Raw genomic sequence first — 57671 nt, 5'->3', positions numbered from 1 at the left:
TACTGTGGACGGATCGATGCCGGCCGGGCCCAGCGTGAAGTACGCGGAGAAACCGTTGTCCGCCACGACGTCCGGCAGCTTGCCCCGGTAGTCACGGAAGCGGCTGTCGACGATCTCGATGCCGCCGTGGACCCGGGCCACCGCCGCCATCGCGGTCGCCGCGGTCACCCCCGGGCCCGCGAGCCGGTTGCCCAGCACGAAGACCAGCTCGGGCTCCGCACGCGGGTGGATCAGCGACGGCACCGGGACACCGGCGGGCAGCACCATCGCGTCGGTGAGCCACGCGAGCAACGGCGAGTCGATCCCCATCCGCTGCTGCATCGCCCGCGAGGTCAGGCCCAGCTTGACGCCGATCAGCGTCTCGCCGCGCTCCAGCCTGAGCCGGAGCGCCTCGTCCTGGATCGCATAAGCGGTATCGACGTCCAAAGCGGGCCACGTATCCGTCAAGGGCTCGCGTTCTTCCCCGGACAGCAGCGCTTCCGCCGCCTCCCGCACGCCAAGGCTCACGGCCGTTCCTCCCCGGAGAATTTCGCGGTGACACTGCCGAGCCCCGCCATCGTCGCGACGACGGTGTCGCCGGGGCTCACCGGGATCGCCCGGGTCATCGAACCCGGCAGTACGACGTGCCCCGGTTCGAGCGCGACCCCGAGCGGTCCGACCGTGTTCGCGAGCCACACCAGCGCGTTCACCGGCGAGCCGAGCACCGCGCCGCCCGCCCCGGTCGCCGCGATCTCGCCGTTCTGGTGCAGGACGCAGCCCACCAGCCGCAGGTCGATGTCGCCGATCGCGGTCGGCCTGCTGCCGAGGACGACCCCGCCCGAGGACGCGTTGTCCGCGATCGTGTCGACGATGCTGATCTTCCAGTCCTGGATGCGGGAATCGACGATCTCCAGCGCCGGCACGACGAAGTCCACCGCCCGCAGCGCGTCCGCCACCGTGACGCCGGGGCCGCGCAGCCGCGAGCCGAGCACGAACGCGATCTCCGGCTCGATCCTCGGCTGGAGAAATCCGCCGATCGGGATCGGCTGGTGTTCGAGGTGGAACATCGAGGCGGTCAGATGGCCGTAGTCGGGCTGGTCGACGCCCATCTGCCGCTGCATGGCGGCGGACGCGAGACCGACCTTGTGCCCGCGCACCTCGTCGCCGCGTTCAGCCCAGTGGCGGACGAGCCGCTGCTGGATGCGGTACGCGTCCTCCAGGGTCGCGGCGGGATAGGACTCGATGAGGGGCGCGATCGGCTTGCCGGTCTCGTACGCGCTGAGCAGCGCGGCCGCGGCCTCCTGCAGCGTGCTGGCGTCCATGGGCTCCTTCCGACAGCCGAACTCTGCCCCGTCGCCGGTGCCCGCACAAGACGCCCGTTCCACTGGCCGGTACGAAGAGATTAGGCCGAAAGGGCCTCCCACGCCCCCGATCATGACCTAGCCTGCTCCCATGTCGGATTGGGCGCTCTCACGGGCGAAGGCCAGGATCGACCGTCGCGAAGAGCTCGACGAGCTCACCGCGCGCATCCGCTACGAGGTGCGGGTGCACCTCAACGAGCCCACCGCGCACAACGCCTACGACGAGCTGACCGACATCTTCGCCATCGGGCACGCGGAGTGTTCGGCGTTGCTGAAGCATCGCCGTGTCCTGCCGCTGTGGGAGCGGCTGCTGCTCCAGCGCTACACCCGGCGTCTCTACGGCAAGGCGGTCTCGGCGACGGTCGGTGACCTTCCCGCCGACGCGGGGCCCGCGCCCGCGGCCGCGTTCGGCCCGGAGATCGCCTCCCTGACCCCGGATTCCGGTGACACGGGGGCGAAATTCGACCTGCAGGGCCGCGGCCTGGTCAACGTCTTCCGGATCGCCGCCGGAAGGCACGGCGAGAACTGGCCGGACCGCCACGACGTCGCGACGACGTCCGCGCGCAGCGTGCTCACCTGCTCCGCGGCCTTCCTGCGCCGCCGCGCCTGGCATGTCGTCTGGCCGGTGTACCGGGTGCGCGGACTGCGGCTCTGGAAGCTTTAGGAATGCGCGGCCGCCCGCCGTCGTTGGACCCGGTATGACCGATCGCGCCACCGAAATCCTCGCCGGATCGAAGACGATCGCCGTCGTGGGGCTGAGCCGCGATCCGGCCAAGGCCTCGCACGGGGTCGCCGCCGTGCTGCAGGCACACGGGTTCCGGATCATTCCCGTCCATCCCACGGCCGACGAGCTGCTGGGCGAGAAGGCCTACCGCTCGCTCACCGACATCCCGGAGCCCGTCGACCTGGTCGACGTCTTCCGGCCGTCCGAGGACACCCCGCCGATCGCGGAACAGGCCGTCGCGATCGGCGCGAAGGCGCTCTGGCTGCAGCAAGGCATCGTCTCCGCCGAGTCCCGCCGGATCGCCGAAGAAGGCGGGCTCGCTTACGTCGAAGACCGCTGCACCGCCGTCGTCCGAGCGGTCGCGAATCTGTCTGTGCGTTAGAAACGCACTTCGCCCCGAACCCCCGTCGCGATTTTCCGGCGGGGGTTCGTTCATATCCGTGAACAAAAGAATGACCTTTGAAGTCATACACCGATTCGGATCCGCCGAACGGATTGGTCCAAACCGGTGATCTTGACCAGAGACCCCCGAACTGGGAAAACTTGTCCGGTCGACAGTTTGTTAAGAAACCTTCCCAATGATCCGGTGAACTGTTAACGTCCGAATCCGCTTAGCGGAAACAGGTGCCGTCCATCGGTACCCCGGTCCAACGGAGGGCGAAGTGGGCACACCACGCGGCCTGGATTCCAGTGGCACACTCGAGCGCGGGCTCGCGGTTCTCGAGCATGTCGGCCAGAACCAGGAGATTTCCACCAACGCGATCGCACGAGCTCTGGGTCTTTCCCGGAGCGCCGCGTACCGCATCGTCGGCACCCTCAAGAACCTCGAATACCTCGAAGCCGATCGCGCCACCGGCCGCGTGCGGCTCGGCACCCGGCTGGTCGAACTCGGCGCCCGCGCGATGGCGGCGACCGACCTCCACCGCTGTGCGCCGCGCTATCTCGCGTCGCTCGCCGAACGCAGCGGCGAGACGACGTATCTCGCCGTCCCGGACAACGACACGATGGTCTACGTCGCCACCGAACGCAGCGCCAACGCCGTCACCCTCGCCTGCCGTCTCGGCACCCGCCGTCCGCAGCACGCGACGTCGCTGGGCAAGGCGTGGCTGGCGGCACTGCCCGAACAGGACCGCGTCGAACGTATCCGCCGGATGAAACTCGACAGTCTCACGCTCAAGACGATCAACGATCCGGCCCGGCTCCTCGACGACCTGGCCAGGACCAGCCGACGCGGCTGGGCGGTGGACGACGTCGAGAACGAGCCGGACGTGGGCTGCGTGGCCGCCGCCGTCCGCGACCACACCGGACGGCCGATCGCCGCGATCAGCATCGCGGGCCCCGCCGGCCGGGTGCTCCGCCGCACCGACGAACTGGGCGCGACGGTGGCGGGTACCGCGGCCGCGCTGTCGCTCCGGCTGGGTTACGTCCGCGCGCAACGGGGCTGAGGTGGGCTGGGTCGGGATTCCTGATGGGTGCGAAACCGCGGCTGCTGCTGGCGGCCACCGGCGTGTTGTTCCGTTGTTCTCCGCCTACATCGGCCGGCTGGGCGTCTTCCTCACTCAGCAACCGCACGTCGACCCGATCCTCGCCGGTGCCACGAACACCTCCGGCGGCGTGCTGGGCAAGATGATCTCGCCGCAGAACCTGTCCATCGGCGCCACCGCGATTCGGACGGTCCGGACAGGAGGGCGCGCTGCTGCGGCAGACCTTCCTGTGGTCGGTCCTGCTGACCGCCGTGGTCGGCTGTATCGCGTTGCTGCAGGCAACCGTGCTGGACTTCATGATCCCGAGCCCGTGAGGTGGACGAGGCCCGCCTCGGTGGGCCGGAAACCGCAGGCGCCGAAGTAGAAGGGTTTCAGCCCGGGAACGAAGTCGACGTGCAGTCACTCGCAGCCCGCCGCTCGCGCGTGGGTCACGGCCGACGCCACGACAGCCGTGGCGATCCCGCGGCGCTGGTGCGTCCCCCGCGTCTTGGTGTCGAGCAGGAAGGCGTGGTCCCCGCCGTCCCAGGCGACATTGACGAAGCCCACCAGGACACCGTCTTCCTCTCGGGCGGCGACCCAGCCGAGGCTGTGCCGCCGGATACGGTCCCACCAGCCCGGCTCGGGTTCGCCACCGTGTGAACGGACGAGATCGCACATCTCGTCGTCGGAGATCGGGTCACGCCAGACGCGGTCCATCCGGCCAGCATCGCCTGCGCGATCCTTTCGCGCGAATGAATTCCGCGGCACCGGGAATGTCCACAATGGTCATCCGATCTTTACCGGTCATTGGGCTGGATGGATGAACGTCAGGTTCTTTCCCCGGAATGGGAACTACCGTTGTCCTCATGCCCATGACGCTGATCAAAGGTACGTTCCAGCTCGTCGGAGCCTCACCGGACGGCGATTCGGTACGGTTTTATCCCGACGATCCCCAGGCGACCAAGAAGGCGGGCCTGAAGGTCCGGCTCAATTCGCGGGGCGGGATGCAGCTGCGACTGGACGCGATCGACGCGCTCGAAACGCATTACCAGGCCAGGGGAACCGGCGGGATGTGGCATCAGCCCGCGGAATTCGCGGACGCCGCCGGGGCGAACCTGCTGAAGGCCCTCGGCTTCAAGACGGTCGAACGCGATGAACGGGGAACGGTCACTTCGTCGAGACCGATCAAGGTACCGGGTCACATACTGACGCGATTCGCCGACAAATACGGACGGGCGGTGGCCTTCGCCTTTCCCGGACAACGACCCGGACGGTCGGCGGACCTTTCCAAGGTCCATCTCGACGTCAAAACGCTGAAGAACTCCGCGAACTACCGGCAGGTCGCGGACGGGCTCGTCTATCCGACATTCTATTCACTGCTTTACCCCGATCTGCGTGACGCCTTGGCCGAAGCGGCGATCAAAGCGCGTCAGGACGGGCTCGGGCTGTGGCCTCAGGACGTCACGAACTCCGGGTTCAAGCTCTCGTCGCGGCGGCAGCTGGCCGACGAACTGGTGATCCTGCCGAAACTGTTCCGCAGGCTCGTCGACTATCTCGCGCTCGACGAAAGCGGCGGCGTCTCGCTGAGCGGCTTCTCCGACTTCCTCGATTCCCGCAACGACCGCTTGTTCACCGTCCCGGACGGGCACGCGACGGAATTCGAGACCTTGGTGAGCGTGAAGCGGCAGACCGTGAGCCTGACGACCGAGCCCGAGCGGATCGTCTTCATCGAGGCCTGAACCGTCCGTGTCGGCAAAAAGACCGTACCTCCCTCCCCCTTCGCCGTGCTCATCTGAAAGGTGGGAGAGGGAGCCGATGCGAGGACACGGTTCACGACGGCCGGAGGAGGCCGACGGGCGGATGGAGACGGCTTCGAAACTCGTCGATGCCATCCGCGTCCTGGTCGTGCGCTACTGCCGGGCGCGGATCGGCCGCCGTTCGGGTACCTACGACATCGCCGACGCGATCGCGAAGGACAGCTGCCGCGAGATCTTCGCCGGGGCGGCCGGCACTCCCGCGCTGCTCAGGTTCGCCTACGACGTCACGCACGGCCTCGTGGACGACTTCCACCGGACCGCCGCCGAGCTGCCGAACCCGCTTTCGGGGCTGCCGGGCCAGCAGCGCGAGATCATGGTGCTGCGGTCGCTGGTCGGGCTTTCCGCCGACGACACCGCGCTGGCGCTCGGCTGCTCCGTCCAGGCCGTCCGGCTGGGTCAGCACCGCGCGCTGAGCGCCCTGCGCCCCACCCCCGCCTGACGCGTTTAGTCCTCTGGATGCGGTGGGTTCGCACTACGCACTACCGCATCCAGAGGACTAAACGCGAGGGGTGCACTCCGCGGCCCGGTTCAGCAGCAGGGTGCGCTCGCGGTCGTTCCCGGTCATCTCGGCCGCGCGCTCGAACTCGGCGCGAGCCTCGTCGAGGCGCCCGAGCTTCGACAGGAAGTCGCCGCGCACACTCGGCAGCAGGTGATACGACTTCAGCGCGGGCTCCGCCGTCAGCTTGTCGACGACTTCGAGCCCCGCCTCCGGCCCGACGGCCATCGACAGCGCCACGGCCCGGTTCAGTTCGATCACCGGCGACGGGTTCAGCTTCCCGAGCCCTTCGTACAGGACGGCGATACGCGCCCAGTCGGTCTCGTCGCCCGTTCCCGCCCGCGCGTGACAGGCGGCGATGGCGGCCTGCGCCGCGTAGACGCCGAAAGCGCCGTCCGCGAGCGACTCGGCGAGCTCCAGCGCGGCGAGACCGCGGCCGATCAGGAGCCGGTTCCATTTCGTCCGGTCCTGGTCCATCAGCAGCACGGGTTCGCCGTTCGGCCCGACACGCGCGGCGGACCGCGACGCCTGGATTTCCATCAGCGCGACGAGCCCGTGCACCTCGGGTTCCTTCGGCATCAGCCCGGCCAGGATCCGGCCGAGCCGCAGCGCCTCTTCGCACAGCGCCGGGCGCATCCAGTCTTCGCCGGCCGTCGCCGAATAACCCTCGTTGAAGATCAGGTAGATGACCTCGAGCACCGACGACAGGCGCGCGACCCGGTCCTCGCCCTCGGGCACCTCGAACGGCACCTTGGCGTCGCCGAGCGTCTTCTTCGCCCGGACGATCCGCTGCGCGATGGCGGTCTCCTTGGCGAGGAACGCCCGCGCGATCTCGTGCGTCTGGAGCCCGCCGATCATCTTCAGCGTCAGCGCCACCCTGGCCTCGGTGGACAGCACCGGGTGACAGGCGGTGAACACCAGCCGCAGCAGATCGTCCTCGATATGGTCGTCGAGTCCCGCGGTGAAGTCGGGATCCTCCTCGAACTCCTGCTCGCGGCCGATCTCGCCGAGCTTCTTCTCGTACCGCTCGTTGCGCCGGAAGGTGTCGACGGCGCGGCGTTTCGCCGTGGTCATGAGCCAGGCGCCCGGATTCCTCGGGACGCCCGACTCGGGCCATTGTTCGAGCGCGGCGACCAGCGCGTCCTGCGCCAGTTCCTCCGCTAGTCCGACGTCGCGCGTCATCCGCGCGAGGCCGGCGATGAGGCGGGCCGATTCGATCCGCCACACCGCGTCGATCGCCGAACGGGGGTCTGCTGTTGCCGTCACGCCGACCAATCAACATCGTCGGCGCGACGACCGCAACCCTGGCCGCGGCCTAGTTACCCTCGGCCTGCTCCCGCAGCTTCCGCTCGTGCTGGACGATCTCCGGGGTCGCGTTGTCGAAATCCTCCAGCTCCGCGATCCGGCGGATCTCGATCTCGCCCTCGCGGAACGGCGCGCGCTTCATCCATTCGACGACTTCGGCCCTGTCCTTCACCTGCAGGATCCAGAAACCCGCGATGAGTTCCTTGCTCTCGGCGAAGGGCCCGTCGACGACCCTGGCCTCGGTGGTGCCGGAGTACTGGATGCGGAATCCCTCGGCGCTGGGCAGCAGGCCTTCACCCGCGAGCATGACGCCGGCCTTCACCAGTTCCTCGTTGAACTTCCCCATCTCCTGCAGGTCCTCGGCGCTCGGCTGCGCACCGGCCACGTCGGACTTCTCGTCGCTCTTGACAATCACCATGAACCGCATCTGAGGTCTCCGTTCCCGGCGGGGCTCGTCCCTGCCACATCTACGCGTCGATCGGGCACCCCGGGTTTCGACACGGTCCCCGAACTTTTTCCGCGGTCATTCGAGCAGCCGGAAAACCGCAGGTCAAGCGCCCATGAGAGAATGACCCCTCGTGGCCGCACTCCCCGAGACCCTCCGCTCCGCCCTCGACGAAGAGCTGGGCAAGTACCCGCAGAACAGGCTGACGCAGTCCGTCGAGCGGCTCAGCACGCGCTACCGTGAGAACAACCCCGCGAGCGCGCCCATCCTCTCTTCCGAGGTCGACATCGCGGCGTACGCGGGCTACCGGATGCCTGCCACGTACGCGGCCGTACACGCCGTTCTCGCCGAAGCGGCCCTCCGCGCTCCCGGGTTCGCTCCCCGGACGCAGATCGACGTCGGCGGCGGGACCGGTGCCGCGATCTGGGCGGCGGCCGACGTGTGGCCGTCGCTGGAGGAGAGCACCGTCGTCGAACAGGTCCCGGGCGCGATCGCGCTGGGGCGGCGGCTCGCGGGGAGCGCCCGGGAAAAGGCCGTCCGGGGATCGACCTGGCGACGCGGGCTGATCGACCCGGACGCGCCCGCGCCGGAGGCCGATCTGGTGACCCTCTCCTATGTGCTCGGTGAGCTGCCCGAAGGCCGCCGGACCGACACTGTCCGCTGGCTGTCGGCGAAGGCCGGGATGCTCGTCCTGATCGAACCCGGCACCCCCGCCGGCTACGAACGGATCGTCGAAGCGCGGGATCAGCTCGTCGAACTCGGGCTCTCCCTGGTCGCGCCCTGTCCGCACGAGGGCGAGTGCCCGATCCCGCGCGGCAAGGACTGGTGCCATTTCTCCGCACGCCTCCCGCGCACCGGCCTGCACCGCCAGCTCAAGTCCGCGACGCTCGGCTTCGAGGACGAGAAGTTCTCCTACGTCGTCGCGTCGCGCACGGCACCGGAACGCGCCGAAGCCCGTATCCTGCGGCATCCGGCCAAACGCAAGGGCATGGTCGGCCTCTCCCTCTGCGCCGGAGCCGGGCTCACCGAAACGATCGTCACCAAACGGCACGGCACGGCCTACCGAGCCGCCCGTGACGCCGAATGGGGCGACGCCTGGCCCACTCAGTCCACAGTGGACTGACGGCCGCGCCGCACCTGGTTGCCGACGGCGGCGAGCAACGCGCCGAGCGCCGGATTGTCGTTGCCCCGCCGCCACATCAGTTCGAGTTCGACCGGACGGTTCTCGACACCGTCCACCGGACGGAGCACCACTCCCTCGAAGCGCGACGCGGCGGCCGCGGCCGGAACCAGCGCGACCCCGAGTTCCGCCTTCACCAGCGCGAGCACCGTATGCACCTGACAGGGGTATTGCGTGTACTCCGGCAGCACGCGGGCGGCGCGGAAGACCGCCACGACCAGGTCGTGGAAGTAGCGGCCCTCCGACGGCGAGTACATGATGAACGGCTCCCCGTCGAAGTCGCGGACATCGGGATTCTTCTTGCGCCGCGCCAAAGGGTGCGTCGACGGCAACGCCGCCAGCAGCGGCTCCCGCCACAGCGACAGGGTCACGATGTCGGCTCCCGTGACCGGCGGCCGGATCATGCCGAGATCGATCCCACCCGACAGCAACTCCTCCACCTGCGCCGCCGTCACCATTTCCCGCAGCACGAGATCGACGCCGGGCACCTCGGCGTTCGCCACCGCGATGACCCGCTCGAGGTACGAGTACGCCGCCGTGGCGGTGAAACCGAGCGTGACGACCCCGGCCTCGCCCTTCTTCGCCCGCCGGGCGTACAGCGTCGCCTCTTGGGCCGAACGAAGGATCTTCCTTGCCTCGGCGAGAAAAACCCGTCCGGCCGGGGTCAGCCGGACGGCGCGGTGCGTCCGGTCGAAAAGCTCGACCCCCAGTTCGCGTTCCAGCAACTGGATCCGCCTGCTCAACGGTGGCTGGGTCATCGAGAGCCGCTCCGCCGCCCGGCCGTAGTGCAGTTCCTCGGCCACCGCGACGAAACTCACCAGCTGCTCCAGGGAAAACACCCAGCCAGTCTAGGTATCGCCGAAGGGCGGACAAGCGCCGAATCGGTATCGTTCAGCGGGGATTTCCCTGTGCGGCCGATGAACCCGGCCGCCACGGAGTGGATCTTGCGATTGTTGCTCCGCGCGTAGGCGCGCGATACGCCGAACGCGTCGCCCACCGAAAAACGAAGGATTTCGGCGAGAACGCGAGAACTTCGGCCGGGTTCCGCCCACGCGCGCGCGTCCGCATGTCAACAGATCGAGGCCTAGGCGAGCACTTCTCCGTAAATGACGCAAGCGTGTTCGATCGAGACCGACGAATCGTTTTCCGAAGCAAGAAAACACATCTTCGCTCAGATCGAAGCGGCGCGATCCTGCCGTCGAATCCCCAGGGTGTGCCTCCCGGCGTTGCCCGATTGACGGACGGGCCCGCCGGGGTCAAGGGCGAACTGCGCACGATTTGCCGCGCACCGGGACCATTCTCCCTCTTTCGGTGACGAATCACTCGGTCCCAATGGTCCGTTCGGCCGGTTCCGGTTCACCGGTCCACGCCTAGGGTGGAATCCGAGACCGTTCGTCCCGGCCCCCGGCAACGGCACTCGTCGGCGAGCTCTGGAGGGGCCATGTGTGTTCGCATTCTCGAAACCCGCGCCAAACGGGGAAATCCGTTTGTCCGGCTGTTGATCCGCATTCAGCTCAAGGCGTCCTGGCGCTGAGCGCAGGCACGCAGCCTGCTGATCGCGCGGTGTTTGGTCACCCGCACCCGTGACGACGTCGTCCCGAGCGCCGCCGCGGTCTCGTTCGACGTCAGCTCGCCGATCACGCGCATTCCCAGCACCTCCCGGTGGGAGATCGGCAGCGTCCGCATCAGCCTGCCGAGCCGGAGGCCGAGGTCGGTCCGCAGGGCACGTTGCTCGGGTTCCTCGGCGGCCCCCGCCGGACGTTCGGGGAGTTCGCCGGTCAGCACCTGCTTGTTCCGCGCGGCCTTCCGGAAGACGTCGGCGACCTTGTTCGCCGCGATGGCACGCAGGAGGAACAGGAAGGAGCCGCCGCGGCGGCCGTATCCGGGGACCGCGACGAAGACCGCGAGGCAGATCTCCTGCGCCACGTCGGCCGGTTCGAGATAGGTCAGCTCATGGCCACCGAGGCGGGTTTCGGCGTACTGCCGTGCCCACGGCACGAGGGCGGCCATGAGGTCGTCCATGGCGTTCGGCTCGCCGTCCACCGCGGCCTTGGCGAGGCCGTCCCAGCAGGCGGGGGAAATCCACGTCTCACCGCCGCCGGTTCTTCGCATCGGAAACTCGTCGCTCATGTCCCGCTCCCCACGGATGAGAAAACCCGGCCGCCGGGGTCCAGGACGGAACCCGGCCAACGGTAGTCGAGGATTCCGGCCACCTCAATCGACGAAAGGCCCGCGACAAATTGTCCGGCCCGGTGGAAAACCGGACAGATTCCCACCAATGGTCTGGACATCTCGGCGGCCGGCGACGTAACTTCCCGTGCTGAGACCCCTCGCCAAGGTCACGCCAAGGCCGGGAACGCGCCCCCGGCCGACATCCGCAAGCACCGCCGCGGCGCGTCCACGCTCCGCGGCGGGATTCCGCCGAGGAGTGAACTGTGCGCATCCGCAAGAAGATCCGGCGCGTTTTGACCGTGTTGGCGGTCACCCTCCCCCTGGTCACCGGAGTATCGGCGCTTTCGGCACCCACCGCGGTCGCCGCCGGCCCCGATCCGCTGCCACTGACCGTCACCAACAACTCGAACCGCTCCGACGCGGTCCACCTCTACGTGCTCGGCACGAACCTCAACACCGGGAAACTCGGTTACGTCAACGCCGGCGGCACCTTCACCCCGTGGCCGCCGGGCGCGAACCCGCCGAGCCCCGCGCCGGACGTCTCGATCGCGGGCCCCGGCAACGGCGGCTCGACCACGCTGCGGATCCCGCGGATGCTCTCGGGCCGCGTCTACATGTCGTTCGGGCAGAAGATCAAGTTCTTCCTGACGCCGGACGGGCTGGTGCAGCCGGCGCCGTGGGCCGACGGCGACCCGAACCGGGACATCCTGTTCGACTGGAGCGAATTCACCTACGACAACGGCGGGCTGTTCATCAACAGCTCGCAGGTCGACATGTTCAGCGTGCCGCACGCCGTCGGGCTCACCAACGGGGCGGGGACGAACAAGGAGGCCGGACGGCTCAAGGCGGGTGGCCGCGAAGCCATCTTCAACGCCGTCCAGGGACAGTCCGGTTTCTCGAACCTGGTGCGCGACCGGCTGCGGGTCCTCGCACCGGGCAAGGGTCTCGACACCGGCAAGTTCAGCGGGACCTACCTCGACGGCTACGTCACGAGCGCCTGGAACACCTACAAGTCGACACCGCTGACCGTGGTCCCGTTCGAGGCCGAACCCGGCAAGAAGTTCACCGGCCGGGCCGGCGGGGACGACGTCCTGCGCTTCACCGACACTTCGGGCGCGACGGTGGCGTCGTTCAGCAAGCCGAGCACCCGTGACGTCTTCAACTGCGACGGACGGCTGCACGCGCCGAACGACCAGGTCGTCGGCCCGATCGCGCGAACGCTGTGCGCGGCGCTGCACCGCTCGACCCTCGGCACCCTGCACACCCAGCCGACGTACGACGCGGGCCAGTTCTACAAACAGTCCGTGACCGACCACTACTCGCGGATCGTGCACGAGCAGATGGTCGACGGGAAGGCGTACGGGTTCGCCTTCGACGACGTCGGGCACTTCGAGTCACTGGTGCACGACGGGGACCCGCGGACCGCGCGGATCGTTCTCACCGCGTTCTAGGAGCCGGGTGAAGGGGTTTTTCCCGCCCTGCTCGACGTTGCGAAAGCCACTTTCACAACACCCAACGTTGCGAAAGTGGCTTTCGCAACACCCCCACCACCAGCGGACCAACACCTACCGCGCCCCGCTCCCGATCCGCCAGGCCGACATGCCGATCCCGCTCGGCACACGCGAGAACGACGGCGGCTCGGGAGTGCGGGCGCGTTCCAGTTCCCCCGGCATGTACCGCACGCATTTCCGGTGCCATTCCAGGATTCCGGCCATCCAGTCCTTGAGGTGGTCCGCGTACCCGGTCAGCGCCGCGCGGACGTCGTCGCCGAGCCCGAGGTCGTCGCACATCCGCGGCAGGCCCTCGCTGTCGAGTTGCTCGAACTGCTCCAGCCGCGCGTTCATCAGCCGGGCGGCGATGTCGCGGGCCTCGATCCGGTCCACCTCCAGGAACCGTTCGACGACGTACACGAGGTTGTGCACCTCGCCCTCGTACTCGATCTCCTTCTGGTACGAGAACAGGTCGTTGGCGAACGCCGCGTAGTCCTGCGCCGCGGTGTCGAGTTCGGACAGCACGCGGTTCAGGAAGAGTTCCGGCGGCAGGACGTCGCCGAGTTCGAGGAGCGCGAGGCTCTTCGTCAGGTCGGAGCCGAACGTCCGCCGCCGCATCTCCACGTAGTCGACCGGGTCGGGGACCCGGTTCTGCGCCTGGTTCCCCACCTCCCACACCCAGCTCGCGGTCATGCTCTCGACCGCCCGCCGGAACTCCGCCCGCCCGTGCGGGGTCAGCGGTCCGGCGGTGCGGTCCCACAGGTTCGCGAGGCCTCGCTCGACCGGGTTCGACGGCTCCGGCGCCGGCTCACCGTCGAGCGGCATGAACAAGGAAAGCCGGTCACTGCAGAGTTTCGCGGCGATCGCGTCCCGTTTCGCGCCGAAGACCAGAGGGAAGTAGTCGTCGCCGTAGGTGCCCCAGGCGAGCCAGTCGGTCGACAGCTTCAGCCGTTCGAGGTCCGCGTCCGCGTCGATCATCGCGGCGCAGTGCGCCAGATCGATGCCGAGATACCGGCGCTCGTCCCAGACCCCGTCGTCGAGCATCCCCATCTCGCGCGCCCAGCCCGGCCCGTACTCGCGGGCGGCGGCGAGGTGGGGGCTGGTGCGCACGGGATACGGCATGCGAAATTCCGGCAGGGGCAGCTGTCCGGCCTTCGCGAACGGCGGGGGCGCCTGCTGCCGCACCCGCTGGACGAGCCCCAGCCGGTTCGGCGAAAGCCCCTTCGGCCCGCTCGCGTTCTCGTTCATGTACCGGCTCGACCTCGTATGCCATTCATGCCCGCCGGACTGCCAATCCTGCAGTCCTTTGACGTAAAGGCCGACGGCGATCTGCTCGGCCAGCGAAACGTCCCGTTCGGCCAGCAGCGCGGGCACCTCGACGAGCGCGGTGTTCTCGAACTGCTGCAACCGCGAGGTCAGCAGGTCGTTGGTCAGCTCGGCGGTCTCCTGCGTCGGACGATCGAGGAACTTCTCGAAGACGAGGACCGCGTTGGAGTTCTCCCCCTCTTCGCGCACTTCTCGTTGGTAGGAAAAGAGATCGTTGCGAAGGTGGACGGCGTCGGCGAACGTGTCGCGCAGGACCTCCATCGGCCTGGTCGCCGCGATCGCGTCCGGCACTTCGGCGCCGACGGCGTACTCGATGAGGTTCGCCGACCACGGCGCGCCGCCGACACGACGACGCATCTGGACGTATTCGATGGGGTTCGCGATCCGGCCGCGGTCGATGTTGTCCAATTCCCAGAGCGATTCGACCATCAGGTTGTGCGTACTGGTGACGAAACGCCGCCGCCAGGCCTCCGACATCGAGGGAATGGTGCGTGCCCAAAGATCCTCGAGCCCGGCTTCGGCGGGATTCCCCGGCTCCGGTGACGTTTCCCCCGGCCCGGTCATGAACAGCTCCAGCCGGTCGAGATAAGCCTTCGCACCCTCGGTGTTCCGGGTGTACTTGAATTGCGCGAGGAAATCGTCGTCGAAGAAGAACACCCACACGTACCAGTCCGTGACCAGATCGAGGGACGGGCCGTCACAGTCCGGATGGGTGTGCGCGCAGAGCAGCGCGTAGTCCATTTTCGCCAGTGCCTGTTCGGTCCAGACGACATCGCCGGATGGCGACGGTGAATCGAGCATCCCCATTCGCCTCGCCCAGGCCATACTGTGTGTCCGCGCCGCTTCGAGGTGCGGATTCATCCTGGCCGGATGCGGCACGTAGAACTCGGGCAAGGTGAAAGCCTGCATCTGCGAGTGCCTCCCGGGCCGGTGTCGGATCCGTTCCGACATTTCCAGTCCGCCACCGCACGGGGCAACCGTCCACCCGAGCGATTCGGTGTGCCACGGAGTGAATCAGGACCAGAGGGACGCCTGATCGACATACGGCGCGAGCAATCCGGTCAAGATCCGGTCGCCGTTCCCGTTCAATTCGTCCTCGGCGATCCGGCGGGCGACACCGACCAGGAAATCGGCGGCCTGCACCCGCGGATCCGTCCGTGAATCCACGAACTTCACCCCGGCCAATCCCGGACTCGCTTCGATCCGGGCGAGCCGGTCCCCTTTGAGCGACGGTTGTTCGTCGTGGACGAGGAAGACCTGCTCCCCGCCCTCGCTCCAGTGTTCGACGGCGCGGAAGATCGCGGGCACCAGCGGATCGAGGGCCTTGGCGTCACGTGCCGCGGCGATCTTCGCCCGCAGTTCCGCGGTGTCCCCGACCATCGCGAAGAACGACCCCGCCGCCGGATCCCGCCGGTTCCTGGCCCGCAGCACGTCGTTGAACGCGGCGAGAAGCTCGTCGTCCGGCCGGATCCCCGGCCCGGCGAGTGCGCGCAGTTCGTTCGCCAGCAGCCGCTTCTTGTCCACGAGGTACACGTGCGCTCGCCCGTGGACCGGGCCGAGCGGCCCGAGGAACCATTCGAGGACCCGCCGGTGTTTCGTCCGGAGAAGATGGTTCGCCTTGTACTCGACGGCAGGTGAACGGATCCTTCGCCGCAGTTCGACCAGGCAGGCGGCGGCTTCTTCGAGACTCAGCCGGACCCCCGCGTGCGCGAACACGTCGGTCCGCCCGCAGATCAGCTTCTCGCCCTCGGATCCGGACTCGTCGCAGGCGATCTCCAGGGGCACGCTGCGCATCGTGCCCGATCACCCCGGCGACGTCGACCCGGTTACGCGGGGTCAGGCAGCGGCTCACCGGTCTCGAGCAGGGTCTTGAGGCTCGACAGGATCGACGGCCAGCCGCCCTTGACCATCTCCAGCGCGGCACTGCCCGGATCGAAACCGTCGTGCACCACGGTCAGTTTCACCGTGTCACCGACGGGTTCGAGAGCGAAGGTGACCTTCGACCGCGATTCGGCCCGGAGCTTCGCCAACACGTCGTCGTCCAGGCCCGCCGACTTGGCGAACTCCGGCGTGAAGGTGTGCCACGTGTAGGACAGCCGCCGGTACGGGTCGGATTCGAGGACGACCTGTTCGGAGTCCTCCAGCTTCACCCCGAGCTGCTCCCAGGCCATCGTCGACCCGGGCTTCCAGTCCGAAGTGAACTCACAACCCCAGTACTGCTTGGTGAAGACCGGATCGGTGAGCGCCCGCCAAAGCCGCTCCGGCGTCGTCCTGATGTAGCTGGTGTACACGAATTCGTCGGTGCTCATGGGTTCCTGCTCCAATGCCTTCTTGAGGTCGGCGAGCGCGTCGACGCGGCCCTGGTGGTAGCGGTCGATCCAGCGCTCGGCGATCGCGTTGATCGGCTCCGCGTTCACGTAGTGCAACTTCTCGCGGCCCCGACGCACCGTGGTCACCAGATTGGCCGCCTCCAGGACGCCCAGATGCTTGCTGACCGACTGCCGCGCCATGTCCAGCCCGGCGCACAGCTCGCGCAGGGTCTGCCCGTTGCGGGCGTTCAGGTCGTCGAGCAACCGGCGACGACTGGGGTCCGCCAATGCCTTGAAGACCTCGTCCATGCCGCTCTCCCTGATATGCAGCCTTGTGGCTGCCGTTACAAATTAGGCACCCATGTGGCTGCATGTCAAACCAGGTCCGGAACCTGTCACGTTTCCGGCGGCTCTGCCGACGATCCGGCCTCCGGCGAGCGTTCCCAGTTCCGCTCCGATACGGACGTACTGCGCGCTCGACGTGCAGTTCGACGTCAACGGCGCGTACGTGCGGGGGAGTCCGGCAGACGCGTAGGCGATCAGACCGGCGACGATCAACGCGAGCACTCCCCGGACCATACTTCGGCGGAAACCGCTACGGCATAGGCGAAAACGGTCGACGCGGTAAGACCAGGGGCGTAGTACCAGTGGCAGGGCGGGACCGCCAGCACCACGAACGGCCGCAACCCGGCGGGGATCGTGCGCGGCCGGATGGCCAGTGTCACGACGGCGAGGACGCGGGCAGGAACGCCGGCGCGGTGCCGACCGGTGCACGTCCCGTGCCGGTATATCACCAGGTCAGCGCCTGTGTTGATCTTGAGCCGCCAAGGGGGCTCGAACCCCTGACCTTCTGTTTACAAGTCGCCTCCGCTGCCGTGTCAGCCAATGTCGCAAAGTGTCGAATTTCGACCATATATGCATGTCAGCGCCGGCCTTGGGTTACATCCACGTGCCAGGCCGTATCGGGCCGTGTCGGGCTCTACTTCGGCAACGGAGCCCAATCGGAGACGGCGCAAGCGCGGCCTCGCTGGTGTACAACGGCTCCCTGCCACCTACGAGACCCTAGTTTTAACCGCCAGGGTCACTGTGTGACGCTGGCGCGCTGGCCGACGGTGGCGAAATGGATCACATGAAATGCCCAGTGACATCCTTCGAACAGGTAGACCAGCAGAGGCACCGCCCAGGAGGCTGCGTACCCTGCCCGTCAACGCTCATGCTGGAGCGCCTCCAGCAGCCCGTATGCCCCGGCATCGGCCAACTTGTCGACGACGTCGAGACATCTGTCGCGCATCGCCGCGTCGCCTTGCCGATAGAGCCGGAGCACGACCGTGACAATGTCACGGCTGACGGCCGCGGTCGCTCTACTCAGATCTCCGAGTTCGGCACCGGCGTGTTCGACGGCACCTTCGCAAGCGATGATCGTGGTCGAGGGCAGTAATCGCAGGCTTTGCTCGAGCGAGCGGAAGAGGACTCCGAAGTTGTCCGGGAAGGCTCGGCTGACCGTGAATGCTGTTACGAGATATTCACTGATCGAGGCAGAGTCGGTTTCGTGAAGGACGCGGATCGCTGCGGCGGCGGCCTTGCGGACGTCTGGGTCCTCGTCGTCAAATAGCCTCACGAGTTCGTTGGCAGCAAGATGCGGTGCCGTGGCCATGGTTTGCGCGGCTCCCTGCCGCGCCAGGTTCGGTAGGTCGATGACGTCGGAGAGGCATGTTTCCGGTAGCCGGCCGTTCAAGAAGGCGTTGGCCCAGATGTGCCCCGCGCTTACCGCGATGGGACTGTCTGCTTCGAGCGCACGGTTGAGGTGCCGCGCGAAACGCGGGCCTGCCTCCCAAATGGCGTACAGCATCAGCTCGTTAGCAGGGCTTGAAAGGTGAATCTCAATCTCGCTCGTGGAGAACAGCGCGTCAGCGATATCGAGCGCCTGCTCCAGGTGGCTTTCGAACAGCGCCAAGGCAGGGCGAGCGGCTTCCGCGCGTACAGACAGGATTGGATCTTGTGCGAGCTCCGCCACGACCGGGAGCAGCCGAGGTGCATGTGTCGGGTCTGCAAGGAGAACCCGGCCGATTGCCGCGGCGGCGACTCCTCGAGTCGAGTTCAGCCCTTCCGTTGCCAGATCGAACTCGTCGTCGGGCCGTCGGCCCGCGCGTTCCACCGCAGGGTCGGCCGCGCGAGCGTAGTGCTCGAGTAGGCCGATCAAGACGTCCGAGGCTTCTTCGGCGGAGTTTGCTATGGCTCGGCACACTGCTTTCCCTGCCGCTTCTCCTGCGAGATGCCTCGCATGTTCGCACAGTTCAGTCAGTTTCGCGGTGGTGATCTTGCCGGCGACTGCGTTGACCACTTCGATGATGTTGGATGTCGGCAACTGTTCGTCAAAGGTCAAGGCAAGTTCGGTGAAGCGCCGCGGTTCGATCGCGGCACGGCGACCAAGCAGTCCGGCGAGTTCTCGCGGGCCTCCTACCGCAAAGTTCCGACGAGCGAGTGCCTCCCTCGAGCTGTACTTGGCGATAGCTCGCAACCAGTCTTCGTGAGTCATATGCTCGCCTGCCTTTTCGGGCACCGGCGGGCCAACGAAGTGAGATTCAAGAGCCTCGGGCGGCCGGATAACGGCGCGAGTGAACTTGCGCTCGAGTTCACCTAGTCTGCGTCTGACAGCAGATGTCAGACGGCTCTCGGGCAACGCTGACATCAGCACGTACTGGGTGTACCCCCAGGCTCCATTTCTTCCGGGCTTTCTCTCCCAGGTGGGATAGTGGGCAAGGAGCTTCGTGCATAGAGCCTCGAGTTGGGCATCGCCGCAGTGCGGCGTGGTCGCCTCGATGAGTAGCCGTGATGCCCAGACGTTGCTGCCATGCCAGCCCAGTCTCAGGTTTCGGTCATCCGATCGCAGCCACTCGATCGCCTCGTCTGCTGCTTGCTCGGCGATGACTGCGTAGGCACGGCACGCGAGAAACCGCGCGACCTCGTGATCACTACTGCTCAAAGTGGAGATAGTGGAGCTCGAGTTGTTCCAAAGGTCGTGTGCAGTCGCGCGTAGGGCGATATCGATGCCGTCTAAGACTGCTGCGGTGACTTGATGAGATCGGTAGAACCTGTGCGCCCAAGGACCTCCGGCCTTTCGCTCGCTATCGGCGTCCGTGGCAGTGTCGTCCAATACTGTAAGCACGAAGGGGAGCACGTGCTCCAGGTACTGCTGAGGCGCTGCTGTGGCGATCTCGACGATCGTCTTGTCGCCACCGGCACCTCCGGCCTGGTCGATGTAATCCGGAAACGGGTCGGCGACACTGTCGGCTTGGGCTCGTTCTCTGGCACGGTTCAGGTAGGCACCGATCACCCGCGCTGCTCCTGCGGGATCTTCGTCATGCAGGCCGACGATGATCGACCAGAAGTTGCTGTTGACCGCGATCGGCCCTCGAGCTCCGTCCAACAAGCCGCGGCGGAGCAGCTCAACGGTCAGGTCGAACAGGCCTGGCGACAGAAACCACTCGACCATGGACCGCAGTCGAAGCGTCCACTCGTCAGAGCTGCCGATGAACGGCTCGACTAGTTCAGTGACGCGTTTCCCACGCTCCCTGGCTGCCCTGATCAGCACGTTGGCTGTCGGTGTAGCCGTCGCAGCCCCCGCGAGCAGCGGCTCCCAACGACCGGCCGAGTCGGCAGCATCGAACCAAGCGGGCTCCATCAGCAGAGCGAGGAGTCGCCCACTACGACGTGAGCCGCCAAATGCGAACGGTTCGATCGCCAGCCAGTCGTCTGCCACGGCCGGCAGGGAACTGAGAACCCCGATCACAACGTCGAGAAGGTTCGAACGAATCGCGTCGCTGGTCAAGAGCCGTACCGCGTCTGTCCGGAACCGCCGTCGATTGACCCCGATGAGGTGTTCGAGGACCTGTCGCACCTGGGCGCGCCGGAACAGTTGCTGACCCGAGTTTACAACGAAGTCGTGCAGACCTTGTCCCTGGGCGACGAACTCTTGTGCGAACAAGAAGTCGAAGTAGGTCTCATGAAAGAACTGGACGGTGTCGCCGTCATCGCGGACGATCCCCGCCGAAGCTAGTGCTGGCCGTGCGCGTGGCGGAAGCCGATCGAGGAGCGCAGCTGGTGCATGCAGGGTCTCGTGTTCGCTCATGTAGGTCACGAGAGGGGCGATCGCCCCATGCCAACCAGCCGCCCCAAGATCGCCTTCAACCAGCGAACGGAGCTGGCCCGTGAACCGTCGATACAGGTCCGGAAGTGTCCGATACGGCAGCTCACGAGACTTGGCCTCCAACCGGAAGAACACCGCTAGGTGCAGAGGGACGCGCAGTAAGTCGAACGTGTCCGCCGTTAGCGAGCTCGCGTCGACGTTAAACTCAGCGAGAGCAGCACGTACCGCCGTGGCATCAAGGTCACCGACCTCAAGCTGCTCGACCTTGTCCTCGTCGAGTAGCAGAAACCTCATTCGCGGATCATCCAAAAGATCAGCTGTGCGCACGACGAGGACGACCTTCATTCGGCCGTACCTACTCGCCTGTTCGACCACCTCGGCGACAGCGTCGTAGCTGTCGGGGATGCGGCCGCTGTAAGTACTCACCGCATCGAGCTGATCAACGACGAGTACGGCCGGTCCACCACCGACTGCCGAAGCCAGGACGTCCACCGGGGATGACCGCAGGTCTGCTGCCTTCCCCAGTGCCGCGGCGTTTCGGCAGACACTGTCGATCGCGTCCATGCGCACTACTGCGGCCGTCCAGCCAGCGTCGGCCAGCTGTTTCACCGCCTCGGCCGCGACCGTGCTCTTGCCTGAACCGGCACGACCGTGCATCACAACAACTGGAAGGCCATCATCTGCAGTCAATCGGCCAGCCAGAAGGGACGCTCCAGGATGCGCTGCCATGACCGGCGGCCGCGTGATCCGGTTCCGTCGATAGTTCCTGTCCACGGTATGGCTGATCGCCTCATCGTCCCGTGCTGACGCGACGACGCCGTTACCCTCGGGGCGAATGACCACGTAGGTGTTGTTTTGCGTGTTGTGATCGCCAACCTGCACGCCTTCGCTTTGGCTGACGTCGACACGCCGTGTCAGCTCCGACGGGGTCGGACTGCGGTCCTGTCGATCTCGGGAGAACACTGCTAACTACCGGTCGAAGCGGTTGGTCTGCGTGTTGTGGTCACCGATCTGGACCCCACGACCATCTCGAACTTCGACCGTATACTTTCCGGCCACCTCGGTTGCCGGTCGCGTTGTAGCCCTACCCTCGGTTCTGTGTTCGCGCTGCAGCTGGCGTAGCGAGACGATCAGAGCGATTGCCCCGAGAATCAGTCCCGCGATGCCGGCAACCCAGCTCAGCGCTTCGACCACCGGCCGATATGGATGGTTTTCCTCCCACAGCCAGTTCAAGGCACCAAGCTGCCACGCTCCCCAGAGTGCCAGGCCGACAGCAGCCATGCCTCCGAGCCACCAAAAGCGGCGACCAAGCCTGCTCATACGACCTCCCAGCCGACGCTTTGCCACGACTTCGTTCTAGAGTAATCTTTGGCTGCACGAAGATGGCTACGGCGCTACCAGCGTGCAGAACGAGCCTCAGATGTCTCCGACAGCACCGTCCGCGGGCTCTAGTGCCGGCCAACCGTCGGAGAACGCGATGTGATGGTCCTGAACAGCTCGAGCGGTGCCTGGCACTCCGCTGCGAGCGCAAGTTCGTCCACCTGGGTTTCGGTGTGAATGAGTTCGATGGCACGAGGCAACAGAGACGGTCGCTCAAGCAAGGGCATCGGACCCGGCTCGCGGCGCCGCCATCCTTTGGAGGACACCGTGACCATCGCGTTGCGATAGGTGACGTCGCTCATAACACCGAGCGTTCGCGCCCGAAACAAGAGGGCTTGCAGGCTCACGTTCCAATGCTGCTTGAGCTGGCCAAGTCGTCGCCAGTCCGCCCTGCTCGGCAGCTGTTCAGCGATCTCATCCGCCGGCGTCAGGAACTCCGCGGCAAAGCGGTGCGCTTGATCCTCGACGATCCGGCCCCCTGGTTCGGCATCCACATGCATCACCAAGTGCCCGAGCTCGTGTGCGACGTCGAAGCGTTGGCGGTAGTAGTCGTCCTTCAAGGGATTGAGCAGGATGATCGGCCACTCGGGCGTGTCGAAGGAATAAGCGTCGACCGTCGCGTTGTCCAAGGGGCTGAACACGACAAGGCTGCCGTGACTCTCCGCCAGCCTGACGAGATGTCCAACTGGCCCTGGCGGAATTTCCCATTGCTTCCGTAGCAGTAACGCGGCCTCCTCCGGGGCGCGGCCACCGGTTTCTTCGGTTGATACCGGGTAGCTGGGAAAATCGCGTTTCGGGAACTCGACGTGCCGCTCGATCGTGGTCGCGATGTCGACGGCGAGGCATCCGTAGGAGTAGGCCTGATCCCGCGAGATCTGACTGGTCGATCTCAATGACCGGAAATGCGGGGCGGTGGCAGCGATCGGGAACGACTGCTTCCGGGCCAGAAAGAACCCCGGGTCGACCTCCAAGGCCATCGCCAGGGCGCCCACCGTGGCCGGCGCCGGTCGCTTCATTCCGCTCTCGTATGCCGCGACCGCTGTAGGCGTCTTCTGGATCAACGCCGCCAGAGCGTTCTTCCGCAAGCCCGCCAGTTGTCGAGCCAGGGTCAGGCGACCGCCGTCGAAGAAGGCGGCGATATCGCCCAGCCGTTCAGTCATGCGTCACCAATAGCACGTGGTGCGCCGTCGCCGCGCGCCGACCTTCGGACTCGCACGTCCGCGTCAGCAGCGTCTCCGGACGGCGGGAGACTCGGGTCGACAAGCTGGGGCCGCGCCCCGCTCCTCTGGGGCCCGGGTGGCAGATCTAGCAAATTCTCCCGCCATACCCAGGCATCGCCACGGTCAGAGTTCCACCGGATGCGACCGAAGAATAGCTCGAAGTCGACGGTCACCGGGTCCATCGAATGCGCGAGAACCAAGGTCTTCCGGAGATCACGTTCGTCGTCCGGAAGACCTTCCAACGGCGGCAAGCCGGGGATCGCCGTGACCGGGAACAGGCCACCGTCGTCTTCGGAGTGAGGCTGACGCGCGACTGTCTGCTTCGTGTCGCTTTTTTCCGGCCAGCGAATTTTCCTGACCTGCCCGAACTTGTACGAGGCCAGCAGCCACCGCCAACCATCGACCGCCCAGCCAGGAGATCCATTGAGGTCATGTCGGACTACGGTGCCTGCAGGCAGCAAAGGGATTGACTGGAAGTCACGGCCGGCGATGCCATCCGCCAGGACGTCGCGCCCCACTGACTCCTCCCCCGGCTGTGCCGCGAAGTCCCCGCATTGAAAGACCCGATCTAGACGATCCAGCAGGTAGATGTAGGCGTTGTAGCCGATCCAGGACTGCTTGTGGCCACCTGCGGGGTTGTAGTCCTGACGCACCTGCTGGTAGGCCGACCGATGCGCCCAGGCGATGCCGTCCAGCACGCCAGAGCCGCGCAACATCCCTAAAACCCTCGCCTGCTCAGTCACGAGTCCGAACTCTACCCCAACGCAGTATCGAGTGCGTAAAAATGAACCGCGCGAGCCTTCAGGCTTATCCTTCTGCCGACATAACGTCGCTACTCGACCGCGCTACGGGAGGTACGACGTCAAGATCGCGTTATCGCCAGCTCTGATCTACGGCACTCACTGCTGACGCTGGCGGTGGCTGTCGACGACCACCGCCATGCCCACAGCGGCGAGGATTCACTCGCCGACACCGCGCTTTGGGCCCGGGTACGCTGGTCGGCACCTTCGCTCGCCGCCGTGACACGACTAGTTAGATCGAGCTGGTGCACGCGGTCATCGCCACCGCTTCCAGCATGGAGCGCGCTACACCGGCGCGGGGAGAGCGTCCGGCATCATCTTCCGTGCTTGCAATTCTGGAGCGCTCGTGCTCGGCCGCTACCTGCGCGGCGAACCGTGGACATCCTCCGAGGAACTGGCCGAACTTCGAGAACAGCATGCGGAAGCGTCCGCGATGGATGCAGACCTCTACGAACAGCAGGCGGCGTCGAACCGGGAAAGGGTCAAGGAGCAGTCCGCACAACGCAAGAGGAAACCCAAGGTCAGCAAGCCACCCTTTGGCCTCGGCGGTGGAGAGTCCGATGATCAACCACGTCGGGCCTCAGATAGGTGAAGGCCAGGTGGAACCGATATCGGCCTGTAGCACCTTAGGCATCGAAAGCCGTCTCAGGATCAGCGCGAGGTCGTGACACCAGGTGTCGTAGGTGCCGACGAGCCAGCTGTCGTGGACGGTGGAGCCTTCGGTGGTGTGGGCGAAGGCGTCAGCCCGAGATAGGTCAGCAACGCGAGCACCCCGGCCACGATCGTGAACAGGGCGACGAACAGACCGCGCTTACGCGTCCGGGTCCAACAACTCTCCGTCTTCGCGGGTGCCGTGGCGTCGCGGCCGGCGGTGGTGTTGTTGTCGCCGGTGACGGTCTGGCCGCCTACGGCAGTCGAATGGGCGCCGGAGGCAGTGATGTTGGTGCCGTGGTCACCGGTGATCTGTGGAGAGTAAGTGATCACGGCGCGATCACCGGTGATGATGAACTGCACGACCTGGTCTGCGGCTTCCTGAGCCGGTATTTCCTGGCCCGGCGGAGTCAGATCGGCCAGTTCGGTAGACAGTTCGACCAGCGCGGTCCGGATACGGCTGAGCACTCCACGCAGGCTGGTCGCGCTGAAGGGCCAGTAGATCTGCGTAACTACGGAAAAGGGCTCCGTGTGGTGCTTGTTCATGTATTCGATCAGCCTAGGTGCCCAGGCGGGGGAGAATATGGTGTCTTCCCGATTCGCCTCGGCCATGGCCGCTAGCTCTCCGACCCCTTGGTAGAACGTCAGCTCGTTGAAGGGGGCAGAAGCTCGCGGAGCTGCTCCGGAAAGACATGCTCGTAGAGTTCTTGCGTGATCGCATTGCGGCCTGCCCGGTTGGTGATCCTGGCCATCAGCTGTGAACCGGTCGTACGGTAATCGGGGATCTCAGCCTCGCCCGAGTAGCCGTTCAGCTCCTGACGAGCCCAGTCGCGGAGCTTGACCGAACCGGCCTGCCCGCCGAGTGCATGCACTTGTTCAGCAGGTTCTCCAGCGACACAGACTCATCGACCGCGCCCGCTTGGATGTCGGCGAGGAGACCGAGTTTCCTAGACATAGCCGACAATCCTTGCATGTCAGGGCATGACCTATCGATGGGGGCGTGGTCAGAACTTCCCCAACAAGAGCGGCACCTGCTCGCCCTTCGGCCTGCCGTCGGCCGGTCGGTGCGGCCGCGGCGCGCCTGCTCTACGCCGACGACGCGCGCCGGTTGTCCGACTTCGCCCGCAGGCTCGTGGCGACCGAGCGCGACCACGCCCCCGGTGACTACGTCCACGAAGCGCTCCTGGTCCTGCGGTACGCCGAGCGCCTGGCCGAGCTCGGCGTCGTCGTCAAACGCACCCGCGGCGCCACCTAGGACGAGATCGGCGCGGCCGCCGGCGGCATCACCAAGCAGTCGGCGCAGCGCCGGTGGGCCGACGCGGCCGCGACCGTCGACGCGCTCGCCGACGGGATCGGCGCCGACGCCCTGCGCAGCCGGAACGCGGCCACGAGCCGCAAGCCCGGCCGGAATGGCCGGAACCGGACTCGGACACCGTCGAACCACACGGCGTTGAGCTCGCCGAGTGCGTTGACCCCAGGCACCAGCTCGCCCGGTTCGATGGTGCTGGTGTCCGGGTTCTCCGCGAAGTACAGCAGCTCGCGGGCGACTTCCCACGCGTACGGGCCGCCGACCCAGTCGCGGTCGATGTGGCCGTCGATCGTGCGCCACCGGTCGTGCTGCTTCACGCCGTCGAGGATGTAGCTGTCGCGCAGCGCCAGTTCGATCGCGCCGAGGGCCGCGCGGTGCTGGCCGACGGTCAGCCGCGGCTGTGGGTCCTCATCCAGGCCCTGGTCCCAGATCGGGATGAGAGGGGGATATTTGGCGATGATCCCCAGTTCCTGTTTCACGTCGCGGCGGGCTTGTCGTTAGGTCACGGCGAACGCTCTCTGACGAGCGCGAATGATCTCCTTGAGCTTGCGGTCTTGGGTCATAACCAATGTCCTCACCGCGAGGTCCCCACGCAGCCTCGCCGGGGTACAAGGGTCGAACCAGCGAGTTGCTATACGCGATTCTGTGAACCTTGTCCTCGACGCGCCACCGGCGTGGGCGGGATCGGCGCTCGAAGATAGGCTTCCGCGACGACGAAGGTCATGACCGACGACCCGCAGCCCCCGTCCGCCACAAGTCCGCCGCCGACCACAACGTCGTCGGTGCGGCGCTTGCCGGAGCTGACCGGCCGGCGATGTGGCCAACTGCGGCCATGATCGCGGTGCTGACGGCAACGACGATGGCGTTGTGGTGACCGGCCACCGCCGGACTCACCGGCGCGGACTTCCAGCACAAAACCGGTGGTCAGCCCAGGTCCCACCCTTTGGATAATCCCGCCGGGGGCACTACCCAGCCGCGCAAGGCCCGTGACCGACCTGCGGTCACGGGCCTTGCGCATGTCGCCGACCGGTCGATCACCAGCCGACGGGCGCCCCCCGCCGACCTCTTCACACCCTGAGGCAGTACTCTGACATCAGAGTGTGCGGAGTAAAATTCGCAGTCTGCGAAGGTGGATTCGCACTCTTCTTGAGGGTAGAGTCACAGATGACAAGTGAAAACTAGACGCCTCATCGCCCTGTCATGCTTGCCGGCCTGCAGGGCGATGAGGCTACAGAGAGGCGTGATGCTTTATGTCGAGCACCAGCCCTAGCTGGCCATACTACCTGCCGAAGCTTTGGCGACGGGTCGTCGTGATCGTGCTGATCATCGTCTTCACCGGCACGGCCGTCGCGTTGGTGATCGGTCGGGGCGAGGAAGCGGTGGCCGCAGTCGTGATCGCCGCGATCAGCGCGGCAACGGCACAGGGGGTCCGAGCCTTGCTTCGGGTACGACCCCGCCAGGCTTAAACGTGTGTGCGGGCGTGGTAGCAATTGCCACGCCCGCACCCTTGCCAACAGGAGACGATCCATGTTCGAGTTCGAAGAGGCCAAGGTCCCGCTTCACGACCTGGTGGAGATCACTCCAGGCCCCTCCGGTTCTCTGCTCGATCGGCTCGGTGACGATCCCGACGGCATCCCGGTGGTGTCCCCTGCGGACATCACCGACCGTCATCAGGTGAACCCGCGGAATCTGCGCAGGTTGCCCCGGAAGGACGCGGAGAAGCTCCGTCGCTACGCCCTGCGCGAAGGCGACATCGTCGTCGTTCGACAAGGCGCTCTTGGACGGCTCGCACACATAGCACACAACCAGGAGACGTGGCTGTACAACTCGTCCTGCATTCGTCTACGTCCCGACGGCCTGCGGGTCTTGCCCGAGTACCTGACGTTGTATCTGATGTTCCCTCCGGTGCAGGAGCTTCTGCTCAGCCGTGCGGTCCCAGGTACCGTCCAGTCGTTGAACTCCGAGATCCTGGGCGAGCTCCCGGTCGTGCTGCTCCCGAGCAGTCGACAACGACAATTGGCAGAGGTAGCTGCAAACATCGATGAGCTGGCCCAAGCACACCGAAGCACCTTGGATCACCTGGAAATGTTAAAGATCTCCGTCGTCAGCAACTACCTCGGGACGGAGACGGGGACATGAAGGCGTTGACTGCTGCAGAGTTGGCGAAGCACCTCAGCGACGCCGAGCGGGTCGTGGGTATGTCACTCGGGCGAACCAACGATGTTCTGGATGTCTTGTCCGCCACGTTGCTCCTCAAATGGGCATCAGATCAGGCTGGCCCACTCGACGTGCCCGACTATGCCCGCTGGGACGCCATCGCGGCGCGCGCGTACCACCAGCCAGGCCGGGCGCTCAACGATGCGCTTTCCGATCTGATACGCGCCAACGATGAGGTTCTCCATGAGCCGTTCTGGAGAATCGACTTCACGAACTTGCTTAACGACCACCAGGCCATCGACCTCATCGGGCACTTCAGCCGGATCTCGCTTCGTGTGGAGGATCTCCAGTTCCCGGACACTGTTGCAGCGGCCTTTGACACCCTCCTTAGTGAGGCTGCCGACGCCGCAGGCAAGAAGGGGGGCGAGTTCACCACACCTCGATCGGTGATCGACCTGATGGTCCGTCTCGCGCAACCGGAACCTGGGCAGTCTGTCTGTGATCCGTTTGCAGGCAGCGGTGGCATGCTCACGGGCGCCGAAGACTTCGTAGCTGAGCGCAGCGGCAAGCGCGGAACGCTGAGACTCTTCGCTCAGGACATAAACTTGGCGCGATGCGGTACCACTGAGCTCAACCTCCTGCTGCACGGTGCTCGGCACCATGAGGTGCGCCGGGACGACACGTTGGCTAATCCGCTCCACGTCACCGACGACGGTCAGCTGCGGCGCTTCGACCGTGTTCTGACCAACCCGCCGTTCTCGGTAAGCTACCGACCGAGGGACGTCCGTTTTCCCGAGCGCATGCGCTACGGTTGGACTCCAGACACCGGACGACGCGCAGATCTGATGTTCGTCCAGCATGTACTCGCCTCGTTGAAACCTGACGGTGTCGGTGTCGTCGTCACTCCACAGGGCGTGTTGTTCCGTGCTGGTGCCGAGGGTGAGATCCGACGTGGGATCGTCTCCGACGGCAGGCTCGCAGCTGTCATCGGGATCGGCCCGAACGTCTTCTACGGTACGGCCATCCCTGCCTGTGTGCTCGTGCTGGTGGGCAATGAGGCCCCGCTGCACCGACAGCGCGGAGTCTTGTTCGCCAACGCAGAGCACGAAATCACCAGCGGACGTTCACGCAACCACCTCGACCCACGCCACGTGGAGAAGATCACCAGCATCTTTCACGAGCAGCGGGAGATTCCGCACTTCTCCAGGCTCGTCTCCATCGATGAGATCGCCGAGAACAACTTCAACCTGAACATCCGCAGGTACATCAGCCAAGCTCCCGCTGCTCAGGCATCGCTGAACACCCAGGCCTTGATCACTGGCGGAGTGCCGAGGGCAGACGTCGAAGCACAGCGTGAACGCTTCCGAGCCTTCGGCATCGAGCTACTGGATCTCTTCGAACCAGGAGAGTGGGGCAACCTGCAGTTCCCTCGTGAGGGCCTCCCGACCGTCGTCGACAGTGTGTTGGAGAGAGCCAGCCGCCGTGAAGACATGTTCCTGCAAGAACTGGATCGTTGGCTGTCAGACGAGGTCCATGGACTCGCCGGCAGCGACCGCACATTACCCGTACTTCGAGACAACCTCATCGAGTCGTTCCACCGCGCAATGGCTCCGCTTCGCATCCTGGACGAGTTCCAGCTCTCCGGGCTGTTCGCGGACTGGTGGGCGGCTCGCCACGATGACTTAAGGGAACTTGTCCGCAGCGGCTATCAACTGGAGATCCTCGACCGGCTCCGCGCCGATTTCGACGGGCGAGCGAAGAGGCTCACAGCTCGGCAGCGCCAAGAGATGGTGAACATCTACCGCGCATGGGTCGACCAATACGGCACATCACTGGTGGAGCTCGACGAGCGCAGGGCGAAGTCGGCAGCCAAGCTGCGGCAGAAGTTGCAGGAACTGGGTGTGCTGTGGCCGGAAGGCCGCAGCTGGTATTAGCTTCAGAGGCACTGGTCGCGAGCAGCCTCGGCGGGGGACATACCGGTAGACTGCTGTTCCGCACACGCTGGATCACAGCGTTCACGCCGATCCTCATCGGTCTGCTGACCGCCGGAATCGTCAGCTATCCCGTTCTCGTGGCCATCTTCGCCATCTGGCCGGGGATACTGGACTGCGTCCTCCGAGCCGAGGCTCAACGCCCAACCCCGCAAAGAGGAAGCCCCCGGTCCAGGACTACTGAGCGCCAGGGTCGGGTGGAGACTGATCGCCCTCGTGCTGATCTTCGCCAGTGCTGACCTGACTCACGCGGTGCTGGCGAGGCAGCCGTCGAGGGTGCCAACTGGTGGGAACAACCGTTGACGTCACCAGTATCCGGGTCGGTCGTCGGCACAGCAGTGAAAACGGAGATGAAACTGAGCCCAACAGCGGTCACCCCCGAGGCTCCTGTCCAGGACGAGCCCAGCCGGCCGGTTGACATTCGCGGCGATGGAAACACCGAGCCACAGCTCCGCGAGCCCGCAGACCATCAACATCAGGGAATGTCACAAACGACCGGGCCGGGCAGCCAGAACATCGACGACGTCATGCCCTTAGCACACCCAGGACGCTGTCGCGGTTGCCTCGACGGAACTCGGCGAACGGTGTACCAGACAATGCCGTATCTGGAACGAAGACGTCTCCGGTCGGGAACCGACCTGGGTGGACGCCGCGCGCCGCGCGCGATGAACCGACAGCTGGCCGCGTTCAGCATCCTGGCCCGATGGGTCGACAGCGCAACCGTCGAGACGATCACGTAGTCGACAACAAGGTCTTCGCCGACTTCATCACCGTCAGCGAAAACCTTGCCCTCATCACGCTCCTGAGCTGCTGGCTCCGTCATTCAGCGTCGGGAAGCTCCTTGATCTCCTTCTCCCCAGTGACCTGCAACTTCATGCCCACCATGCTGTTCATGGTCAGGTAGACGTTGGATGACTTGAGGTGTTCGTCGACGAACACGTCGATCCCGGACTCCCACAGGATGTGGAACCGGGTGACCGGGATCGCATTGCGAGCCTTTGACGGGTCTCCCGCGGCCGTGACGTCGCGATCATCACCCATCAACCGAGCGAGGAAGCCCAGTTCGGCTGGGTGCCGAGGATGGTGCGGCCGATCCGTTCCTCAGGCTGTCGAAGCCGCTCGGCGGCTTGGCGATCATTCCTGGGGCATACGTGCTGGCGGAGTCGGAGTCGGCGCGTCTCGGGCCGGGAGCCGGGCGAGCTGGCGCCCAGCTCCTCGGCTAACCTCGGCCGTCCGAGTTCCGGCGCTTTCACGAAGCTGGCACAGAGCGTCTGCAGTCCCTTTCGCCCGTACCGAGCGCTCTGGGTGAACGCAGGGCCGTCCCCGTCAAGGCTGCCCTTGCGACACGCTTGGCCGCGGCGTAGAGGACATCGAATTGGTCAGCACAGCTGCGGCCCGGTACGAGTGGCGGTGCCCTGGTCCGAATTCTGGGACGACCACATGCTCACTGCCGTCACCTTTCCTCGGCACTTGGCGGCCGAAACGTCGCCAGCGCCGCGGTTTCCTGCCGCGCAGCGAGGGTTCTAAAGATCCGATAGACGGACGAGGCTCCGCTCCGCCACGGGAAGGTCCGCACCGTAAGCACGGTATACCTCCTTGACGGATGCCAGATCCAAATTCCTGATCTCCGGCCTGCCGAGCGCGCGCAAGCCGTCCTGGCATTCGCTCAGGACCTCCTTGACGAATTCCGGATCCCTTCCATCCCAGCCCGACAACAGGCGAGCCACCCAGGCCGAGGCGCCCGAATGGGCCATCGCCGCGACCAGGAGGTGCTCAATGGTGAGCATACGGTGACGAGCACGTTTCGCGACGACACAGGCATCGCTCACCAAACGGATGACATCTGCTCGCAGGGTGGCCTTTCTGCTGCTCGCCCGCCGTTTACGCACGAAGGCGAGACAAGCGGCCACCGTCGCCAGGGAGTAGTTCACCCCTTGCAGAACCAGGCGGCGGGCCGTGGGTAAATCCTCCATGAATCCGTGGATGGCGAGCGCATGGAGGACATCGAGTGGCGTCACCTCGAAACGTCCCATGGACGCGGTGTACATGGCAGCTGAATCTAAGAGGGTGATGAGCCACTCGTCCACGTGACGGTCAACATGAATCTCCGCCTCAGGTGTCACTGCATGCGTCGAGAAGGAGCCTATGGCGATGTGGGAACCCCAAATCGCCGGACTGACATCCTCGATACCACTTTCCTGCCATTCCCTCAGGCGTTCCATCTGGATTTCGCGAAGGCCGTCGACTAGATCTCCGCCGGTCATCAGATGGTACAGAAGGGGCTTATCTAGAACATCACTGTCAACCACAGGAAAACCAGTGACCACGAGTTGTCGAGCGCCCGCCCAAAGCAGGGCCGTCCCCAGAACCAGCCATTCGCCACCTGCGGTCCGATTCAGGTCGGCGCTGTCGCAGGCGAGGACGAGTCCTCGCCCGGGTACCGGAAATCGTTCCGGCGAATTGATCAACGCATTCGCGGACAACACGATTGGCGGTCTCCCGTCGATCGGTGGACATAACTGCAGGCCGGCGCTCAGTGGCTCGCCGTCTCCTGGTGCTGTGTGACATGCGTAGATCGCGCTGGACCGCGCCGGGAGGGATCGCAGTATCTCACTGAGTTCATCGAGGTCCACCTGATCTGCTCGGTTGATGGTCCGTACGCCATCGGGAAGACCGTACTGAAGCGCGCTGGCCGTGATCAGATCGTACTTCGCTGTCCCGAGTGCGCCTCCGGGGTTGAGCATCGCCAAGGACAAGGGGCTATCGCCGTCGTGCTTAGGCCGCCTTGCCATGGCGGCCAACAGGGCCGCGGGCGGCGCGATCGCCAGCCGGGCTCTTTCCGTCAGCCGGACGTCTCGAAGTCCCACGCTGATAGCTGCCCATGGCACCGCAGCCAGTACCTCGGCCGGCGCGAGCGCGATGTTCACCGGCTTCCCGGGAGCGGAGAGGCGATCTCTTAGCCGAGGGGGCAGTAACGCTGCCAGACGCCGAGCCAGCTCACGTTCATCTGGTAGCGGACCGAACAGGACGCTTGATTCCATCCGCTCCTGGAAACTTGAGTCGCCTACCACCTCACCTGGCCAGGGTGCTGGAGCGGCGACGCGCAATTCTCTCAAGGTCATTCCCAGATCGGTGTCGGGGCCGATTTCAGCCACGCCACCACTAACATCACCGTCCGGCGGGACAAGTGCCCAGTACAGGCTTGATCCGGTGGACCAGGTGCTCCACCACCAGGTGCCGCGTCCGAGTACCACCTCTGCCAGCCGCTCCAGGTCGTAGCAGCCAGAGTTTTCGTCTGCCTGGTACCAGATCGAAGCTGCCAGCCGGGATATACCACGAACCTGTATGAAGGGTGCGCTCGCCGTGCCAGGAGTCTCCTCGTCGCGGGGAGCGAATTGAAGACGTGCGGTCTCGATCAGCTCGGCAAGCGTGGTCCAATCGTGACCATCCGCTGCCTGCCGCATCGCGGATTCGAGGGTGACGCTCATTCTCGCCCACCACAATCGGCGGGTGACCAGGTCATGCAACTGATGACGCGCCCAATGCAATGTTGCCACTGCCTCTACGCGTGTATCCAGCGCTTCAAGCCGACTCGGAGTGGTTTCCAGATAGTCCGCGAGGTGATTCAATACAGCAGCCGCCTCCAGCGGGCGATCCATGCGCAACAGGAACTCGGCTGCTCCAGTGCCGCGTCCCATGGACTCGACCACCTCGGAAGTGCCCTGTGCCTGGGAAATTTCGGACAGCTGAAATAAAATGGCAGCGCGAATGCTTTCAAGGTCGGCCACTCGTTCGGAGCCCAGGAAGGTCAGAAACCTCATCTCGCGATCAGCTCGGAACGACCGATGAAGCGAGAAGGCCGTCCCCGCGATCATGCCTTGGGCATCCGAAGAGTACCGAGGGTCGCTCTCCGCGACGAGTCTCAGAAGAACCATGGTGTACAAGAACTTGGATCGCGTGACGGTACGCGGGATGGCCAGGGCCATGGAGGTGGAGAGTCCACGCTCACCTGTCGCGACACGAGCACGCAGCCGGGCAAGACTGAGCTCGATGGCCAGTTCCTTCCGAGCGCGGCCGCGGCCAAGCCTGGTCGTGGCCGTGGTGATCATATCGAGGGTCACCTCGGGCTGCCCCAGCTCCAAGCGTGCGAGGCCGACCACTAGGGCGCGAAGGCAGGAGAATTCCGCCGGCAGCCGATCGGCCTCTTTCAGCGCCTCGCCCAAGTGACCTGCCCGGACCAGCGCCCAACCATTCAGCGCGACAAGGGTGACACGAGACGACGAATGCTCGCCCAGCGCCCGAGACGCCGCTCCGGGCAGGCCTCGGCGCAGCAGACGCTTCGCCTGGCGAAACTTTCGCGCGTCCTTGCCCCTCAGCTTCGGGATGCCGCGCACACCCCGCTGAGGCACTGGCACATACGCGACCGGCGGTCGGCCAAGCCACGCGACAACGAGCCGCGCGAACAAGCCGGCGACCATGGCCACCGCCGCGGGCCACTCGAATCCATACGCCGCTGTCGCGACAATGAGTGTCAGCGAGGCGAATCCGGTAAGCCCACGTGCCATGACCAATGCGGCCACGACATAAAGAGGCCATACCGATCCGTAAAACCACACCGCGAGCGCGGTAGGCGCCACGGCGAACAGGAGCGCGAGCGCCAGGCTCGACAACCGCTGGCCAGCGAGAAAAGAATCCGGTACCGATGCCAGCCTACGCACGGCGAACGGCACACCTTCGAAGCCCTCCCCTTCGAAGGTGTCGTGGCCAGCCGTGACAGCCTCTCCCGCTGTCACGATAACCTCGACCACCAAGAGCTGGGTCACCAGTATTCCTGCGATCAGCGGCTCGCCAAGCGAGACAGCCAACACGGCGAGAACACCTTGCACGGGCCAGCGCAGCGATACCCTCATCCATTTGACGCGCTCCGCTATTTCAAACGGAGTCTGGCGCTTGTCTCGCGCGGTGATAGCAGTCAGAGGCGCGATCAGCCACCCCAAGAGTGAACCTGTCGCGATGGCGTAAACAACGATCATCCCGACTGCGGCGCCTATTGCTGTCAGATAGCACGCCGAGACCGCTCGCTTCCATCGACCGCCAGCGACGGTGAATCCGATGGAAGGAGGACCTTCTTGGTCCTGATCATCCACCTGTTCCTTGCGGATGGCATGCTGGTTCATCACCTCATCGAGGCGGTTCAGGGTGCCCAATCCAAACGCTTCTGCGACAGTGTGTGACACATCCTCGCTCGTGCAGTTTCGCGTCAAGCTGAGTGCGACAGCGATATGAGCGGCGTCGACATTCTCGAAGCCGTAGGCTATTGCAATGGTTTCGGCGACCTCGATCAGATGGTCGAGAGCGTTTCGCTCGAAAGAAGGTTTTGCGACAGCGAACGAAGTCACATCATCTTCGGACAACCGGACAAGGACACGCGTCCATTCGGTGCTCATCACGATGTCGAATGCTTTGACAAGTCTTTGTCGTTCCGGCAAGCGAACGGGAAGCGCGTTGGCGGCATCAAGGAGCCTCTGCGCTCGCAGAGTCAAAGGGCGTGCGGTTCTGCTCGATTGTTGTTTACTCTGTGTCATCCCAGCTCACTTCAACCATCTCGGGCGCCGCGCCTCCGACGTCGTCTCGGCTCGCGCCCGCGGAACGCCAACGCAGCCGGGCAGGACCGAGCAGCGGCTTCCGAAATGCCGCGGCGCCGAAGAAAGGGGTCGCACCCGAGCGAACTGTCAACTGGGCAGCCAGCCCAGTCTCGTTGGAAATCTCGAGCGTCGAGGACGCGTTGGCGACAGGTAGCGTGTTTGCCAGGGCATCAGGTGCGAGGCGTAGATCGACAGTCGTCCCGGCGGCGTTGGAAACCAAGATCGCGACTGGCCCCGTGTGCAGCACCTTGTGCACGAGGACCCACTCTTGCCTCCACACCTTTGCCACTCGGAGTACTTGGAGCTCGCGTTCCAGGGAAGGTAAATCGACCAACGTACGCCACCGGCACTGTGCGGCTTGCAGGAACGTCGCGCCGGCGCCACCAAAGGTGATGGACACTTTTCCATCACCTACGCCGAGCGCTCCGGCGGCGGCAGTGGAGCTGATCTGCACCTTTCCCGCCGACATGTAGCTCAGGTCCGTGGGTGCTCCTCGCTCGCCCTGCTTGTAGGGAACCTCGAGCTCATCGAGGCTGGTGATACGTTCGAACCGTCTTGCCTTCAGCGTGCCCACATCCCCGACGGAGATCCGCGCATTAGGCAGCCAACAGGCAAGGAGCTTCAGCTGACGGTACATCTCGTCTGTGTACGTCTCGTGAATTCTCGTCACGCCAGATGTCCCCTCGTGTAGCCGACTAGTGACATAAGTCGCGACAGCCCTGAGATTGTTACAGCTGGGCACTGCTCAGGCATCAGCCTGGGTGTCGAGCCCGGCGGAACCCCGAATCGGTGCTGCGCAACATCGGCATGCCCCGATATATCTGTCATTCGAATTCGACGACGTTACCTCATGAGCGCCGGTTTCGAACCCTTCTTGGCTGCATGGCGCTGGAATCCACAGTCTGAACGTGAAGCGGTGACAGTCTGCGATCGCCTGTGGTCTCGAATCACTGCAGGCTGCACGGATTCCTGAGGCTTCCCAGCTGAACCCGGAGGCCCCTGCGGACAGCACACCTCAGCGGACCTGCCGCAGGTGAACCGCATGCGTCGACGTAAGCGACGACGTGATAGACCCCGGAATAATCGCAGGTCCTGCCATCTGAGCGAACGACACCCGGAAAGTACCACCGGTCATCGCGACAGCTATACTGCGAGTAGAGGACTTTGTCGATTCCTCGGTCTGCCCAGGAATTCTCGCCTGGGCAGACTTATTAATTTCAGCTCAAGTGCAAGGTATCCAGAGAGACAACTGCAGGTTTCGTGAACCGCGCCTTACGTCAGGCGGCGGGCGGGAGTTTCCGGTTCTGTCGGCGCGGGATGATCGAGGCGGCCGCTTCGGCGGTTTCGCGGGCGAGTTCTGGCAGGACGTGGGTGTAGGTGTCGGCGGTGATGGCGATGCTGGAGTGGCCGAGGAGTTCCTGGACCTGTTTGAGGTCGGCTCCGGCGGCGATCATGAGCGTGGCGGCGCCGTGTCGGAGGTCGTGCAGGCGCACGGGCGGGAGGCCTGCGGCGTCGGCGATGGCTTGGAAGGCGTCGCTGAGGTGGGAGGGTTGCAGGGGGCTGCCGTCGGGTTCGGTGCAGACCAGGCCGTTCTCGATCCAGGAAAGTCCCGCTGCCGCGCGCAGCGTGTCCTGGCGTTTCTTGTGGACGGTGAGGACACTGGTGGTGGCGTTGTCGAGCGCGATGACCCGGCCGCTGGCTTCGCTCTTGGGTTCGCCGAGTTCGGCGTGCCAGCCGATCTGGACCAGCGCGGCGGTGATGGTGATGCTCTGGCGGGCGAGGTCGACGTCCCACCAGGGCAGGCCGCACGCTTCGCCGCGCCGGAGTCCCCGGTAGGCGATGAGGTGCAGGAGGACGTAGTAGGGATGGTCGACGGCGTGGTCGAGGAACCGCCCGGTCTGTTCCGGTGTCCACACCATGACCCGGGATGGTTTCTGTCCGGTGCGCTGCCACCGTTCGACGCGCTCAGGGGTCCAGAGCAGCGCTTTTGGCCGACGTCCTGACGGGAGTTCGACGTAGGAGGCGGGGTTGAACGTGATGGGCAGTCGCGGGTCGCGGATGGCGGCGTTGAGCGCGGCGCGCAGGGTTGCTCGGTAGCGCTGCATGCTGGCGTCGCTCAAGGTCCGCAGGCCGTGCACGCTCTTGCGGATGGCGGGATCGTCGCTGGCTCGCGCGGTGCGGATGGCGTCGTTGTGCTCGGTCATCGCGTCGAACATCACTGAGATGTGGACGACGGTGAGTTCGTCGAGCCGATGGTGCCCGAGGTGAGGGATGAGCCAGAGCCGGATGTGGCTGCTGTAGGAGAGCTGGGTGGTGGCGCGGAGTTTCTTCTTCCGCCCGGCGAACCACGTGGCCAGCCACTCGCCGACGGTGGGGACCTGTGCGGAGTCGGCGACGCCGGTGGCCAGGTGCGCGCGGATGGTTTCCGGCGAGGGGAAAGGTTCCTTGGTTTTGAGGTGTTTGTCGATGACGTCCCCGATCGCGGCGATGGCGGCGGAGCCATAGGGTTCGGCGACGTCGACCAGGGCCGCCATGTTGTCCAGTTCGGCTTGCGCGTCGGTCTGGGAGGCGTATCCGCCGCGCCTGCGGGTGCGGCGGGTACCGTCGGCGCGGGCGGGTAGTTCGGCTTGGTAGTACCAGGTTCCGTGCTCGGAGCTCCAGGATCCGTTGCGGCGTTTGAGTTTCGGGCACGCCGACCCGAGCGGTTTGCCGGAGTGTTTGCACGCGCAGCGTTTGTAGGTGCTGCCGGAGAAGTTTTGTGTCATCGGATTCGTTCCTGCCGCAATCAGGGGGCGTGTTTTCGGTCAGCGCCCATCGACGCTCCGGTGGGGACAGAGAGGAAGGACTAGCTACGAGGTTCTTCGTCCAGGCCGAGAAGCTCGACCAGACGGGCGACGGGGATGCGGTAGTTGCGTCCGGCCCGTATGACGGGGACCGGAAAGTCGCCTTGCCGTGCGAGGCGGTACGCCGTCGTGCGTCCGATGCCGAGCATGGTGGCGGCGGTCATGAGAGTGGTGGTGACTCCGAGGCCGCGGAGGTGCTCGCGCGACCAGGCTGGGCGATCCTCATCGATGGATGCGGAGGTCTCGGTGTGAGAGTCGATAACAAGCTGTGGTTTGCAGTGCACGGTGGCCTCCTGGCACGAGGGCAAGTTGGGGTAGCCGCTTCTCGTCGATGGCCGTAGCTGGGCACGGCGACGGGTTCTGGCCGTCGGGGTCCGAGGCGGCCCGTTTAGGCGGTGGGCCCGGTACGGCGATCTGAGCGGGTAGCGCGGGCTTTAGGGCGTGGTGGCGGGAGAGCCGCTACGGCAGGAGAATGGGCTGCAGCCGTCCGGGTCGTCTTCATCGGCGTTGGCGGTGCCGCGTGTGGCGTCGAAGTCGACGTGGTCGAGCGGCAGGAGCGAGCGGTGGATGAAGAACTCACCGCGTAGGGGTTTGCCGTTGGCGTTGGCGCGGGGGCTGCCGTGACGGATGGCTTTGTCGAACTCGACCAGGTCGGCCCATGCGTGGGGGTCGGTCTCCCGGATGAACCGCAGCCGCGAGTTTCCCGAGTACGGGCAACCGATGCACGAGCTTTTCACGACCGTGCCCATGCCGCGTTCGCCGAGGAGCGTCAGGCAGTCCGTACGTGATAGTCCGAGGTCGAGGAGCGGGAAGATGTTACGGGTGTAGTTGACGTCGGAGTCCTTGGCGCGGTGGAACTCATCGGTGGAGATGCCGATGGCCTGGTCGACGAACACACCGCGGGGCACTCGGGTGGGATGCGGGTAGCCGAGGATCTGGCGGATGGCTTTCTTGAGCGGCTTGATCTTGTATTCGCCGGTGCATTGCCGGCGGGCCATCCCCCTTGCGCCGTCAGGGTTCTTCACGAACAGCGGCATGGTGACGAACCGGGACTCCGGTTTGAGGGCGTCGTGACGGATGTTGCCGTTCGACACGGTCAGGACGGGGATCCCTGCCCGCGCGCCGATGCGGCGCGCGGTGTCGAGCTGGGCGTAGACCTGTTTCGGTTCCCAGCCGGTGTCGGCGAAGAGGGCTGCGTCGAACTGCGGGATCCGTCCTTCGCAGGCAAGTAGGAACACGCACAGGCTTTGCACCCCTGCGCCAAGGCTCAGGTATCGGCCGCGTGGCTGGCCCGGGTACCGCTCGCGATGGGACCTGCTCGCGCGTCGAGCGCTGGTGCGGGGAGGGCGAGTCTCTGGGCGAGGTTGGGTGGCGCTGCGGGCGGATGTCGACGTGCGGGGTGTTCGGGTCTGGCCGGGGCGTTCTGGGTCGGGTCGGGTGGTGGTCATGGTTGCTCCCAAGGGTGGTCAGGCGGAAAGGTCGTGCGGCTGGGCGAGCAGGCGGTGCCGCAGCGCGCGCCGGGTGTCGGTGGTGGGGTTCTGCGCGGCCCAGAACAGGGCTGTGGTGATCAGGGCGCGGTGAGCCGGCTGGTCGGAGAGCACCCACTGCTCGGCGGGACGGAGGCGGTTGCTCTCGTCGCGGGTGCGCAAAGCCTGATAGCCGGTGTATTTGAGGTTCGTCAGGATTCTGGTGACGGCCTTGTCGTGCCAGGTTCCGGTGGTGCCCGGTGGTGGGTAGCGGTCGGGATTGTTGTTCAGCCGCTGGGTGATCTGGTCGACGTCGAGGCCGGTGACCGCGCGCCAGTAGAAGATGTGCTGCACGACCGGGGCGCGCAGCGGGTCGGGGGTGAGCCGGGTCCGGGGCCTGCCGCTGCCCGAGCGGGTCCCGGCGACGTCCATGGTGCGGTAGCCGTAGGGCGCGCGGTGCACGTTCCAGCCTTGGCGGACCAGCGTCGCGGTCGCCTCGCTCGCCCGGCGCAGCACAGGATGCTCGGCAGCGACGTCCGCTTCGGACGGGGCTTCCGGCAGCGGGCGCTCGGGTGGCGCGGGCAGGACGCGTAGACGTTCTGGCCGTGCCGGGTACCCAGCCAGCGTCGAAGATGTTGGAGAAGCCTGTGGGGGCGGTTGGTGGGCATGGCGGTACCTGCTTTCGATGTGCTGGAAGGGGGTGCGAGGCACCCCGGACCTCGGGGCCGCTGGAAGACGGGGTGCCTCGCGGACCTGTTCAGCGGGTCGTGGTGCGTGCTGGTGCCGGGCGGGCCGGGCGCGCACGGCCCGAGGAAGGGGTGGTGGCGGCCAGAGCCTTACTCGTGCCCTGCTCGCACCGAACCGAATTTGGTGGTGCGGCGCTCGCGCGGGTGGTGTGGCGGCGCGGCCCAGTGGCACCTGGCCGGGATGTGGGCGAGTGCGGCCAGGTCGTCCAACAGGTGACGTAGAGCCCGCGCGGCCTGCTGGGGCATCACCCCGTTGCCCAGAGCGCGAAGTTGCGCGGTGCGGGGCAGGTCGAGGTGTGTGGCGGTGACCCAGCCTGGGGGCAGGCCCATGAGCCATTCGACGAACGGCGGTGCGAGAACGGGGCGTCCGTGCCGTCCGGGCTGGATCGGGTACGGGGCGAGGCGGCCGGTGATGAGTTCCCATCGGTGAACGGCGGCGGCGTACTCGCCCCAGTTCACCGGCCTGGGTTCACCGGGTGCTGTGCGGCGGGCGCGCGGTGCGCGAGTGGTCGTCACGGTCCTTCACCTCCTTCCGCGCTCGGGGTTTCGGAGCGGGCGTGGTGACGGCGATGACGACAGAGGGCAGCATCAGATCGCCCTTCGAGCCGCGCTGCGCGGGACAGCCTTTGGTTCCGTCGGTCGCGCGCGGGGTCGGCAGAAGTCGTGGAGTGTCCATGAGGGCTAGGCCTCCTTGTCATGGCGTCGCGGAGACGTCGGTGGGCGCACCGCCGTGCGCGGCCGGGAGTCGGTGGCAGGGCCCCACGCACCGGGGGAAAGGCAGCTATCGATCTCTGTGCTGTGGGCCGCGGCGCACCGCGTTCCGTCCGTCGATGGCGTCGTCGTGCTCAGGGCGCGGGCGCGGTCAGGAAGAGACGGCCCGCCGTCGTGGGTGTCGTGGGTGCAGTTCTTTACGTCCGAGGCGGTCGGGGTCGGCAGCAGCCGCACCGAGTCGGTCAGCGTCACGCACCCTGCCGGGATCGGGCGGCTCGGTTTCCGCACGGTCTGGATCGCCGACGACCGCGAGTCCGCCGCCGTCAGGGTCGGCAGGAGTTGCGCTGGCTTGACGACCGAGTCGACCGCGTCGTTGAGGTTGACCTGATGCCCGCCCGCGCGCCGCCGTGCCGGATCGACCGGACCGCGGGGTTCGCCGTCGCGGGCCTGCGGGGTCGGCATCATCCGCATCCCGTCCCGGGGCGGGGACGGCACACAGGAACACACGTTCGCGGCGGTGGGCGGCGCCGATGTCGCTGGCTCGTACGCAACGCCAGACCGCGTCATACCCCGCTTCGGCCAGCCCCGCGAGTACACGGTCGAGGCCGCCGTTTTTCCAGCGGAGGGCGGCGACGTTCTCCACGACGACGAGGCTCGGTCGTAGTACGCGAATGGCGTCCAGGATGGTGTGCCACAGTCCACTGCGAGCGCCTTTCTCGATACCCGCGCGCCGACCAGCGGCGGAAATGTCCTGACAGGGAAACCCCGCCGTGAGCACCTCGACCGGTGTCACGGAGGCGAAGTCGACCGCGCGCAGATCGCCCAGGTTCGGCACGCCGGGCAGGCGGGCGGCGAGGATCGCGGCCGCGTGCGGGTCCTTCTCGCAGTACCAGGCGATGCGCCCGCCGAGCACGGCCGCGACGCCGAGGTCGAGCCCGGCCACGCCGGTGCACAGCGACCCGATCACCGGACCCTCGGTCGCGACGAACCGCAGCGGATCCACAACGTCGGAGTGGTGCTCAGGCATGCTGTGCCTCCCGCTCCACGGGTCGCCGGTCCGAGTCGTCCCTCGGCGGCGGGCAGCGGTGCCGGGTGGCGGCGCGGCGGGCTGTGGCGGGATGCCGGAACTGCTCGTCCCAGCCGCAGTCCCGGCAGTGCACCCGCGTGCTCACGACGCCCACCGCCCACGACTCACAGCCCCGTCGCTCGTAGCGGTGAGACCATCGCCCGACGACGCCGGGAGCGCGGTGCTGGACACGAGCGGTTTGGCCAGGACGATGACGTCCTCGTGCGCGATCAGATGCAAGGGCAGGCCCTGCTCGCGCTGTTTGCGGATGAAGTCGCGCTGGAAGAATGAGCCGCGGGCGACCAGCTCGCGGTCGGCGACGCGGGCCAGCAGGGCGACGCAGCGTTCGACCGGGACCAGCCCGGCGGCGTGGCCGCAGGCGATGATCTGCGACGGGAGGTCGATCAGTTCCGAATGCTCACGCCAGGGGCGCACGGTGATCGCGATGTGCCCGCCGGGACGCAGCACGGCCGCGCAGCCGGTGAGGATGCGGGTGAAGCCGGCCAGCAGCCGGTGGTGGCCGACGTTGGCCAGGTTCCCTCGATCCAGTGCGGAGCCATAGCGGTGGTGGTACTTGTGCACCTTCCCGTCCTGCGAGCCCGTGCCGCTGGTGACGACCTGTCCGTGGGTGGACGGCCCGTAGGGCGGGGAGGTGATCACGAGCGCGACCTGCCCCCGGTATTTCTCGGGCAGCAGGGACGGCAGCTGCCGGGCGTCGCCGTGCACGATCTCGGCGTCGTGGTCGTGCCCGCGTTCCCGGGCGAGGTCGAGGTTCGCCTGGGCGACGCTGACCCAGTGCGGTTCGTACTCGACGCCGACCGCGCGGCGCCGGGCGTCGATCGCCTCCACGAGCGTGGTGCCGGATCCGGCCATAGGGTCGAAGACGAGGTCGCCGGGGCGGGTGTAGGCGCGGATGGCGTGCGCCGCGACGGCCGGGAGCATCTTCGCCGGGTGCGCGGTCGACTCGGGTACGTAGCGGCCTTTGCGCTGGGTGGCCGGGGAGGTCTGCGCGGTCGCCCACACCGACAACGGCAACTGGCCGGCGTCGGTCACGCCGGTCGCGAGGGTCGGCCCGGCTGGGTCGTGTCCGGTTGTGGTGCCGGTCTGTGCGGGGCTGGTGTCGAGGGCGTCGATGAGCGTGCGGGAGATCGGCACGGTCGGGTCGTCGCTGCCGGGGGTGGTCGATGTCGCGGGGTGCTGGTGGGACATGAGGGCGCTGCCTTTCGCAGGTGCGGGAATGGCCGGAGTAGGCCAGGCCGGGTGTGGCGGGGGCGGGGTCACTGGCCACCTCCGGCACCGGGCGCGGCGGTCGCCGGGCCGGTCCCGGAAGGCGGTGCACTGGGGTCGGCCGGTTGCGCGAACGCGAGGACATCGCCATGTGCGCGCAGGTGCGGCGCGGGCAGTCCGCGCACCGTCGCGCGATGCCGGGCGCGGTCGTACTCGGCGGCCACCGCCGCGCTCGGCGCGGCCCGCAGGCGCCCCTTCTCCACGGGGGTGTGCAGCACGACGATGTGCTGCAGGTAGAGCAGATCCGCGTGCTGGGCAGCGGCCACGATCGCGCCGGTCGGGTCGGCCAGCCGCCCCCGCATCCAGTCACTGTGCGTGTACACCGCGAGGATGCCGCCCTGGCGCAGACGGGTCGACGCCAGGAGCGCGAGCCGGTCCAGCGGCACCGACTCGGTGGCATGGGCGGGCAGGGACACGATCACGAGATCCGCTCGCGCGCTGTGCTCGGACACCGGCCCTTCCGTGCCGGCGGGGGCGGCGGTGTGCGCCGGGACTGACGGTGTTCCGGCCAGCGCCGCGGACGGGTCGCTCACGTCGGTGACGAGGTCGGGCCAGAACGGTCGCGACGACGCGACGGAGCCGCCGTCGCCGCTGTGGAAGGTGACGGTGTCGACAGTGCGGTCGAGCACGCGCACCGCTTCTCGCGCGGCCGCCACCAAGGTCTCGCCGGTCGTCGCCGAACCGCCCGCACCGGAGCGCTGGACCGTGGTCGGTGCGGGGTCGAGGTCGACCAGGACGACGTGCGCACCGGGGCCGGTGAACGACGCCGTGATGGACTCCACGATCGGCACCGGCCACACCGCGTGCGTGTCGATCGGGTCCGGCCCGCACGTCCACACCGTCGCCGGAGTCGGCGCCGCCGACGAGGACGCCGGACGCCGGCGCGACGGGGCCGGCGTGCCCTCGGGACGCGAGGTGCCGCCGGTCCCGCCCGCGCCTGCCGAGGTGCTGTGAACGCGGGCGCCGGGGTAGGGAGCGAGGTCGCCACCGCGCCCGGTGCGCGGCGGGCGGTCCAGGTGTGTCCGGCGACCGGCGCTGTTGTCCGGCGACTGTGCGCGCTGGGTCATGAGAAGCCTCCTGAAGCGAGTGCCGCCGGTCCGAGGCCGGCGACGGGATGCCGTCACCGGCTAACTCCGGAAAAAAGGCCATTTGGAGACACCTGATCCCGAAAAAATTCAAAAATTTCCACCCCCAGAACGACCAACGCTTCCACGCCCTGGTCAGAACAACAAAGAGCGCCGCGCGGCGGCCCGCAATTACCGGCTCCCGTTGCCACCCGGGGATCCGATTCGCAATGGAATATTTCTCGCAGCATTTTTCCGCGGACGCCGCAGGGCCTGGGCTCTCACGATCAGCCGTTGAGGCGCCACGATCGCTTACCGCGAGCTTCGAGGCGTATCACCGCAGCTCAAGACGAGAATATGGGGCGCCTCAAGCGTTGCGCTCAGGCCTCGCGGGCATGCTCGACCGACCGACCGACCGCACGCAACGCACCCGTCACTGCCCTTGAGGCGCCCTTTGAGGCGCTTGTGAAGCGGTTGCGAGGCGCTTTTGAGGCGCTTTTGAGGCGGCACGCCTGGCTTTCTGGTGACTGCACTGATCCAGCGCATATCAGGAGTTGCCGCCATGGATTTCCCGCTATCGGAAACCGGTCCCGACCCAGACTTTTTCGCTCTTCGCCGCAACGATGAATACGCCCACGACGGCGGGGTGTTCGACGCCGCTATCGCGACCTTCGGCTGGCTGGTGACCGGCCCGTATCCCGTGTGCGTGGACGGTGCGGCGATCCCCGGGCTGCCGCCGCGCCCGGTACCGCTGGACGAGCTCGGCACGCTGCTGCTGCGCCCGGACTGCGCCCAGGCGACCCGGGACGCGGCGTGGGCCTATCTGATCGCCCGGGCGCGCGCGGAGGGCGGCACCTGGACGATGGCGTGCGTCGGGCTGGCGATGCCGGTGCTGCTGCCAGTCGCCGCACAACTGACCAACCGGTTCCGCGGGGACAAACACGACATTCATTCCGCCGTCCTGACCGGATTCCTCGCCGGGCTCGGCGAGGTCGCGCTGGACCGGCAGGCGATCCTCGTGCGGCTGCGATGGGCGGCCTACCGCGCCGGTTACGCCGCGCTGCGCGAGGCCCTCGGCGCTCCGCGCCCAGTGGACGAGGAAGAAGGCGACGCGCCCCCCACGGTCGAGGACGCCGGCTTCCGTTCCGCACCGCCGCCCCGCGCGAGCGGACACCACGACCTCGTGCTCGTGGCCGCTGTCCGAGCGGGCGTCATCACCGCCGACGAGGCCGCGCTGATCTCGGCGACACACTTCGGAGAACTGGCCTTGGCGGAGGCGGCGCAGGCGCGCGGGGAGCGGTACAAGACGACCCAGAAGGCCCGTCACCGTGCCGAGCAGCGCCTGGCCCGCTTCCTCACCGAACCGGCCGACGGCACCTCCAGCGCCGCACCGACCGCCAGCCGGCGCGACCGCCCCGGCACACCCCGCCACCCCGCCTTACGCCTATCACACACCCACCCCCTGCGGCTACGCAGCGTGACACGTCTGAGCCCGGAACTGGCGAAGAAGCTCGTGCACCCGGCGCCTTCACACGACCCGGAATCCGGAGTCAAAGCACGCGGGACCCGATCGACGGCGCACCCGCGCCACCATCAGCCGCCCGGCCCCGACCGCCGCACGGCGCGCACTCAGGAGGCCCCTCATGCGACTGACACCATCGCACCGCCACCGCCCGCACCCAGCTCCCGCGCGACGGGGACACCATCGCCGTGTCGTGCTGACCGGGTGCCTGGTCGCCGCCGCGATGCTGCTGCCGGTCTCGGCCGCGCGGGCGGACACGATCCACTACGTCGCGCTCGCGGCAACTGTCGATCAAGTCCTCAACAACATCCGCAACTGGATCATGGGGATCCTGGCCGGGGTCGCGGTCGTGTTCATCACCATCGGCGGCCTGCGCTACCTGCTGGCCTCGGGCGACCCCGGCGAGATCGAGAAGGCCAAGGGCGCGTTCAAAGCCGCCGGCATCGGCTTCGGACTCGCCGCGCTCGCCCCGCTCGTGGTCGAGATCCTCAAGGGCATCGTGGGCGGGGTGTGAGCGATGACCACAACACGCCACACACCTGCCTCCCGTCCACGCGACCCAGCCCGGCGCCGCCCGACGACGCCGACGGCGCGCGCCGCCCGAACGTCCGAGTCCGCTCCTCTCCATCACCGCACGGACGCCGAGCCAGGACGCGGCGACAGGCTCATGGTCGGCCCGCCGACAGGCTCGGCTTCGCGCTGTCGCGGAGGCGGCCGCTGGCTGCCTCAGCGGCGGTGGGCTCGCCTCCTCGCGGTGCTGGTGGCGCTGCTGGTGACTGTCACCGGAATCGCGCTGAACGCATCAGCAGCACCCATCGCTACGCCCGTATCCGTGGCTGCGGCGGTGCCGCTGGCGCCCGCGCAACCACCCGTGCTGCCGCTTCCGCCCAACCCCAGCTGCATACCAGGTTCGGCCGAGCCCGGCTGCCTGCTACCAACGCCGTCGACCCAACGTCCCTCGCCGCCCACAGGACCACCGAGTACGCCGCTGGTGCCCGGTCCGTCGGCGCCGACGGTGTCGTGTTTCCCCGGCTCGGTGCTGCCCGAGTGCGGCAATCTCCCCACCCAGCCACCCACGAGCCAGCCCTGTGACGGCCCGAACTGCATCCCCCAGCCGGCACCACGGGATCCCGCCAACGAGGAGAGCGAGTGCGGGTTCACCGACCCGGTCGCGTGTGTCACCGAGGCCATCGACACCTTCTTCCGCGGCCTGGTGATCGGCGCGCTGAACCCGCTACTCGATCTGCTGGGCAAGACGGTGCTGTCCACACCGCACCCTGACCTGCTGCCCGGCATCGGGCAGGCGTGGAACGAGTCCTGGCACCTGATGCTCGCCTTCTACGGCAGCATCGTCGTGGTCGCGGGCCTGCTCCTGATGGCCTACGAGACCCTGCAGACCCGCTACACGATCAAGGAGATCGCGCCCCGGATCGCGGCCGGGTTCCTCGCCGGGACGCTGTCACTTTTTCTGGCGACCCAGGGCATCGAGATCTCCAACGCCGTGAGCGCGGCGCTGATGACCGGCGCGGTCAACCCGGACACCGCCGCGAAGGCGATGACCGACATGATTCTCGGCTCGCTCAACGGCGGTGCGGGCTGGCTGCTGTTCATCGGGCTCGCGCTCGCGGTGATGCTCGTCGTGCTACTGCTGACGTTCATCGTGCGGGTCCTCGCGACGATGCTGTTGATCGCGGCCGCGCCGTTCGTGCTGATGTGGCACGCCCTCCCGCACACCGAGGGCGTCGCGCACACGTGGTGGAAGGCCTACGGACTGCTGCTGCTCATCCCCGTCGGACAAGCCTTAGCGCTGAGCATGGCGTTGCGGGTGTTCTTCACCCCGGGCGGGTTCACCGTGTTCGGACCGACGCTGAACGGGCTGACCAACCTGCTGTTCTGTGTCGCGCTGATGTGGATCTTGGTGAAGATCCCGTTCTGGTGCCTGCAACCCCTGCGCGGCAGCGGCGGCCGCTCGATGCTCGGGTCGCTGGTGCGCGGCGCGATCGCATACAAGACCATGGGCCTGCTCGGCGGCGCCACCTCTCTCTTCGGCGGCAAGGGCCGCAGGCACGGCCGGCAACCTCGTGATCGGGTTCCGGCGGATCCCCCGTCCACACGCTCGGGCCAGTACCTGCTGCCATTGCGGGTGCGGCGCGTGGCGAAGCCGTTCCGCACACCGCGCCGAGGCTTAGACGAAGATCCCCGGCCCAGCCTGCCCGCCGACCGCACCCCGGGACCCGGCCAGACGTCGCTGTTCACCGTGCGCCGCACCAGCGATGTCGTGGCCGCCAGCCCGAATCCGCGAGCGATGCCGCTCAAGGATCTGCCCAACGCGCTCCCGTCCGACCAGCTCGGGTTGCCGATCACCGTGCGCCACAACCCCTCCCGGGCGCCGCGCCGCACCCTGGCCGACGACCTCGCCGCCAGGCACCCCGAGCAGCCGCCGGTAGCGCAGCCCGGGCTGTTGCTCCCGGACGGACAGGTCAACCGCCGGGCCCGACCACCTGCACACCCGCGCGGCGCGCTGATCGCGCCGAGCACCGGGATGCTGCCGATCCACCTGCCTCCGCAGACCCCGCAACGGCCGCGGCGCACACTCGCCGACGACCTGGCCGATCCCGCCCGTACCAACCGGGCACCGCAGACCGGGCAAGCGCTGATCTCCAAGTCCGGGGACATCACCAAGACCGCCCGCGCGCACCGCCGCCCCGTCCGCGACGCCTACACCGGCAACCGGCCACTCACCTCAGGCCAGTACCCGCTCCCCCTCGGAGTCCGGCGCCAGCCCAAGCCGACACCGCCCCCTGCCAGTGGTGCAAGCGCTTCCCCGCCGCCGAAGCGGCGCGCCGGTACGCAACTGCGCCTTCCCTTGGACCTGCCCGCCCGGCGGGCACCGAAGACGAAGTGAGGACCGACTCGCCATGACTTCTCCCGTACGTGTGCCCGCCGACGTCGACCGCCCCGACCGGGTGCTCGGCCCCTTGACCGCCCGGCAGCTCGCGATTCTCGCCGTCGCCGGACTGGGGCTGTACGGCCTGTACTCGACGACGCGGGCGTTCGTGCCGCTGCCCGTGTTCCTCCTCGTCGCCGTCCCGATCGGGATCACGGTCACCGTGCTGGCTCTCGGGCAGCGCGATGGCCTGCCCCTGGACAAGCTCGCGCTCGCCGCGATCCGCCAGCACCTGTCGCCGCGGCACCGGGTCGCCGCTCCCGACGGCGTCCGCGCGGCACCGGCCTGGCTGACCGCACAGCGCAACGACACCCGCACGGGAGGTCGCCGGGGACGGCGCCCGGTGACCTCGGCGGCTGCCGAGGCGGTGTCCCCGTCACCGCTGGAGCTGCCCGCTCATGGCGTGGCCGAGACCGGCGCGCACGCCGGGGTCGTGGACCTCGGCGCCGACGGGCTCGCGGTCATCACCGTGTGCGGCACGGTCAACTTCTCGCTGCGGACACCCGGTGAGCAGGAGGCGCTCGTCGCGTCTTTCGCCCGCTACCTGCACTCCCTGACCGCGCCGGTACAGATCCTCATCCGCGCCGAACGGCTCGACCTCGCCCCGCAGATCGCCGAACTCCGGGCACACGCCGGCGGGCTTCCGCACCCTGCCCTGGAGGCCGCCGCCCGCGATCACGCGGACTACCTCACCGAGCTCACCGCGCACGCGGACCTGCTGCGCCGCCAGGTGCTGTTAGTCCTGCGAGAGCCGGTACGCACCGGCCCGACCCCCGCCGTCGCCGCCGCGTCGAGCATGGTGCCGTGGCGACACCACCGCCGCGACGACAAACAGCCGATGGATGACGGGGCGCGGCAGGCGGCCGAGCAACGCCTGCTGCGGCGTCTTGGCGAGGCCATCGAACTGCTCACCCCGGCCGGGATAGTCGCCACCCCGCTCGACGCCGCCGCCGCGACCGGCGTGCTGGCCGCGGCCTGCAATCCCGACACCTTTCTCCCACCATCCGCTGGCCTGGCCGGCGCGGACGAGGTCATCACAGCCACCACCACCTTCACCGACCTCTACGGCTCCGCTGTCGCCGACAACGACGCCGACGTCGCAACGGCCTCTCAGTCCCCCCGGCCAGCGGGTGCATCCGCCGCCGCAGCGACATCGCCCGCCCACGCCCGTCACAAGCCGCAACGACGCGGGCTGTCGCGTTCCAGCCGCTCGCAGGAGTCGGGCCCGTGGCTGTCCGAAGACGAGGACTGGGACTACGACGACGAGATCGAAAGCAGGTAGAGACCCCATGGCACGCACCAGAAACCACGGCTCGGCCACTCGGCCCGGGTCAGCGGGAGCGTTCACCCCGGACGCGCTCTCGGTGTCCGCCCGGCACCTCGAGGTCGGCAACGAATTCGTCGCGAGCTTCGGGGTCACGGGTTATCCGCGGGAGGTCTACCCCGGCTGGCTCGCCCCTTTGCTGACCTACCCCGCTCGGCTGGACGTATCGGTCCATGTTCAGCCGGTCGACCCTGTGACGGCGGCCAGCGGCCTGCGCAAGCAACGAGCCAAACTGGAATCTAGCAGGCGGCACAACGCGCGGCATGAACGGCTCGACGACCCGGACCTCGACGCCGCCGCCGAAGACGCCGCCGACCTCTCGCGCAGCGTCGCGCGCGGCGACGGGAAACTCTTCAAATTCGGGCTCTACCTCACCGTGCACGCCCCGGACGAAGCCTCGCTCGCCGAGGAGGTCTCGGCGCTGCGGTCGCTGTGCGCATCGTTGCTGCTGGACGCGAAACCCGCCACCTACCGGGCGCTGCAAGGCTGGGTGAGCACCCTGCCACTCGGACTCGACCAGCTCGGTCTGACGAGGACGTTCGATACCGCCGCGGTCAGCGCCGCGTATCCGTTCACCTCGCCGGACCTGCCCCCGACCGACCCCGCGACCTCGGTCCCGTCCGGTGTGCTCTACGGCTACAACGTCGGCTCCTCGGGGCTGGTGCACTGGGATCGGTTCGCGTGCGACAACTACAACATGGTCGTGCTGGGCCGCTCCGGCGCGGGCAAGTCCTATCTCGTCAAGCTCGAGACCCTGCGCAGCCTCTACCGCACCCTCGGCGACCACCAGAACAGGCAGGCAGGGGACGGGGTACAGGCGTTCGTCGTCGACCCCGAGGACGAGTACGCGCGGCTGGCCTCCCAGGTCGGCGGCACCTACGTCCACCTCGGCGCGGGCGGGGTCCGGCTGAACCCGTTCGACCTGCCCGTGCACGTCGGCGCGAACGGACGCCGCACCGCGCCACAGGACGCCCTCAAGCGGCGCAGCTTGTTCCTGCACACCGTCTTGGCCGTGCTCTTCGGCACGGAGAGAACACCCGCCGAACGAGCCGTGCTCGACACCGCGATCACCGCCACCTACGCCAGCGCGGGCATCACTGGCGACGCCCGCACCTGGACCCGCCCGGCGCCGCTGCTGCGCGACCTGCGCGACACCCTCGACGACTCCGGCGACACGGTGGCCGCCGACCTCGCCGCCCGGCTGCACCCGTTCGTCGACGGTAGCTTCGGCGACCTCTTCGACGGGCCCACCACCGCCACCCCGGACGGGCACCTCGTCGTGTTCTCCCTGCGGGACCTGCCCGACGAGCTGCGCGCGATCGGCACCCTGCTCGTGCTCGACGCGGTCTGGCGGCGGGTCTCCAACCCCGCGCACCGGCGGCCACGGCTGGTCGTGGTCGACGAGGCGTGGCTACTCATGCAACAGCCTGAAGGCGCACGCTTCCTGTTCCGCATGGCCAAGGCCGCCCGTAAGCACTGGTGCGGGCTCACCGTGGCCACCCAGGACACCGCCGACGTGCTCAGCAGCGACCTGGGCAAAGCCATCGTGTCCAACGCGGCCACCCAAGTACTGCTGCGCCAGGCACCCCAGGCCATCGACGAGATCGCCGACGCCTTCGACCTCTCCGCCGGAGAGCGGCAGTTCTTGCTGTCGGCCGACCGCGGCCAGGGCCTGCTGTCCTCGGGCACGCAGCGGGTGGCGTTCCAATCGCTGGCCTCGCCCACGGAGAACTTCCTGGTCACCACAGACCCGAAGTTCCTGGCAACTTTGCCCGAATCGGAGAACAACTCCGGGTGGGTGACGCTGGAATGACGGTAACAGGTCCCGGAGTTCCGGCAACTCCAGCGCTGTGTGTCTCATGTGGACTGCACATTGCCGGCGGGAGAGTCGGGCGCAATCGCGAGATCGCGTTCGTCGATCCATTCGATGGCGGCGACGATGTGCTCCCCAAGCTGCGCTTGTCGTGCCTGGTTGACCGCGCGGTTGCGGGCGTGCGCGACGACATGCGGCCACGGTTGCGTGAAGTCGAGCATGGTGTCGTCGGTGGGCAGCTCGACCCAATACGTCTGGCCGTCCGGCTCGACGCGCCAGAGTTGGAAGTAGAGCGTCACCTGGCCGTGGTTCGCGAGATCGTCGAGGACGTCGATGATCCGAGTCGATGGCCACGCCGGCCAAGCGTCGACGATCGTCTCTTGAAGACTGGCAGTCAGCCACGGAACGACGGGGTTCCTGGCCCCGAGATCAGTCAACGCGCGTCGCAAACCGACTGGTTCGGACCAGTCCGGGCGATCATGTCGGGCGAGGCTGGCTTGATAGGAACGTCGCAGAGCGGGTATCGCGTCGTGGACCTGTCGACGGCCGAGCGCACCGGCCGCCCATTCGCGAACGGTGTCGTGCTCACTGTCCAGAAGCGTGATCAGGGGTTCGTCAGCGCGCTGGTCGTCGAGTTCTTCGACAATCTCGATGGCGCACAGCTGCCCGTATCGGGTCAGGGTCGGCAGGGCTCGCAGGAGCGGGGCGACGACATCGCTCGTGTGGCCCCGGTGGGTCAGCTCCGCCTGCGCGTCCATGGCCGCGTCGGCGGTGTCCGCGTCGAGCTGGCGGACCAGCCGTTCGATGTCGCCGTTCTCGCTGCTGCTGCTCACGTTCCTGCGCTTTCGGTTGCCTGCTGCCTCGGTGCCCGGCCTGCCGCGCGGACAGGTTCCCGTCAGAGTGTCCGTCTTGTGCCGCCGCGAGGACATCTATTTTCGGTAATCAGCTCGCGCTGTGCCCCGGTCGTCCGCGACGAATTTCGCGTACTCCGCGACGCCAGGATGGTCGACGGTCTCGATGTAACGGTAGGCACCAGCGGCGGTGAGGCCGAACAGGTCGCAGATCAACCGGACATCACCACGGGTGGCGTGGGCTTCGTCGAGGATCCGGTCTTGCCGGATGTGTTGCGGGTTCATACCGAGTCGTGTGCGAACCCAGCATGCGGTCGCGGCGCCGGTGTGCGTGGCGGTGCGGTAGTGAATGAACAGGTGCGGGTTGGCGGTGCCCGGCCAATGATCGTTGCGATAGTCCAGGTAGGCCCGCAGACGTTCCCGAGCTGGCCGGGCGAGCGGGATCACGCGATCGCCGAGGTGAAGCCGTCCGTCACGGACATCGGTCAACAACAGCGCGCAGATCTGCCCCGACGTCAGCGCGTGAAAGGCGACCAAGGCGGCGACGGCCGCTGTCGCCAGGTCTTCGGAATCAAGTGCGGTGCGCAAGAACGGCAAGTCGATCGCCGGTGGCGCGGCTTTGCTCAGACGTGGGCCGCGGATGTGCGCCGTGGGGTTGCAGAAGGTCAATTTCCGCCCCTTGAGCACGGCGAAGACCGAGCGCAACCCTTGCAGGGTGGTCGATCGGGCGCTACCGCTAACGGGCAGCACGGCCAGTACGTCGGCTCGGCTGATCTCCCGCAACGATTCGTGGGTCTGCGCCCAGCCACGCAAGGTCGGAAGCACGAACGACAACTGGCTGCGCGCGGTCTTGGGCGAGCGGGGATGTCGCCGAGGAGCCCTTGTACTGCCGTGGCGGATCACGTCCCACCAGATGCGGAGCTCGTCGCGCATTGGCTCGGGCAATGTATCGATGCTGCGCTCGAACCACATGTCCACCGTGGGAGTCCGGTCATCCTCGACCATCCCGATGCGCTCCAGGACGTCACGCACCGGCCGGGTCGAGATGCCGATCTCGGTCAGCTGGTTGATGGCGGTGACCTGAACGGGAGCACCTGCGGTGTCTTGTATGCCAAGGACGATGCGGATTCCGTAGCGGGCTTGTTCGAGCACGCCTGTGCTCCAGCCATGACCAGATGCGTGGTCAGCGATGACCTGTTCCAGCGCGGCCCACACGGCCGGGTCTGGCGGCGGGAACCCGTGACGTCGTCCTGCGTCGAGCTCCCGGAGTGCGTCGAACAAGGCAAGATGCCGGTAGCTGACGGGCAGACTGAGGCAGGTCGCTGCCGGTGCCGCCTGCGTGCAGCTTGGACGTTGGCTGGCCAGGCCCTGCGGGGCGAACGTCTCCCGTCGGAGGAACATGTCACCGAGGAACAGTTGCTGTCCTTTGCGATTGGCTCCGATGTAGTCCAGCGGTCGGTGCCGTTGCTGCAGCGCCGAAGCCTGCCGCCAGCACAGACGGCACACCCGATCATGGTTGCGTGCCACGTAGCGGCGGCCGCAGACCACGCAAGGTCCTCGGCCAGAGTACTTGGCCCGCCATCCCTGGCAGCCCAGACAGACGCCCTCTCTGCTGCCATAGAACACGCCCCACGCGAAACAGTCCACACAGGTTCGCCCACGCCGGGGACCGTACTGGTGGCAGTCGCCGCACAACCCAGCGGAGTAGTAGTCGAGAGAGCCGCACCGTCGGCACGGAGGCGGAACGAACGGCCCGCCAGGGCGGCAGTCGAAGCAGTACTTGGAATTGTAGGTGGCGACCGGCCTGCCCTGGCAGACCGGGCATATCCGCGGCGGCGTCACCCCGGCGGAACCGATCGGTGCCGCCCCAGCCGGGGAACGACCGGAGCCACGGTGCCGGTCTCGGCCTCGCGCGGCCGACGCGCGGCTACCTTCTCCGGCTCGCACAGCAGCAACTCCGCCGGAGTGCAGTCCAGGACCGCGCAGATGACGTCCAGGTCGTCGAGCCGAACTGTGGTCGGATTGCCGATCCACAGCGCAGACATCTTTCCCGCGCTGATTTCCAACCCCGCGTCGGCGAGCCGGCGACGCATCTCGGTCGATTTCCAGATCCCCGCCTCCGCGGCCTTCATTCGCATGTTCCAGCGCATCAGCTCATCCCTCCCGTCCCAGCCGTGCGGTCACCCGCTGGTTCGCCTTCGACCACGCGTGCTCGACATGGTCGGCGTGCACATGGATGTACCGGGTCGTTGTGGAAAGCCATTCGTGCCCCAAAATCTCTTGTATAGCCTTGAGATCCATACCTCGCGCGTACAACGACGAAGCGCAGTAGTGCCGCAGTGTGTGCGGGCTCAGACGCCCAACCCAGTTCGGCAGCCAGAGTTTGGTCGCCGACGTCAGCCCGTCACGCAGCGCTTGGTCGCACACTCGCTTGCAGTGCCCGGTGTGTGGGTCGTTACGTTCACTGGGCAGCAACGGTGCATCCGGGTCCTGCCAGTCGTCACCGAACTGATGACGCACATCAACCAGCCACCAGTCCAGCAACTCGGCCACCGAGTTGATCGCCGGAACCAGCCGTGTCTTCGGGCCCCGTCCGCGGCTGCCTTTGCCGAATCGGATGTGCAGCTTGCCGTAGTCTCCCAGGTCGCGGCGCCAGTCCCGCATGTCGAGCATGTAGGTCTCCTGGATCCGCAGGCCCGCCCTGCGCCACAACGAGGCAGCCAGGTAGTCCCGTGCCCCGGTCAGGAATTTGCGGGTGTGCTCAAGGGAGTCACGCCACGCGGTGAACAGCGCCTCGACCTCGTCGTCCGCCGGGGGCACGTTCGCCACCCCGTAGTCGGCTTTGGACGGCCGGTTGAACTCGTCGATCGGCTGGTCGACCACGACGCCGGTCAACGCATGGATGTCACCCTGATACCGCGCGATCAGGAAGTCGAAGAAGCTGGCCAGTCCCCACGCCTTGTGCTGCACCGTCAACCGCGCCAGAAGTTTCTCTCTCCGCTGGAAAGCGAGAAACCGATCTGCATCGCCCGGCTGCGCCGTCCACACAGGACGCCCGAGAAACTCGATGAACTCGAAGATCACCGATCGATCCTGATTCACACTGCTGTCACCCACGCCAGCACCGACCGACGCCAAGAGGTACTGGTCAACGAGCTCTTGCTCGAAGTCCTCGATCTCCTTCGACGTGCTCAACGTCCGCGGCACACCCAGCGACCGCACCTCCGCCAGCACCACGACCACCTCCACCCGCCCACCTCGTCCCCGAAGTTGACTGGAGGCGATCATGCGTCATGAACACCGGCATCCTCTCGGAAATCTCGACAACATGTCGGACCTACAACCTTATCGAGTGAACGACATCCCACCTGACCTGCAGCGTCCACACAGGACGGAAGTTCACAACAAACATCGGGAAGATCCGATAACTGACCCCGCCGAACTCGCCACGTTCGCCGACCAAGACCCCGATGCCACCAACAACGGCCTCGCCGACGCCTACATCGACCTCGGCCCCGCCGACGCGGCCGTCGACACCGGCGACGCGGGACCGGTCGACGTCAGCCCCGAGTAGTTCCGGCCTCGTGCCGCACTCGACTTTGCCCTCTTCTCACACGAGTTTCCGGAAGGAAGTTCCGTCATGCCCGTGCAAACCTCTGCACTCCAGGTGCCCCAGACCTGGGTGAGTGACTATCTGCGGGACCCGGGCGGTGCCACCGGTCGCCTGCTCGCCGCCGCGGGCGACTGGGCGCTGACCTGGGGACCGGTCGTCGTCCTAGTTCTGGTCCTCGTCGTGATGGGCGCGGTGGTTGCGCGGCGCTGGTGGCTCACCCGCCGCCACACCGCGCTGCTGGCTGACGCTCGGCGGATCACCGTGCTCGCCCCGCCGACCGTCGATCCCGCCGGCGGGGCCGCGGTCTGGTCCAACCTCGTGGGCCTGCTCCGCCCCGCCTGGCGGCGGCTCTGGACGGGGCAACCTCATCTGGCGATGGAGTACGTGTTCGGCGAGCACGGTGTCACCGTCCAATTCTGGGTCCCCGGCGTCATCCCCCCCTCACTGGTGGAACGGACGATCGAGGCCGCCTGGCCCGGCTCCCACACGCGCACCAGCCCCGCCACCTCCCCCTTTCCCGCTGTGGCGGCCGGGCGCCGGCGGATCACCGTCGGCGGCCAGTTGCGCCTCGCCCGCCCCGAGGCCCTCCCGATCCGCACCGGGTTCGACGCAGATCCGATCCGCGGGCTGCTCGGCGCGCCGGTCGGGCTTGGCCGCGACGAACGGGCCTGCGTGCAAATCCTCGCCCGCCCGGTCACCGGCCGCCGCGTCGCCCACGCCCGCCGCGCCGCCCGCCGGGTGCACCACGGCTCCTCTGGGCGCCTCGGGGGCCGGATCCTCGACGCGATCACCCCCGGCGTGAACGCCACCCGTACTCGCCGGACCTCGGACTCGCGCAGGATCAGCCAGGATCCGCAGCTGTCGCTGGAATATTCGACACAGAACAAAGCGATCGTTGGGAAACAACGAGGCTCCCAGTACGAGACGGTGATCCGGTACGCCGTGGCCACCGACCTTCCCGCCGACACGGCCGACGACCTCGTCCGCCAGGCCCGCGACACCGCCCGCGGGCGAGCGCACGCCCTCGCGGCCGCGTTCGCCGCCTACACCG

55 protein-coding genes (2 of these 55 running past the window's edge) are annotated in these 57671 nt (G+C 67.0%); 19 read left to right on the top strand and 36 right to left on the bottom strand.

The genetic code is table 11. The annotated features are described in order from the left end of the window. Positions 1-507, bottom strand: partial view of a 2-keto-4-pentenoate hydratase gene (locus ACLJQ7_RS10995; RefSeq protein ID WP_410648072.1) — the 5' portion only. 255 nt of this gene lie to the left of the window's left edge; 507 of the gene's 762 nt are visible here — the first part of the coding sequence; it begins with the start codon at positions 505-507; the stop codon falls past the left edge of the window. Beyond that, entirely contained in the window at positions 504-1301 is a 798-nt protein-coding gene (locus ACLJQ7_RS10990; protein ID WP_410648071.1) for a 2-keto-4-pentenoate hydratase, read from the bottom strand. The genes ACLJQ7_RS10995 and ACLJQ7_RS10990 overlap by 4 nt, the downstream gene beginning before the upstream one ends. A gap of 130 nt (positions 1302-1431) precedes the next feature. Here ACLJQ7_RS10990 and ACLJQ7_RS10985 point away from each other — a divergent pair, with 130 nt between their 5' ends. The 4 genes from ACLJQ7_RS10985 to ACLJQ7_RS10970 all read left to right on the top strand — a co-directional run bounded on the left by ACLJQ7_RS10985 (position 1432) and on the right by ACLJQ7_RS10970 (position 3912). Continuing rightward, complete coding sequence (locus ACLJQ7_RS10985; protein ID WP_410648070.1) at positions 1432-2004, top strand: hypothetical protein; 573 nt, start codon at positions 1432-1434, stop codon at positions 2002-2004. 34 nt (positions 2005-2038) lie between these two features. Further along, on the top strand, positions 2039-2446 hold the full coding sequence (locus ACLJQ7_RS10980) for a CoA-binding protein (RefSeq protein WP_410648069.1): 408 nt from the start codon (positions 2039-2041) through the stop codon (positions 2444-2446). A gap of 280 nt (positions 2447-2726) precedes the next feature. Further along, the gene (locus tag ACLJQ7_RS10975) at positions 2727-3509 is read left to right on the top strand and encodes an IclR family transcriptional regulator (RefSeq protein WP_410648068.1); all 783 of its coding nucleotides are present in this window, start codon (positions 2727-2729) and stop codon (positions 3507-3509) included. 1 nt (position 3510) lies between these two features. Continuing rightward, entirely contained in the window at positions 3511-3912 is a 402-nt protein-coding gene (locus tag ACLJQ7_RS10970; protein ID WP_410648067.1) for an L-lactate permease, read from the top strand. A 35-nt stretch (positions 3913-3947) separates the two neighbouring features. Here ACLJQ7_RS10970 and ACLJQ7_RS10965 read toward each other — a convergent pair whose 3' ends face one another. Beyond that, complete coding sequence (locus ACLJQ7_RS10965) at positions 3948-4244, bottom strand: GNAT family N-acetyltransferase (protein WP_410648066.1); 297 nt, start codon at positions 4242-4244, stop codon at positions 3948-3950. A 149-nt stretch (positions 4245-4393) separates the two neighbouring features. On the opposite strand from ACLJQ7_RS10965, the gene ACLJQ7_RS10960 reads away from it, so the two are divergent. Together ACLJQ7_RS10960 and ACLJQ7_RS10955 are read left to right on the top strand one after the other, a co-directional pair. Next, positions 4394-5266, top strand: a complete 873-nt coding sequence (locus ACLJQ7_RS10960; RefSeq protein ID WP_410648065.1) for a nuclease — start codon at positions 4394-4396, stop codon at positions 5264-5266. Between the two features lie 76 nt (positions 5267-5342). Continuing rightward, positions 5343-5783 (top strand): sigma factor-like helix-turn-helix DNA-binding protein, encoded by a 441-nt coding sequence (locus ACLJQ7_RS10955; protein WP_410648064.1) that lies wholly within the window; start codon positions 5343-5345, stop codon positions 5781-5783. A gap of 57 nt (positions 5784-5840) precedes the next feature. Here the strand turns inward: ACLJQ7_RS10955 and ACLJQ7_RS10950 are convergent, their stop codons facing one another. Then, positions 5841-7115 (bottom strand): RNA polymerase sigma factor, encoded by a 1275-nt coding sequence (locus ACLJQ7_RS10950; RefSeq protein ID WP_410648063.1) that lies wholly within the window; start codon positions 7113-7115, stop codon positions 5841-5843. A 40-nt stretch (positions 7116-7155) separates the two neighbouring features. After that, the gene (locus ACLJQ7_RS10945) at positions 7156-7572 is read right to left on the bottom strand and encodes a YciI family protein (protein WP_410648062.1); all 417 of its coding nucleotides are present in this window, start codon (positions 7570-7572) and stop codon (positions 7156-7158) included. A gap of 151 nt (positions 7573-7723) precedes the next feature. On the opposite strand from ACLJQ7_RS10945, the gene ACLJQ7_RS10940 reads away from it, so the two are divergent. Continuing rightward, positions 7724-8713 (top strand): small ribosomal subunit Rsm22 family protein, encoded by a 990-nt coding sequence (locus ACLJQ7_RS10940; RefSeq protein WP_410648061.1) that lies wholly within the window; start codon positions 7724-7726, stop codon positions 8711-8713. On the opposite strand, the gene ACLJQ7_RS10935 is transcribed toward ACLJQ7_RS10940, so the two are convergent. Both ACLJQ7_RS10935 and ACLJQ7_RS10930 read right to left on the bottom strand, forming a co-directional pair. Then, a complete protein-coding gene (locus ACLJQ7_RS10935) occupies positions 8695-9609 on the bottom strand; it encodes a LysR family transcriptional regulator (protein ID WP_410648060.1) in 915 nt (304 codons plus the stop codon). The genes ACLJQ7_RS10940 and ACLJQ7_RS10935 overlap by 19 nt on opposite strands. A gap of 670 nt (positions 9610-10279) precedes the next feature. Further along, a complete protein-coding gene (locus ACLJQ7_RS10930) occupies positions 10280-10900 on the bottom strand; it encodes a sigma-70 family RNA polymerase sigma factor (protein ID WP_410648059.1) in 621 nt (206 codons plus the stop codon). Positions 10901-11205: 305 nt separating this feature from the next. Here ACLJQ7_RS10930 and ACLJQ7_RS10925 point away from each other — a divergent pair, with 305 nt between their 5' ends. Next, on the top strand, positions 11206-12393 hold the full coding sequence (locus tag ACLJQ7_RS10925) for a beta-1,3-glucanase family protein (protein WP_410648058.1): 1188 nt from the start codon (positions 11206-11208) through the stop codon (positions 12391-12393). A gap of 114 nt (positions 12394-12507) precedes the next feature. Here ACLJQ7_RS10925 and ACLJQ7_RS10920 read toward each other — a convergent pair whose 3' ends face one another. The 8 genes from ACLJQ7_RS10920 to ACLJQ7_RS10885 form a co-directional block, all read right to left on the bottom strand. Further along, entirely contained in the window at positions 12508-14667 is a 2160-nt protein-coding gene (locus ACLJQ7_RS10920; protein WP_410648056.1) for a terpene synthase family protein, read from the bottom strand. A 105-nt stretch (positions 14668-14772) separates the two neighbouring features. Next, a complete protein-coding gene (locus tag ACLJQ7_RS10915) occupies positions 14773-15552 on the bottom strand; it encodes a DUF3800 domain-containing protein (RefSeq protein ID WP_410648055.1) in 780 nt (259 codons plus the stop codon). A 32-nt stretch (positions 15553-15584) separates the two neighbouring features. Continuing rightward, on the bottom strand, positions 15585-16376 hold the full coding sequence (locus ACLJQ7_RS10910; RefSeq protein ID WP_410648054.1) for an ArsR/SmtB family transcription factor: 792 nt from the start codon (positions 16374-16376) through the stop codon (positions 15585-15587). 245 nt (positions 16377-16621) lie between these two features. Continuing rightward, positions 16622-16792, bottom strand: a complete 171-nt coding sequence (locus tag ACLJQ7_RS10905; RefSeq protein WP_410648053.1) for a hypothetical protein — start codon at positions 16790-16792, stop codon at positions 16622-16624. A 479-nt stretch (positions 16793-17271) separates the two neighbouring features. Beyond that, positions 17272-21177, bottom strand: coding sequence for a hypothetical protein (locus ACLJQ7_RS10900; RefSeq protein WP_410648052.1), 3906 nt, complete (start codon positions 21175-21177; stop codon positions 17272-17274). 6 nt (positions 21178-21183) lie between these two features. Then, positions 21184-21534, bottom strand: coding sequence for a hypothetical protein (locus tag ACLJQ7_RS10895; RefSeq protein WP_410648051.1), 351 nt, complete (start codon positions 21532-21534; stop codon positions 21184-21186). A gap of 128 nt (positions 21535-21662) precedes the next feature. Next, a complete protein-coding gene (locus ACLJQ7_RS10890) occupies positions 21663-22754 on the bottom strand; it encodes a helix-turn-helix domain-containing protein (RefSeq protein ID WP_410648050.1) in 1092 nt (363 codons plus the stop codon). Beyond that, positions 22751-23557, bottom strand: a complete 807-nt coding sequence (locus ACLJQ7_RS10885) for a hypothetical protein (RefSeq protein WP_410648049.1) — start codon at positions 23555-23557, stop codon at positions 22751-22753. Before ACLJQ7_RS10885 ends, ACLJQ7_RS10890 begins: the two co-directional genes overlap by 4 nt. Positions 23558-23960: 403 nt before the next feature. Between ACLJQ7_RS10885 and ACLJQ7_RS10880 the strand changes: the two genes are divergently transcribed. Next, on the top strand, positions 23961-24206 hold the full coding sequence (locus tag ACLJQ7_RS10880) for a hypothetical protein (RefSeq protein ID WP_410648047.1): 246 nt from the start codon (positions 23961-23963) through the stop codon (positions 24204-24206). A 59-nt stretch (positions 24207-24265) separates the two neighbouring features. Here the strand turns inward: ACLJQ7_RS10880 and ACLJQ7_RS10875 are convergent, their stop codons facing one another. Both ACLJQ7_RS10875 and ACLJQ7_RS10870 read right to left on the bottom strand, forming a co-directional pair. Beyond that, complete coding sequence (locus ACLJQ7_RS10875) at positions 24266-24877, bottom strand: hypothetical protein (protein WP_410648046.1); 612 nt, start codon at positions 24875-24877, stop codon at positions 24266-24268. Between the two features lie 32 nt (positions 24878-24909). After that, positions 24910-25137 carry a hypothetical protein gene (locus tag ACLJQ7_RS10870; protein ID WP_410648044.1) on the bottom strand — a complete coding sequence of 76 codons (228 nt, stop codon included), beginning with the start codon at positions 25135-25137 and terminating at the stop codon, positions 24910-24912. A 128-nt stretch (positions 25138-25265) separates the two neighbouring features. Between ACLJQ7_RS10870 and ACLJQ7_RS10865 the strand changes: the two genes are divergently transcribed. Beyond that, on the top strand, positions 25266-25520 hold the full coding sequence (locus tag ACLJQ7_RS10865) for a hypothetical protein (RefSeq protein WP_410648043.1): 255 nt from the start codon (positions 25266-25268) through the stop codon (positions 25518-25520). Here the strand turns inward: ACLJQ7_RS10865 and ACLJQ7_RS10860 are convergent. Further along, complete coding sequence (locus ACLJQ7_RS10860) at positions 25517-26053, bottom strand: hypothetical protein (protein WP_410648042.1); 537 nt, start codon at positions 26051-26053, stop codon at positions 25517-25519. The genes ACLJQ7_RS10865 and ACLJQ7_RS10860 overlap by 4 nt on opposite strands. An 831-nt stretch (positions 26054-26884) precedes the next feature. Here ACLJQ7_RS10860 and ACLJQ7_RS10855 point away from each other — a divergent pair. From ACLJQ7_RS10855 to ACLJQ7_RS10845, 3 genes are all read left to right on the top strand, one after another. Further along, entirely contained in the window at positions 26885-27040 is a 156-nt protein-coding gene (locus ACLJQ7_RS10855; RefSeq protein WP_410648041.1) for a hypothetical protein, read from the top strand. A 61-nt stretch (positions 27041-27101) separates the two neighbouring features. Continuing rightward, complete coding sequence (locus tag ACLJQ7_RS10850; RefSeq protein WP_410648040.1) at positions 27102-27713, top strand: hypothetical protein; 612 nt, start codon at positions 27102-27104, stop codon at positions 27711-27713. Beyond that, positions 27710-29665, top strand: a complete 1956-nt coding sequence (locus ACLJQ7_RS10845; protein WP_410648039.1) for an N-6 DNA methylase — start codon at positions 27710-27712, stop codon at positions 29663-29665. The genes ACLJQ7_RS10850 and ACLJQ7_RS10845 overlap by 4 nt, the downstream gene beginning before the upstream one ends. 876 nt (positions 29666-30541) lie before the next feature. Here the strand turns inward: ACLJQ7_RS10845 and ACLJQ7_RS10840 are convergent. From ACLJQ7_RS10840 to ACLJQ7_RS10775, 14 genes are all read right to left on the bottom strand, one after another. After that, positions 30542-30763, bottom strand: a complete 222-nt coding sequence (locus ACLJQ7_RS10840; RefSeq protein WP_410648038.1) for a hypothetical protein — start codon at positions 30761-30763, stop codon at positions 30542-30544. A gap of 482 nt (positions 30764-31245) precedes the next feature. Further along, positions 31246-35169 (bottom strand): CHAT domain-containing protein, encoded by a 3924-nt coding sequence (locus ACLJQ7_RS10835; protein ID WP_410648565.1) that lies wholly within the window; start codon positions 35167-35169, stop codon positions 31246-31248. 124 nt (positions 35170-35293) lie between these two features. Beyond that, the gene (locus ACLJQ7_RS10830; protein WP_410648037.1) at positions 35294-36004 is read right to left on the bottom strand and encodes a hypothetical protein; all 711 of its coding nucleotides are present in this window, start codon (positions 36002-36004) and stop codon (positions 35294-35296) included. A 640-nt stretch (positions 36005-36644) separates the two neighbouring features. Continuing rightward, the gene (locus ACLJQ7_RS10825; RefSeq protein ID WP_410648036.1) at positions 36645-38132 is read right to left on the bottom strand and encodes a tyrosine-type recombinase/integrase; all 1488 of its coding nucleotides are present in this window, start codon (positions 38130-38132) and stop codon (positions 36645-36647) included. 80 nt (positions 38133-38212) lie between these two features. Then, on the bottom strand, positions 38213-38374 hold the full coding sequence (locus tag ACLJQ7_RS10820) for a helix-turn-helix domain-containing protein (RefSeq protein ID WP_083255356.1): 162 nt from the start codon (positions 38372-38374) through the stop codon (positions 38213-38215). A 270-nt stretch (positions 38375-38644) separates the two neighbouring features. Beyond that, a complete protein-coding gene (locus tag ACLJQ7_RS10815) occupies positions 38645-39658 on the bottom strand; it encodes a hypothetical protein (RefSeq protein WP_410648035.1) in 1014 nt (337 codons plus the stop codon). Positions 39659-39676: 18 nt separating this feature from the next. Beyond that, a complete protein-coding gene (locus ACLJQ7_RS10810; protein ID WP_410648034.1) occupies positions 39677-40192 on the bottom strand; it encodes a recombinase family protein in 516 nt (171 codons plus the stop codon). Positions 40193-40512: 320 nt separating this feature from the next. Further along, positions 40513-40938 carry a hypothetical protein gene (locus ACLJQ7_RS10805; protein ID WP_410648033.1) on the bottom strand — a complete coding sequence of 142 codons (426 nt, stop codon included), beginning with the start codon at positions 40936-40938 and terminating at the stop codon, positions 40513-40515. Beyond that, on the bottom strand, positions 40892-41098 hold the full coding sequence (locus ACLJQ7_RS10800; protein WP_410648032.1) for a hypothetical protein: 207 nt from the start codon (positions 41096-41098) through the stop codon (positions 40892-40894). The genes ACLJQ7_RS10805 and ACLJQ7_RS10800 overlap by 47 nt, the downstream gene beginning before the upstream one ends. A 186-nt stretch (positions 41099-41284) precedes the next feature. Next, entirely contained in the window at positions 41285-42160 is an 876-nt protein-coding gene (locus tag ACLJQ7_RS10795; RefSeq protein WP_410648031.1) for a DNA cytosine methyltransferase, read from the bottom strand. Then, complete coding sequence (locus ACLJQ7_RS10790) at positions 42153-42305, bottom strand: hypothetical protein (protein ID WP_410648030.1); 153 nt, start codon at positions 42303-42305, stop codon at positions 42153-42155. The genes ACLJQ7_RS10795 and ACLJQ7_RS10790 overlap by 8 nt, the downstream gene beginning before the upstream one ends. Beyond that, positions 42302-43408 carry a TRM11 family SAM-dependent methyltransferase gene (locus ACLJQ7_RS10785; RefSeq protein WP_410648029.1) on the bottom strand — a complete coding sequence of 369 codons (1107 nt, stop codon included), beginning with the start codon at positions 43406-43408 and terminating at the stop codon, positions 42302-42304. Before ACLJQ7_RS10785 ends, ACLJQ7_RS10790 begins: the two co-directional genes overlap by 4 nt. 68 nt (positions 43409-43476) lie before the next feature. Then, a complete protein-coding gene (locus ACLJQ7_RS10780) occupies positions 43477-44553 on the bottom strand; it encodes a hypothetical protein (RefSeq protein ID WP_410648028.1) in 1077 nt (358 codons plus the stop codon). 571 nt (positions 44554-45124) lie between these two features. Further along, positions 45125-45877, bottom strand: coding sequence for a hypothetical protein (locus ACLJQ7_RS10775; RefSeq protein WP_410648027.1), 753 nt, complete (start codon positions 45875-45877; stop codon positions 45125-45127). Between the two features lie 388 nt (positions 45878-46265). Between ACLJQ7_RS10775 and ACLJQ7_RS10770 the strand changes: the two genes are divergently transcribed. The 4 genes from ACLJQ7_RS10770 (at position 46266) to ACLJQ7_RS10755 (ending at position 52156) form a co-directional block, all read left to right on the top strand. After that, positions 46266-46586 carry a pilin gene (locus ACLJQ7_RS10770; protein WP_410648026.1) on the top strand — a complete coding sequence of 107 codons (321 nt, stop codon included), beginning with the start codon at positions 46266-46268 and terminating at the stop codon, positions 46584-46586. Positions 46587-47063: 477 nt separating this feature from the next. After that, a complete protein-coding gene (locus tag ACLJQ7_RS10765; RefSeq protein ID WP_410648025.1) occupies positions 47064-48977 on the top strand; it encodes a hypothetical protein in 1914 nt (637 codons plus the stop codon). Between the two features lie 13 nt (positions 48978-48990). Next, the gene (locus tag ACLJQ7_RS10760) at positions 48991-50301 is read left to right on the top strand and encodes a PrgI family protein (protein ID WP_410648024.1); all 1311 of its coding nucleotides are present in this window, start codon (positions 48991-48993) and stop codon (positions 50299-50301) included. Positions 50302-50308: 7 nt separating this feature from the next. Beyond that, positions 50309-52156 carry a VirB4 family type IV secretion system protein gene (locus ACLJQ7_RS10755; protein ID WP_410648023.1) on the top strand — a complete coding sequence of 616 codons (1848 nt, stop codon included), beginning with the start codon at positions 50309-50311 and terminating at the stop codon, positions 52154-52156. 44 nt (positions 52157-52200) lie between these two features. Here ACLJQ7_RS10755 and ACLJQ7_RS10750 read toward each other — a convergent pair whose 3' ends face one another. The 4 genes from ACLJQ7_RS10750 to ACLJQ7_RS10735 form a co-directional block, all read right to left on the bottom strand. Then, positions 52201-52989, bottom strand: a complete 789-nt coding sequence (locus ACLJQ7_RS10750) for a HEAT repeat domain-containing protein (protein WP_410648022.1) — start codon at positions 52987-52989, stop codon at positions 52201-52203. A gap of 96 nt (positions 52990-53085) precedes the next feature. After that, entirely contained in the window at positions 53086-54555 is a 1470-nt protein-coding gene (locus ACLJQ7_RS10745) for a hypothetical protein (RefSeq protein ID WP_410648021.1), read from the bottom strand. 290 nt (positions 54556-54845) lie between these two features. Then, positions 54846-55157, bottom strand: a complete 312-nt coding sequence (locus ACLJQ7_RS10740) for a helix-turn-helix domain-containing protein (RefSeq protein WP_410648020.1) — start codon at positions 55155-55157, stop codon at positions 54846-54848. A gap of 4 nt (positions 55158-55161) precedes the next feature. Next, entirely contained in the window at positions 55162-56256 is a 1095-nt protein-coding gene (locus ACLJQ7_RS10735; protein WP_410648019.1) for a tyrosine-type recombinase/integrase, read from the bottom strand. Between the two features lie 103 nt (positions 56257-56359). On the opposite strand from ACLJQ7_RS10735, the gene ACLJQ7_RS10730 reads away from it, so the two are divergent. After that, positions 56360-56581 carry a hypothetical protein gene (locus ACLJQ7_RS10730; RefSeq protein WP_410648018.1) on the top strand — a complete coding sequence of 74 codons (222 nt, stop codon included), beginning with the start codon at positions 56360-56362 and terminating at the stop codon, positions 56579-56581. 66 nt (positions 56582-56647) lie between these two features. Further along, on the top strand, positions 56648-57671 hold the start of the coding sequence (locus tag ACLJQ7_RS10725) for a type IV secretory system conjugative DNA transfer family protein (protein ID WP_410648017.1). Its footprint extends 1544 nt past the window's final position; the window shows 1024 of its 2568 coding nt (coding positions 1-1024); the start codon lies at positions 56648-56650; its stop codon lies off the right edge, out of view.

The sequence above is a fragment of the Amycolatopsis sp. cmx-4-54 genome (genome assembly GCF_046548895.1).
In the GTDB taxonomy this organism is placed as follows: Bacteria; Actinomycetota; Actinomycetes; order Mycobacteriales; family Pseudonocardiaceae; genus Amycolatopsis.
This window is presented reverse-complemented; position numbering and strand designations above follow the sequence as displayed.

Excerpts from the sequence above, each read along its gene's own strand:
- ACLJQ7_RS10985 (WP_410648070.1), top strand. The coding sequence starts at position 1,432 with ATGTCGGATTGGGCGCTCTCACGGGCGAAGGCCAGGATCGACCGTCGC.
- ACLJQ7_RS10910 (WP_410648054.1), bottom strand. The coding sequence starts at position 16,376 with ATGGACGAGGTCTTCAAGGCATTGGCGGACCCCAGTCGTCGCCGGTTG.
- ACLJQ7_RS10800 (WP_410648032.1), bottom strand. The coding sequence starts at position 41,098 with ATGGACACTCCACGACTTCTGCCGACCCCGCGCGCGACCGACGGAACC.
- ACLJQ7_RS10755 (WP_410648023.1), top strand. The coding sequence starts at position 50,309 with ATGGCACGCACCAGAAACCACGGCTCGGCCACTCGGCCCGGGTCAGCG.
- ACLJQ7_RS10825 (WP_410648036.1), bottom strand. The coding sequence starts at position 38,132 with ATGACACAAAACTTCTCCGGCAGCACCTACAAACGCTGCGCGTGCAAA.
- ACLJQ7_RS10830 (WP_410648037.1), bottom strand. The coding sequence starts at position 36,004 with ATGTACCGTCAGCTGAAGCTCCTTGCCTGTTGGCTGCCTAATGCGCGG.
- ACLJQ7_RS10990 (WP_410648071.1), bottom strand. The coding sequence starts at position 1,301 with ATGGACGCCAGCACGCTGCAGGAGGCCGCGGCCGCGCTGCTCAGCGCG.
- ACLJQ7_RS10795 (WP_410648031.1), bottom strand. The coding sequence starts at position 42,160 with ATGCCTGAGCACCACTCCGACGTTGTGGATCCGCTGCGGTTCGTCGCG.
- ACLJQ7_RS10850 (WP_410648040.1), top strand. The coding sequence starts at position 27,102 with ATGTTCGAGTTCGAAGAGGCCAAGGTCCCGCTTCACGACCTGGTGGAG.
- ACLJQ7_RS10875 (WP_410648046.1), bottom strand. The coding sequence starts at position 24,877 with ATGGCCGAGGCGAATCGGGAAGACACCATATTCTCCCCCGCCTGGGCA.
- ACLJQ7_RS10785 (WP_410648029.1), bottom strand. The coding sequence starts at position 43,408 with ATGTCCCACCAGCACCCCGCGACATCGACCACCCCCGGCAGCGACGAC.
- ACLJQ7_RS10945 (WP_410648062.1), bottom strand. The coding sequence starts at position 7,572 with ATGCGGTTCATGGTGATTGTCAAGAGCGACGAGAAGTCCGACGTGGCC.
- ACLJQ7_RS10835 (WP_410648565.1), bottom strand. The coding sequence starts at position 35,169 with ATGAGCACCGAATGGACGCGTGTCCTTGTCCGGTTGTCCGAAGATGAT.
- ACLJQ7_RS10780 (WP_410648028.1), bottom strand. The coding sequence starts at position 44,553 with ATGACCCAGCGCGCACAGTCGCCGGACAACAGCGCCGGTCGCCGGACA.
- ACLJQ7_RS10820 (WP_083255356.1), bottom strand. The coding sequence starts at position 38,374 with ATGACCGCCGCCACCATGCTCGGCATCGGACGCACGACGGCGTACCGC.
- ACLJQ7_RS10890 (WP_410648050.1), bottom strand. The coding sequence starts at position 22,754 with ATGACTGAACGGCTGGGCGATATCGCCGCCTTCTTCGACGGCGGTCGC.
- ACLJQ7_RS10760 (WP_410648024.1), top strand. The coding sequence starts at position 48,991 with ATGACTTCTCCCGTACGTGTGCCCGCCGACGTCGACCGCCCCGACCGG.
- ACLJQ7_RS10920 (WP_410648056.1), bottom strand. The coding sequence starts at position 14,667 with ATGCAGGCTTTCACCTTGCCCGAGTTCTACGTGCCGCATCCGGCCAGG.
- ACLJQ7_RS10845 (WP_410648039.1), top strand. The coding sequence starts at position 27,710 with ATGAAGGCGTTGACTGCTGCAGAGTTGGCGAAGCACCTCAGCGACGCC.
- ACLJQ7_RS10815 (WP_410648035.1), bottom strand. The coding sequence starts at position 39,658 with ATGACCACCACCCGACCCGACCCAGAACGCCCCGGCCAGACCCGAACA.
- ACLJQ7_RS10930 (WP_410648059.1), bottom strand. The coding sequence starts at position 10,900 with ATGAGCGACGAGTTTCCGATGCGAAGAACCGGCGGCGGTGAGACGTGG.
- ACLJQ7_RS10740 (WP_410648020.1), bottom strand. The coding sequence starts at position 55,157 with ATGCGCTGGAACATGCGAATGAAGGCCGCGGAGGCGGGGATCTGGAAA.
- ACLJQ7_RS10960 (WP_410648065.1), top strand. The coding sequence starts at position 4,394 with ATGCCCATGACGCTGATCAAAGGTACGTTCCAGCTCGTCGGAGCCTCA.
- ACLJQ7_RS10965 (WP_410648066.1), bottom strand. The coding sequence starts at position 4,244 with ATGGACCGCGTCTGGCGTGACCCGATCTCCGACGACGAGATGTGCGAT.
- ACLJQ7_RS10955 (WP_410648064.1), top strand. The coding sequence starts at position 5,343 with ATGCGAGGACACGGTTCACGACGGCCGGAGGAGGCCGACGGGCGGATG.
- ACLJQ7_RS10980 (WP_410648069.1), top strand. The coding sequence starts at position 2,039 with ATGACCGATCGCGCCACCGAAATCCTCGCCGGATCGAAGACGATCGCC.
- ACLJQ7_RS10915 (WP_410648055.1), bottom strand. The coding sequence starts at position 15,552 with ATGCGCAGCGTGCCCCTGGAGATCGCCTGCGACGAGTCCGGATCCGAG.
- ACLJQ7_RS10840 (WP_410648038.1), bottom strand. The coding sequence starts at position 30,763 with ATGGGTGATGATCGCGACGTCACGGCCGCGGGAGACCCGTCAAAGGCT.
- ACLJQ7_RS10895 (WP_410648051.1), bottom strand. The coding sequence starts at position 21,534 with ATGAGCAGGCTTGGTCGCCGCTTTTGGTGGCTCGGAGGCATGGCTGCT.